This window comes from Streptomyces sp. JHA26 (genome assembly GCF_002005565.1).
Classification (GTDB): Bacteria; Actinomycetota; Actinomycetes; order Streptomycetales; family Streptomycetaceae; genus Streptomyces.
In genome coordinates this window covers 1-56,821 of the sequence record NZ_BDJC01000016.1, presented here as the reverse complement: position 1 = coordinate 56,821, position 56,821 = coordinate 1, and the positions used below count along the sequence as shown (strand labels likewise).

Sequence of the window (56,821 nt, the reverse complement as noted above, 5' to 3'; positions counted from 1 at the left end):
GGCCGGACGGGGCGATGTGGACCGCTCTCGAGATCGGCTCGATCGCCCGCCTCGCGATCGGCTGAGCGCCGCCGCCGGACGACCTGCGGCGGCGCATTCCCGTGCCGGAGCGGTCCCCCGGCCGGTGGCTCAGTTCTCGCCGATCGGCTCCCCCACGTTGTCCTTGAACTGACCGATCACGTTCCCCGCCGGGGCGTAGCTGCAGACGATGTACGTCTGGTACGACTCCTCGCCGTCCGGCCTCCCCGCGGCCCGGCCGCAGCCGAGCCTCTCGGACGACTTCCACACGACCTGCGTGAAGGAGCCCCTGTCGGGCGAGTAGCCGGGCCGGTCCCAGTCGTAGCCGCCGGTCCAGCGAGCCTCGTACCAGAGCCGCACTGCCTCACCGCACGAGGCCGGCTCGTTCTCGTAGGTGGCGAACCGGAAGCGGTTATCGCCCCAGCCCACCGTCCCCGGCGACGGCGCGAGCCCGTCCTGGGTCGAAGCGTCCCGGGCGCGGCGTGTGGCGTGTGCGACGGCCTCGTCGTCCAGGTGCAGCGGCGGGGCACCGTGGCGGGCGCGGTACTGGTTGTGGGCCGCGAGGCATTCCTGGTCGAACGCCTCGTCCGTGGCATCGGGCAAGGGCGGACGCCCCTCCGCCGCCTGTACGGGCTGCACCGTGACCATGACGGTCAACGCCGCCGCCGCAACCGCCAGGACACCGGATGAGAGCCTGCCCATGGATCCTCCTCGTACGCCGCACGTTTCCGGTGACCGTCCGGCCACCGGGCAGCCCTCATGAAAAATCCCTGCATACCGCGGCACGCCGCCCCTCCACAGGCCACCACCCGTTCGCAGCGACTCCGCCGCCCCAGAGCGTGAACGAAAAGCAGTGGATCGGCTCCGCTGTGCGCCACTACCGTGCTGCCGAGCCATGTCGCCCAGCAAAGGACGTTCCGTTGCACACCGTGTGAGATCTCCCGAGCGCTGATTCGTCGCGCGTCGCATCTGAGCGACGCGCTCCTTTCTGCTGCGGTCTTCTCACTGAAACCGGTGTACTTCTGTGCTCAACGGCTGGGTTGTCATGCCCACACGCCTGCCGCTCGTTCTCCGGCGCTGTCACGCGTGCGCGTCCGAACGCTTCCGGGCGGACGGGAAATTCCGCGTCAACGCACACCACAAACTCCTCGACGTCTGGCTCCTCGTGCTCTGCACGTCGTGCGGGGAGACGGCGAAGCTCACGGTCCTGGAGCGGACGAACGTGCGCTCCATACGGCCTGAGCTGCTGGACCGGCTGCACGCCAACGACTCCGGCCTGGCAGCCGAGTTGCTCCAGGACCCCGTCGTGCGGCGCCGCAATCGCCTCGCCCTCGACTGGGAGAACGCCTGGCGTCTCGTCACCGGCGGACCGGAGCACCCGGACCGCGAGATGATCGACGTATCGGTCCGCTTCGCGGCGCGGATCCCCGTCCGACCGGTGCGAGTGATCGCTGAAGGGTGCGGTCTTTCGCGGGGCGAGGTCGAGAGGCTGATCGCGGAGGGGAAGATCGTTTCGGCAGTACGGCTGAGCGGCAAGCTCTCCGGCGACTTCACCTTCACGCTCAAGCGCTGAGGCCTTTCCGTGGCCAGGGCCCGTCCGGCACGGTCCGCCGGACGGGCCCTGGCCCTCTCGCTCCGGCGGACCCGGACGGACGCATCGCCGTTCGGGGCGCCGAGCGGTGGCAGCAGGGCGGGCGACCGGGGCGGCGGCCCCTGTGGGGGCGCGGAGAACTGTGGCTGACCGCCCGCCCCGTTGCAGGTAGACCACCAGGGACGTGCGGGCCGGCGGCACGCTCGTCGCCATCGCCCAGCCGCCCACCATGCGTCCGGACGGCGGGCGGACCGTCTTCTTCGGGTGGCGGAACCGGACCGTGCACGCCTGGCCGATCTCGCCCAGCCGCTGCGGGACGGACGGCTCCGGGTGCGGGTCGGCGCACTACGGCCGCTCGCGGAGGCAGCCGCCGTCCTCGCCCGGCGTCAGCGCGTCCCCGGACGCACCGTCATCCGGACCGCCGAGGACGCCGAGGACGCCGAGGACTGAGGGTAACGGGACGGACCGGTTCGGGCTGCGGGGCGGCGAAGGCGTCCGGTCTGCCATCTGCGCCCCGCAGCCCAGCGGTCCGTCCTGCGGGAGTCAAGCGTCAGACCGAGCTTTTCGGCTGCGTGTCGGCGCCCTGACTCGCGCGGAGTTCTTCGTTGATGCGCTGGGCTTCTTCCAGCTGGTCCTCGAGGATGACGATCCGGCAGGCGGCTTCGACGGCGGTGCCGGCGTCGACCAGTTCGCGGGCGCGGGCGGCGACGCGCAGCTGGTAACGGGAGTAGCGGCGGTGGCCGCCTTCGGAGCGCAGCGGGTTGATCAGGCGGTGTTCGCCCAGGGCGCGCAGGAAGGCGGGGGTGGTGCCGAGCATCTCGGCGGCCCGGCCCATGGTGTAGGCGGGGTAGTCGTCGTCGTCGAGGTTGTCGACGGCGCGGGAACTGCCAGGGGGCATAGACCTCTTCTTCCGGGTGACGCGTCGGGGGGCCCGGACGCCGACCGGCGCCCGGGCCCCGAGCTTTCCACACCATCTACCGGCTGACTGCGCCGGGCTTCTGTATCCGCGGGTTCCGCCCGGGAGGGCGGACCTGCGGGGATCGCGGCTGCGTGACCGGGGACCACCTTCCTATCCGGGGTCTGCGGTACCCGGGCGGCTCTACCCGCCCGGGCGATCCTGATGGCGTTCGGCTCCTTACCTCTTTCGATTGATCTTTCCGTACTGCCGTGCGGCCCGTGAGGCCGCTCGGCTTGACCCGCTTGCACGGCAGTTCGTCCGAGCCGTGCCTTTCGACTTCTGGCTACACTCAGAACAGTAGCTCCCACCCCGACCAATGTCTACATCCGCCGGTGTAGATTTACTCCATCCATGGACGTCCGGATCTCCCCCTTGTCATGTCTGGAACCCTGACTGAGCGCGTCGGGGGGCTCTGCGCGGTCCGGGCGGCCCAGGTGGGCGTGATCACTCCGTGACGGGCAGGCATTCGGCGAGCAGGTCAACGATGTCGCGCCAGGATCGCCGCGCGTGCCGTGGGTGGTGTCCCACGCCGGGGAGCACCCGCTCGTCACCCGACAGCGGGTAGTGGAAGGCGTGCAGGGCGCCGCCGTAGACGACGAGGCGCCAGTCGACGCCCGCGGCCTGCATCTCGGCGCAGAAGGCGTCCCGTTGCGCGGCCGGCATGATCGGGTCTTCCGACCCGACCCCGGCCCACACCGGGCAGCGGATGCGCGCCGCCTCGCCCGGCCGGCCCGTGGTCAGTCCGTTGACCGTCGCGATCGCCCGCAGGTTGACGCCGTCGCGCCCGAGTTCCAGCCCGACGGCGCCCCCGGTGCCGTAGCCGACCGCGGCGATCCGGTCGGGATCGGCGCGCGGTTCGGCACGCACCACGCCGAGCGCGGCGTGGCCGATGTCCCGCATCCGGCCGGGGTCGGCGAGCAGCGGCAGGCAACGGGCCAGCATGTCCTCGGGGTCGGTCAGACGGCGCCCGCCGTGGAGGTCGAAGGCCAGTGCCACGTAGCCCAGTCCGGCGAGCGCGTCGGCCCGCCCGCGCTCGACGTCGCTGAGCCCCGGGCCCTCCGGTCCCAGCAGCACCGCGGGACGGCGGCCGGTGCCGGCCGGCAGCGCGAGGTGGCCGACCATCGTCAGACCGTCGGCGGGGTACTCGACCATGCGTGTCGTCACCGTCGTCATACGACTCGACTGTAACGAGCGCCGGGCCGGCCGGGGCGTCGTTCTGCCGTCGGCAGAGCACGGCGGGCGTGCCCGCGGAACCCGGCGACGGCTCGCGCGGACCGTTCCGGCGGAGCGCCGCCCGCTACGATCGGTGATCATGAACCGACGACGGCGGAAAAAACTGTCCGGGCGTCTCGTCGACGCCGCGCTGCTGGGCGACCTCGCGCAGGTGCGCGCGCTGCTGCGCGCGGGCGCGCCGGCCGAGACGGCCGACTCGGAGGGCACCACGCCGCTGTACCAGGCGGCGGTGCACGGAGACGCCGACATCGTCCGCGTCCTGCTGGCGGCCGGGGCCTCGCCCGACACGGAGAGCGGTACCGGCTCGGAGGGCACACCGCTGTGCGGGGCGGCCTGCTGGGGTCACACCGAGGCCGTGCGCGCGCTCCTGGAATACGGCGCCGACCCGAACCTGCGGGAGGACCACGGCACGGGCTGGGCCCCGCTGGACTGGGCGACGAGGGGTCCGCACCCCGAGACCGCCGAGCTGCTCGTCGCCGCCGGCGCCCGGCCGGGCCCGCATTCCGCGCCGACAGGCCCCGACAACGCCTGAAGGCCGGTACCGGATCTCTCCGGTACCGGCCTTCGGCCTACGACTCCGACGAGTCGGGACGACAGGATTTGAACCTGCGACCCCTTGACCCCCAGTCAAGTGCGCTACCAAGCTGCGCCACGTCCCGATGTGCTCCCGCGCGGTGCTGCGCGCGATCACGCGGACAGCACTTTACCCCACCCCCCGGGCTGTGCCTAAGCGGGGACGGGGGAGGGACAATCGGCCCCATGGACAGCCCTGCCGACAGCACAGCCTCGAACCGCCCGGTGGACCCGCGAGACCGCGACGACGAGGGGCGGGCCCGCAACGCCCGGCCCCGGGACGGACTGGGACGGCCGCTGCCGTACGGCGCGGAGGGCGTCCCCCGTCAGCCCGAGGGTGTCGTACGGGCCCCCGACGAGACGGTCGTCGAGGCGCAGCGGCTGCTGGACGAGGGCAAGCCCTTCCACGCGCACGAGGTCTTCGAGGACGCCTGGAAGTCGGGCCCCGAGGAGGAGCGGGAGCTGTGGCGGGGCCTGGCCCAGCTGGCCGTCGGGCTCACGCACGCGGCACGCGGCAACGTCACCGGCGGGGCCAGGCTGCTGCGGCGCGGGGCCGGGGCCGTGACGCAGTGGGCGGCGTCGGAGCACGGGCGGGAGCGGCCGTACGGGATGGACCTGGCCGCGGCCGCCGGGTGGGCCCGGGAGCTGGCCCGGGAGGTGGAGGGCGGCGCGCCGGTGGACGCGGGGGCCCGGGCACCGCGTCTGCGGGGCTGAGCCCCGGCCGGGCGCCGTGGGGCCGGGGGCGGCCCGGCCGGGGGCGCGGCGGTGGCGTACGGCAGACTCGGGGCGTGCGGAAGATTCATGTCATAGGTATCGGCGCGGGCGACCCCGACCAGCTCACCCTCCAGGCGGTCCGGGCGCTGCGGGACACGGACGTGTTCTTCGTCCTGGACAAGGGCGAGGCGAAGGCGGACCTGGTGCGGCTGCGCCGGGACATGCTGGAGACGCACGTGCCGGAGGGCACGTACCGGGTCGTCGAGGCGCGTGACCCGGAGCGGGACCGTACCGCGGGCGGCTCGGCGTACTCCCCCGCCGTCGGGGACTGGCGCAGCGCCCGCGCCGGCATCTACGAGCGGCTGATCGCCGAGGAGCTGGGCGAGGACGAGAGCGGGGCGTTCCTGGTCTGGGGCGATCCGGCGCTGTACGACAGCACGCTGGGCATCCTGGAGGAGATCCTGGACCGGGGCACGGTGGCGTTCGAGTACGACGTCGTGCCCGGCATCAGCAGCGTCTCCTCGCTCGTCGCCCGGCACCGGACCGGGCTGAACCGGGTCGCGCGCCCGGTGCAGATCACGACCGGACGGCGTCTCGCCGAGGGCTTCCCGGAGGGCGTGGACGACGTGGTGGTGATGCTGGACGCCCACCAGGCCTTCCGGCAGTACGCGGACCAGGACATCGACATCTACTGGGGCGCCTACCTGGGCACCCCGGACGAGATCCTCGCCTCCGGCCCGATCGCCGAGGCCGCGCCCCGCATCGAGCGGCTGCGCGCCGAGGCCCGGGAGCGCAAGGGCTGGATCATGGACACGTACCTGCTGCGGCGCAACCCGGAGGACCGGTAGGGCCCGCCGCCGGGCGGTACCCGGACGGGCCGTCCCGTCAGGGCGCGTCGAGGCCCAGCCGCTCCAGGACGCCGGGCACGTCGGGCACCACGGGCACGCCCTCCGGCAGCGGCGGCCGGCGCACGACCACCACCGGCAGGGCGAGGTCCCGGGCCGCCGTCAGTTTGGCCGCGGTGGCCGCTCCCCCGCTGTCCTTGGTCACCAGCACGTCGATGCGGTGGTCGCGCAGGACGGCGGTCTCGTCGGCCACCGTGAACGGGCCGCGGGCCAGCAGCACCCGGGTGTCCGGCGGGAGGGGAGGCTCGGGGGGCTCCACCGAGCGGGCGACGAAGTGGAGGCCGGTCAGGTGCGCGAAGGCCCCCAGGCCCAGTCGGCCGGTGGTCAGGAGAACGCGGCGGCCGAACCCCGGCAGCAGGGCGGCCGCCTCCGGGAGGGACGCGACCGGGTACCACCGGTCACCGGGGCCGGGGTGCCAGCCCGGCCGGCGCAGGACCACCACGGGGGTCCGGCAGGCCGCCGCGGCGCGTACCGCGTTCGCCGTGATGGTCTCGGCGAAGGGGTGGGTCGCGTCGACGAGGGCGTCCACGCGGTGCTCGCGCAGCCAGGCGGCGAGCCCCTCCGCGCCGCCGAACCCGCCGGTCCGCACCTCCCCGGCGAGCGCCCCCGGCCGGGTCACCCGCCCCGCCAGCGAGGTCGTCACCCGCACCCCGGGCCGGTCCGCGAGGACGGCGGCCAGTCGGCGGGCCTCGGTGGTGCCGCCGAGGACGAGGACGTGCGGGATCGGCATGGCCTCGAGGGTACGAGGTGCCCGGCCCGGGCACGCCGCCGGCACCGCCTAGGACAGGAGCAGTTGCAGGCCGCCCACCACCGTGGCCGCGATGACCAGGCGCTCGAAGAGCCGCTGGTCGATCCTGTTCACGGCCCACTTGCCGATCAACGCGCCGGGCACCACGAACACCACGAGCACGGCGTCGAGGAACAGCGAGCGGCCGTCGATCAGACCGAGGCCGGCGCTGAAGGGCAGCTTGGAGACGTTGACGACCAGGAAGAAGAACGCGGAGGTGCCGAGGAAGCCGAGCTTGCGGAAGCCGGCGGAGAGCAGGTACATCGACATCACCGGGCCGCCCGCGTTGGCGACCATGGTGGTGAAGCCGCCGAGGACGCCGTACGAGCGCGCCTTGGCCCGGCCGGTCCGGGAGGCGGCCCCGTCCGGCCGCCCGTCCGCGTCGGCCCGCCGCCGGCGCCACACCGTCACGCCGGCCATGAACAGCAGGATCACGCCGATCGACGTCCGTACGACCGCGTCGTCGGCCCACACCAGGAACACGGTGCCCACGACCACTCCGGCCCCCACCGCCGGGAAGAGCCGCCACAGTGTGGGCCAGTGCGCGTGACGCCGGTAGGTGAGGACGGCCAGGACGTCACCGGCGATCAGGACGGGCAGCAGGACGCCGGTGGAGGCGCGGGCCGGCAGGACCGCCGCGAAGATCGCGAGACTGACCGTGTTGGCCCCGCTCACGGCGGTCTTGGAGAAGCCGACGAGCAGGGCCGCGAAGGCGAGGGCGGCGAACCCCCAGCCGGTGAGGTGCCAGAGCGTCATGGTGTTCATTCGGGCACCGATGCTATGCACCCCGGCCGGCGTCCGTAAGGACCGTCTCGTCGGACGGTCACCGTCACCCGGCGTACCGCGCCCGCAGTTCCCGCTTCAGCACCTTCATGCTCGGGCCCAGCGGCAGCGCGTCCGTGAACTCCACGCGGCGCGGGTACTTGTACCTGCCGAGGTGCTGCTTGGACCACTCGGTGATCCCGGCGCCGTCCGGCGTCGTGCCCGGCGCGGGGACGACCACGGCGCACACCTCCTCGCCGTGCAGCTCGTCCGGCAGGCCGATGACGGCGACCTGGGCGACGTCGGGGTGGCGCATCAGGACCTCCTCGACCTCGCGCGGGTAGACGTTGTAGCCGCCGCGGATGACGACGTCCTTCTTCCGGTCGACGATCCGCAGGAAGCCCTCGTCGTCCTTGGTGCCGAGGTCCCCGGTGCGGAACCAGCCGTCGACGAGCGCCTCGGCGGTGGCCTCGGGGCGGCCGAGGTAGCCGGAGAAGACGTTGTGGCCGCGTACGACGACCTCGCCGAGCTCGCCGGGCGGCAGCAGTTCGACGCGGTCCTCGGTCTCGGCGCGGGCGATCTCGACGTCCACGCCCCACAGCGGGTGGCCGATGGTGCCCGGCTTCGTGCCGAACACCGGCTGGTTGACGGCCGCCGCGGGCGAGGTCTCGGACAGCCCGTACCCTTCGTAGATCCTGGCGCCGAAGGCCGCCTCGAAGCGTTCCAGCACGGCGACCGGCAGCGAGGCGCCGCCGGAGACGCACACCCGCAGATCGGGCAGCGCGCCGGCCTCGGCCGCCGCGGCGGCGAGGGCGACGAACATGGTGGGCACGCCGTGGAAGGTGTTGACCTTCTCCTTCACCATCAGTTCGATCGCGCGCGCCGCGTCGAAGCGGGGCAGCAGCACGAGGGTGGCGCCGGCCCGCCAGGTGGAGTTGAGGGAGACGGTCTGGCCGAAGGCGTGGAACAGCGGCAGCGCGCCCAGCGCGATGTCGTCGGGGCGGATGTCGTTGGCGTCGAAGGCGTTGACGGTCGCGTTCATCACCAGGTTGAAGTGGCTGAGCACGGCGCCCTTGGGCACGCCGGTGGTGCCGCTGGTGTAGAAGACGACGGCCGGGTCGTCGGCGTCACGCGTCACGTACGAGGGCAGTGGTTCGGCGTCCGCGGCGAGCTTGCCGAGTTCGTCGCCCAGGACGACGACCCGCACCCCGGCCTCCCGCGCGGCGGCCGCTCCCGTCTCCGCCTGCGCCGGGTGCACCAGCAGCAGGACGGCGCCGCTGTCGGTGAGGACGTGCCCCACCTCCGCCGGGGACAGCAGCAGGTGGACCGGGACGACGACGGCGCCGGCCGCGGCGATCGCGTAGTACGCCTGCGGGAAGTCGGCGGTGTTCGGCGCCATCAGGGCGACCCGGTCCCCCGGCCGGACGCCCAGGTCCACCAGGGCCCCCGCCTGGGCGCGGGCCCGCTGCCACACCTCGGCGAAGGTCAGCCGCAGGTCGCCCTCGACCAGCGCCTCCTTGTCGGGGCGGCGCCGGGCGTTCTCGGCGAGGACGGCGGCGACGGAGAGGGTTGCCATGGGGTGTTGCTCCGTTTCCTTGCTGCGGCTCTGCAGTGGGGTCGGGTGGGGGGCTGCGTGCGGCAGGGCCTAGGACCGTTCGACCAGCACCGCGCTGCCCTGCCCCACACCGACGCACATGGTGGCCAGCCCGCGGGCGGCGCCGGTGCGCCGCATGCGGTGGAGCAGGGTGGTGAGGATGCGGGCGCCGGAGCAGCCGAGCGGGTGCCCCAGCGCGATGGCGCCGCCGGTGGGGTTGACCAGGTCGGGGTCGATGCCGAGCTGGTCGACGCAGGCGAGGGCCTGGGCGGCGAACGCCTCGTTGAACTCGGCCTCCGCGATGTCGTCGATGCTCCAGCCGGCGCGGGCGAGGACCTTGCGGGTGGCGGGGACCGGGCCGATGCCCATGACGTCCGGGTGGACGCCGGCCGAGCCGCCGGCCACGTAGCGGCCGAGGGACTCCAGCCCCAGGTCGTCCAGCGCCTCCTCGCTGACCAGCAGGAGACCGGCGGCGCCGTCGTTCATCGGGGAGGCGTTGCCCGCGGTGACCGTGCCGCCGGCGCGGAAGACGGGCTTGAGGCGGGCCAGCTTCTCGACGGAGGTGTCCTCGCGGACGCACTCGTCGGCGTCGACGACCACGCCGTCGGGCCGCTCGACGGGCAGCAGCTCGGCGTCGAAGTGGCCGTTCTTGCGGGCCTCGGCGGCCAGGCGGTGGCTGCGCAGGGCGAACTCGTCCTGCCGTTCGCGCGACACGTCGTACCGCGCGGCGACCTCCTCCGCCGTCTCGCCCATGGCCAGCAGGCCGTGCAGGTCCTTCATCGCCGGGTTGACCAGGCGCCAGCCGAGCCGGGTGTCGGCGGTCTCGATGCGGTGCGGCAGGGCCTCGTCGGGGCGGGGCAGGACGAAGGGGGCGCGGCTCATCGACTCCGAGCCGCCCGCGAGCACGACGTCGGCCTCGCCCGCGGCGATGGTGCGGGCGGCGGTGGTGACGGCCTCGAGGCCGGAGGCGCACAGCCGGTTCACCGTGGCGCCGGGCACGGTCTCGGGCAGGCCCGCGAGGAGGGCGGCCATGCGGGCGACGTTGCGGTTGTCCTCGCCGGCCTGGTTGGCGGCGCCCCAGTACACGTCGTCGATGCGGGCGGGGTCGAGCGCGGGCACGTCGGCGACCAGGCCGCGGATCACGGTGGCGGCGAGGTCGTCGGGCCGCACGGCGGACAGAGCGCCGCGCAGCTTGCCGATCGGGGTGCGGCGGGCGGCCGCGAAGTGGACGGGACGCACGGGGTGACTCCTGACCGTCGTCGCTCGGCCGCCGGACGGTGTGCCGCCGGCCGGCCTCCGCGAGTCTTCTTCCTTCATTCCCGCAGTTGAAATTAGCACTGCTAGTTTTGGACTATAGACCTCCGTCCGCCTCCCTGGGAAGATCCTCCGGACGACCCGCGCCGACGCAGCTGGAGGAGACATGGCCGAGGCCCGCGAGCACGTCCTGTCCGGAACCCGGGGACGGATCACCGTCCGCGAGTGGTCCGCCGAGCGGCCCCGGTACGCGGTGCTGCTGATCCACGGCTACGGGGAGCACTCCGGCCGCTACGAGGAGGTGGCCGGCGTCCTGACGGCGCACGGCGCGGCCGTCTACGGTCCCGACCACATGGGGCACGGCGCGTCGGACGGCGAGCGGGTGCTGATCGAGGACTTCGAGGACGTGGTCACGGACGTGCACGCCGTGGCGGAACTGGCCCGGGCCGCCCACCCCGGTCTGCCCGTCGTCGTGATCGGCCACTCCATGGGCGGCCTGATCGCCTCCCGCTACGTGCAGCGTCACCCCGAGGTGCCGGCCGCGCTGGTGCTGTCCGGCCCGGTCATCGGCGACTGGGAGCTGCCGCGCCGCCTGCTCGCCCTGGAGGAGATCCCCGACACCCCGATCAGTCCGTCCTCGCTCTCCCGGGACCCGTCGGTCGGCGCGGCGTACGCGGCGGACCCGCTGGTGTGGCACGGCCCGATGAAGCGGCCGACGCTGGAGGCCTTCGTCCGGACGCTGGAGACCGTCGCGAAGGGCGGCGACGTCGGCCGGCTCCCGGTGCTGTGGGTGCACGGCGACGACGACCGGCTGGTGCCGCTGCCCGGCAGCCGCGTCGGCGTCGAGCAGCTCAGCGGCGGCGACCTCACCGAGCGGATCTACCCGGGCGCCCGGCACGAGGTCTTCAACGAGACGAACCGGGCGGAGGTGTTCGCGGACGTCACGTGCTTCCTGGACGGCGTGCTCGCCCGCTGAGCGGCCGGGGGCGTTTGCCCCGGTGTCCCACGGGCACCCGCGCCCCCGTGGAGCGGTGGCGCCGCGCCGCCCGCGCGAGGGAGGCCCCGGAAACGGGCGGGTCCCGGGCGCGCGGGGAGGCACCTGCGGGAAGGGCACCTCGCTCCGTTCCGTGCGACCAGGGGCCCGGCGGCGGGGAACGGCGCGAGCGCCGTGCGACCGCCGCCTCGCACCCGGGCGCATCCGCACGAGAAAGCACGACGAAAGAGGGGCACCATGGCCGACGCCCTCGAGCTCGACGCGCTGTGGGAGGACTTCCACCGCGTGGTGAACATGACGTCCGCCGAACTCGCGGACTGGCTCCGGGTACGGGACTCCGGCGAGCTGACCGAACCCCTGCCGGACGACGCCGGCCCGCCACTCGGCCGGCACGTCCTGGCGATCCTGCAGAAACGGCGCACGGACCTGACCGAGGACGACCTGCGCGCCATGCGCAAGGTCGTGGACACCGTGACCTCGCAGACGGAACTGGAGAACGAGCCCCAGGCCGACGACACCCGGCTCAGGCACCGCCTGATGACGCTCGGCCACGACCCCCTGAAGCCGTAGGGGCGGACCACGACGGGCGCGTCGTACGGGAACCCGTCGCCGCACGCGGGCGGACGCCGAGGAGGCCGGTCTCCGGCTGAAGGGCGCCCCGCATCCGCGGCGCCGAATGCGCACGGCCCCAACGGCCGGTTCGCGGACCGTACTTCGACGGCGTCCCGGCGCGGGCCGGGCCCCGTCCGCCGGGGGCCGCGTCGTCACCCGGACGGCCCCGTGCGGCTGGTGACCCCACCGCCGCGGTGGTGCCCTGAGGACACCGTGCCACGTCCTCCAGGAGGCAACCGCGATGAGCCGTCGTCCGTCCCACCCCGTCCGTCTCCTCGCCTCGGCGCTCGCGGCGGGCGCGCTGCTGACCACGGCGGCCTGCTCGGACGACGGCGGCGCGTCGGACACCGCCGGGGAAGCCGCCGGGTCCGTGTCGCCCGCCGCCGAGCGGGACGCGGTGCGGCAGGCGCCCACCGGTTCGCCGACCGGCTCCGCCACGGCCTCCCCCTCGGCCTCCTCCTCGGCTCTCACCGAGTCCGGCGCGAAGGCCGCGCTGATCACGGAGGCGGACGTGGAGGACGACTGGAACCAGGTGCAGGACGCGGACAAGTGGCACGACAGCCTGCTCGTCGGCAAGGTCGACGTGTCCGACTTCCTCTCCGCCCGGGCCGACGCCGCGGAGTGCCAGCAGCTGCTCGACCGGCTCTACTCCGGCGATCTGCTGGGCAAGCCGTCCGGGGCGTCGGCGCTCACCGGTTTCGAGCAGGGCGACTCCCGTCTGCTGGAGCAGGTCGCCGCCTACGACCGCACCCAGCTGGACACCTCCCTGAAGTGGATGAACGAGCTGCCGCAGACCTGCGACCAGTTCACCGCGACCGACGACTCGGGCGACGAGCGGACGGTGCAGGTGACCGAGGCCTCGGTGCCGAAGGACGTGGGCGACGCCCGTGCGGGCCTGCACGTGACGGTGCAGGGCAGCACCGACGGCACCCCCGCGACCCTCACCCTGGACGTCGCCGCCGTGCGCGTCGGCATCAACGCGGTCGCGGTCACCGGCGGCGGCCTGAGCGGCGGCGAGAGCGACTCCGTGCAGCAGGCCACGCGGCAGGGCACCGAACGGCTGAAGACCGTCCTGGCGGGCAAGACCCCCTCCCCGCAGCCCGGCGAGCTCGACTGACCGCGACGCGCAGCGTCCGCCCCGCGTCCCCGGGCGCGGGGCGGCGTCGTGCGCGCCCTCGCCGAATCCCGGGACACCGTGATCGTCCGGGCGGCACAATGGTCCGCGACGGGCGGCGCACGCGCGAAGCCCGGTGGGCACCGCATCCCGTCCCGTCAGGGAGGACGTATGACCACGCTTGCCGACCCCGTCCCCGGCGGACGTCCCGGTGACGTCGAGCGGGCCGCCTCGCTGAGCGGTGAGCTGTCCCGGCAGGGCGTCCACGGCGTCGTCCTGGCGTACGTCGACACCGCCGGGATCGGCAGGGTGAAGACCGTGCCCGCCGCGAAGCTCGCCGCGGCCGCGGCCTGGGGCGTCGGGATGTCACCGGTGTTCGACACCTTCCTCGCGAACGACGCGATCGTCTCCACGGACGTCCTGGGCTCCCCGGACGGCGACCTGCGCCTCTACCCCGACCTCGACCGGCTGACCGTCCTCGCGGCGCAGCCCGGCTGGGCGTGGGCGCCGGTGGACCGGATCACGCAGGAGGGCGAGCCGCATCCGGCGTGCGGGCGGACCGTCCTGCGCCGGACGGTGGCGGAGGCCGCCGAGCGGCACGGGGTCTCGTTCAGGGCCGCCGTCGAGATCGAGTGGGTCCTCGGCCGGGGCGACGCGCCCGGCGACGCCTTCGTGCCCGCGGTGTCGGGGCCGGCGTACGGGGCGACCCGGCAGGTGGAGCTGAGCGACTGCGCCGCCGATCTGCTGGCCGCCCTGGCGGCGCAGGACGTGGACGTGGAGCAGTTCCATCCCGAGTACGCGGCGGGGCAGTTCGAGGTCTCGGTGGGCGCGCTCGACCCGGTGGCGGCGGCCGACCGCAGTGTCCTGGTGCGCCAGACGATCCGGGCGGTGGCCCGGCGGCACGGGATGCGGGTCTCCTTCTCCCCCGCGGTGTCGGCGCGGGGCGTCGGCAACGGCGGGCACCTCCACCTCTCGGCCTGGCGGGACGGGAGGAACCTGCACGCGGGCGGTACGGGCAGGTACGGCATGACGGCCGAGGCCGAGTCGCTGGTCGCCGGGGTGCTCGCCCACCTCCCCGGGCTCACCGCGGTGACCGCGCCGAGCCCGGCCAGCCGTCTGCGGCTCAGGCCGTCGCAGTGGGCCGGGGTGTTCACCGCCTGGGGCCGGGAGACCCGCGAGGCCGCCCTGCGCGTGGTCACCGGCACGGCCGGAGTGCGCGACCAGGCGGCGAACCTGGAGCTCAAGCCGGTCGACCTGGCCGCCAACCCGTACCTCGCGCTCGCCTGCGCGATCGCCGCCGGACTGGACGGCATGGCCTCGTCCGCGTCCCTGCCCGAGGAGATCACCGGCGACCCGGCACGGTTCGACGCGGCCGAGGCGGCGGCCCGGGGGGTGCGCCGGCTGCCGCTCTCGCTCGCGGAGTCGGTCGAGGCGTTCGACGCGGACGACGTGCTCCGGAGCGCGCTGGGGCCGGTCCTGGCCGACGCGGTGACCGCGGTGCGGCGGGGCGAGATCGCGGCGGCCGACGGGCTGGACGACGACCAGGTGGCCGCGGCCTACCGCTGGGTGTACTGACGTGACCGCGGGCCCCGTCCACGAGACCCTCGCCGCCCTGGAGCTGGTCGACCACCACTGCCACGGCGCCGTCACCGACGACCTGGACCGGGCGGGCTTCGAGTCCCTCCTCACCGAGGGCGAGGCGTGGCCCGGTGTCTCCCCCTTCGACAGCCCCGTCGGTCTCGCCGTCCGCCGGCACTGCGCGCCCCTGCTGGACCTGCCGCGCCACGCACCGCCGGACGCGTACCTGGCCCGGCGGTCCGAGCTGGGCGCCGCCGAGGTGAACCGGCGGTTCCTGCGCGCCGCGGGCACGGGCGTGTTCTGCGTGGACACCGGGTACGCCCCGCACCGCGTGACCACGCCGGCCGGCCTGGCCGGGGCGGCGGGCGCGACGGCGTACGAGGTCGTCCGGCTGGAGGGCGTCGCGGAGGCGGTGGCGGCCGGGGGCGTGGAGCCGGACGCGTACGCGGAGGCGTTCCGCACGGCCGCGTGGGAGGCGGTGCGGCGGCCGGGCGTGGTGGGGGTGAAGTCGGTGGCCGCCTACCGCACCGGCTTCGACCTCGACCCGGCCCGCCCGTCGGCCGAGGAGGTGACGCGGGCGGCCCGGGCATGGCTGGCGCGCGGGGGCCGGCTCGACGACCCGGTGCTCGTACGGCACCTGCTGTGGACCGCCGTCGACCTGGGACGGCCGCTGCAGCTGCACACCGGGTTCGGCGACGGCGACATCCGCATGCACCGCGTCGACCCCGCCCACCTGACCGACTGGCTGCACCTGACCGCCGGGACGGTGCCGGTCCTGCTGCTGCACTGCTGGCCCTACCAGCGGCAGGCGGCGTACCTGTCGGCGGTCTTCGAGCGGGTGTACCTCGACGTGGGCCTCACCCTGCACCACGTCGGCCCCGCCCGGGCGGGGGCGATCCTGGCGGAGGCGCTGGAGATCACGCCCTTCCGCAAGCTGCTGTACAGCTCCGACGCCTACGGGGTGGCCGAGTTCCACCACCTCGGGGCGCTGTCCTTCCGGCAGGGGCTCGCCGGGCTGCTGCAGGAGCGGGTGGACGCCGACGAACTCGCCCTGCCGGACGCGCTGCGCATCGCGCGGTGGACGGGCCGCGACAACGCACGCCGGGTGTACGGGCTGCCCGGCGGTCCCCCGGACGACGGCTGAGCGGCGTGGGGACGGTCACAGTCCCGTCCCGGAGCGGCGCCCAGGAAGCACGAGACGCTGAAAGTATGATCAAGCGATGTCTGACATGACCGAAACCACGCCGGGCTGGCTGACGACCGACGAACTCGAGATGGCGCGCGCCCGCATGCCGATCCTGTACGTCGAGGCCGTGCCCGTGCGCGTCGACGACAGCGGCGAAGTCACCAGCGTGGGCCTGCTCCTGCGCATCGGACCCGACGGCACGGTCAGCCGGACCCTGGTCTCCGGCCGGGTGCTGCACCACGAGCGGGTCCGCGACGCCCTGCTGCGCCACCTGGAGAAGGACCTCGGCCCGGTGGCGCTGCCCCGGGTGCCGTCCTCGCTCCAGCCCTTCACGGTGGCCGAGTACTTCCCGACGCACGGTGTCACGCCGTACCACGACCCCCGTCAGCACGCGGTCTCCCTCGCCTACGTCGTACCGGTGACCGGTGACTGCCGGCCCCGGCAGGACGCGCTGGACCTGGTCTGGTTCAGCCCGCAGGAGGCCCTGTCCGAGGCGGTGCAGAGCGAGATGCCGGGCGGCCACGGGGTGCTGCTGAAGCAGGCGCTGGCGCACGTGGGCTGCGTGATCTGAGGACCCGGGACGTCGCGCACACGGCGCGGCCGACGCCGGCTCGCCTCCCCACGGCCGCGAGGGCCGCGGTGAGTTGTTCACCAACAGGCCCGCCGGTCTGCGGAGTCCGAAAGGATCGTGGTCGGCGAAAGGATCGTGGCCGCCGAAAGCGTCGCATTTCCGTGAGTAATCGCCACAATTCCGCTTCGTTTTCCGGTGAACGGCGATCATCGGTCGTACGGCACCGGGAAACGTCTTCTGTGCAAGTCCCGCGGTGGCTCCTAGGATGAGCCCGACCCGTCGGGAAGCGGAAAAGGAGCGGATCTTGGACACGTCCCAGTACCTGGACTTCTTCGCGCACCTCGCCCACCGGACCGGTAACCGGAAGCGGGAATTTCTCGAACTGGGCCGCAAGGCGGGCCGGTTCCCCGCGGCGAGCACCTCGGATGGCGAGATCTCCGTCTGGTGCAGCAACGACTACCTGGGTATGGGGCAGCATCCGGATGTGCTGGACGCGATGAAGCGTGCCGTGGACGAATACGGCGGCGGATCAGGCGGTTCCCGGAACATCGGCGGCACGAACCACTGCCATGTGGCCCTGGAGCGCGAGTTGGCCGACCTGCACGGTAAGGAGGACGCCGTTCTCTTCGCCTCGGGATATTCGGCCAACGAGGGATCGCTGTCGGTGCTCGCGGGTGTCATCGACGACTGCCAGGCGTTCTCGGATTCGGCGAACCACGCGTCCATCATCGACGGATTACGACACAGCGGTGCCCGCAAGCACATATTCCGACACAACGACGGACAGCACCTGGAGGAGTTGCTGGCCGCGGCCGGTCCGGACCGGCCGAAACTGGTCGTCCTGGAGTCCGTGCACTCGATGCGGGGCGACATCGCGCCCCTGGCGGAGATCGCCGGCCTGGCCAAGCGGTACGGAGCCGTCACGTTCCTCGACGAGGTGCACGCGGTCGGCATGTACGGGCCGGAGGGTGCGGGCATCGCGGCCCGTGCCGGTCTCGACTCCGAGTTCACGGTGGTGATGGGGACCCTCGCCAAGGCCTTCGGCATGACGGGCGGCTACGTCGCGGGGCCGGCCGTGCTCATGGACGCGGTACGGGCCCACGCCCGTTCCTTCATCTTCACGACGGCGCTGCCGCCCGCGGTCGCGGCGGGCGCGCTCGCCGCGGTGCGGCATCTGCGCGGCTCGGACGTGGAGCGGGAGCGGCTGGCGCGGAACGCCGAGCTGATGCACGGTCTGCTGCGTGAGCGCGGCATCCCCGTACTGTCGGACGAGTCCCACATCGTCCCCGTCCTGGTCGGCGAGGACCGGTCGTGCCGGCGGATGTCGTCACTGCTGCTGGAGCGGCACGGCGCGTACGTCCAGGCCATCGACGCGCCCAGCGTCCCGGTGGGCGAGGAGATCCTGCGGGTCGCGCCCTCGGCGGTGCACGAGCCCGACGAGATCCACCGGTTCGTGGACGCCCTGGACGGCATCTGGTCCGAGCTGGGGGCGGCTCGGCGGCGCTGAGGTCCCGCGGGCGTCACCGCCCGGGCGGAGCGGGCCCGGTGTCCCCGGTTCCGTCTCCCCGCCCCGTTCCGGTCCAGATCCTGCCCATCTCCGTAGAGGCCGTCATGACCTCGTCGAAGGTGCCCGACGCCTCCACCCGCCCGTCCACGAGCACCACCACGCGGTCGGCCGCGCGCAGCAGCGCCGGCCGGTGGGAGACCGCGAGCACGGTGCACGTCCCGTCCAGCAGCCTCTCCCACAGCAGGCGCTCGGTCTCCGGGTCCAGGGCGCTGGAGACGTCGTCCAGCACCAGGAGTTCGGGGCCGCCCGCCAGCATGCGGGCGATGGCGGCGCGCTGCACCTGCCCGCCCGACAGGCGCAGGCCGCGCGGGCCCACCACGGTGTCCGGTCCGTCCTGCATCGTCGCGAGGTCGGGCTCCATCACGGCGAGGCGAACGGCCTCGTCGAAGACCGCGTCGTCCCGGCCCAGCAGGACGTTCTCCCGGACCGTTCCGCTGAACAGCCGCGGGACCTGCGGTGTGTATCCGCAGCGGGGTGCGACCAGGAACGACGCCGGATCGGCGACGGGTTCACCGTTCCACAGGAGGGTGCCCCGGTCGTGCGGGAGCAGTCCGAGCACGGCCCGGACGAGGGTGCTCTTGCCGGATCCGACGCGGCCGGTGACCACGGTGACGGTGTGCCGCTCCACCACCAGGTCCACGTCGGCTACGCCGTGCGGTGCGCCGGGGTGGCGGGCCGTGAGGCCGCGGACGGTCAGTTCCCGCAGGGGCTGATCCCGTGGAGGCGGATCCCGTGGAGGCGGATCCCGTGGGGGGAGGCTCCGTGGGGCCGGTGTCCGCGGGGGCGGGACGGGTCGCGGGTCGCCGTCCGGTGCGGCGGCGGCCCGACCGGTGGCCTTCCCCTCCTCTTCCGGCGCGGGGGGCCGGCCGGCCCGCTCCAGGGACCACCGCAGCCGGCCGCCGAGGAAGCCGGCGACCCGTCCGAGCGCCACGGAGACTCGCTGCAGCCGTACGGACAGCATGCCGATCGAACCGAGGGCCTCGGTCAGGATCTGCAGGTAGAAGGCGAACAGGGCGAGGTCGCCGACGCCGAAGGCCCCCTCGTCCATCCGGCCCGCGACCAGCAGGAGCACCACGGCGACCCCGATCGGCGCCGCGTTGCCGATCACCGTGCGCTGGACGACGGCGTACAGCTCCTCCCGCACCGCGGCTCGGGCACGGGCGGCGTTCAGCCGGACGACGTGTGCGGCGACCTGCGGTTCGGCGGCGGCGGCCTGCACCGCGCCGACGGCGCCCACCATCTCCCGCAGGGCCCCCGCCACCTCGCCGGAGGCGGCCCGGGTGGCGCGCCGGTAGCGCAGGAACCGGCTGTGGGTCAGCGCGGTGACCAGCGTCAGCAGGACGAGGAGGGCGAGGAGGGCGCCGGTGACCACGGCGTCGACGCGCATCATCACCGTGACCGACGCGGCGACGAACAGCCAGTGGGCGAGGTTGGTCGGTGCCCAGGCGACGAAGAAGCCCGTCTCGTCGACGTCCTCGCCCACCGTGCGCAGGGACTCGCCGGGCGTGGTGCGGGCGGTCACCTCCGGTCCGCGCAGAGCCGAGCCGAGCAGGGCGTTCCGCAGCCGGGCCGTGGTGGCGTACTGGACCTGCGGCTCCAGCCTGTTGACCATCACGCCGAACTGGAGGAACAGGCGTCCCGCCTCGATCCCGGCCACCAGCGCGATGACCAGCCATACGCCGCCGTCCGCGCCGAGGGCGTCGAAGAGCCGCTGGAACAGCAGCCCCACCGCGAGCGTGCCCAGCCGCAGGAGGATCCAGAGCCCGGTGAGGGTCCAGTAGGCACGGGCGGACCCGCGCAGCACGTCCACGAGCCGCCCCAGAACGGACCGCCGCTCCACGTACCCGGCCGCGGGCCCCGTCCGTTCCCGCCCCGCGTCCCGCCCCGCCGGTCCCCCTGCGTCGTCCGCCCGTTCCACGGGCCGCGGCCGGCTCACCGTCCGTCCCCGTCCCTCACCGGGCGGTCCCCGCGGTGCGGAGGAGTCCGTGGAAGTGCGACGAGGGGTCGGCGGCGAGGGCGGTCCGCTCCCCCTCCTCGACGACCTTGCCGTCCTCCAGTACCAGGATCCGGTCGGCGTTGCGCAGCAGGTGCGGGCGGTGCTCGACCACGACGGCGGTCCTGCCGTCGAGGAGCCGCTCCAGCGCGGGCACCAGAAGCCGCTCGCTGTACGGGTCCAGCCGGGCCGTCGGCTCGTCCATCAGGACCAGCCCCGGATCGCGCAGGAACACCCTGGCCAGCGCGAGCTGTTGCTCCTCGCCCGCGGACATGCCACGGGCGCCGGCGCCGAGCAGCGTGTCCAGGCCGTCGGGCAGGGTGCGCAGCCAGGGGCCGAGTCCCGCCTCGCCCAGCGCGGCGTACAGCCGGTCGTCGGGGACGGTGCGGTCGAAGAAGGTGAGGTTGTCGCGCAGTGCGGCGTGGAAGACGTGCACCTCCTGCGTGACCAGCGCGACCCGGCCGCGCAGCGCCCGGGGATCGAGCTCGGTCACGTCCAGGCCTCCGGCCGACACCGTGCCCGTCACCGGCCGATGGAGCCCGAACAGCAGCCGCACCACGGTGGACTTGCCGCTTCCGGTACGCCCCACCACGCCGAGACGTTCACCGGGGCGCAGGGTGAAGGAGACGTCCCGCAGCACCGGCTCGTCGGGCTCGTAGGAGAAGGAGACCCGGTCGAAGCGGACGCCGGGCCGCCCGGCCGGCAGGGCCCGTTCCCCCGTGCGGGGCGCCGTCTCGTGGCCCAGCAGGTCCCTCAGCCGCTGGACGCTCGCGGCGGCGTCCTCCAGGTCGCGGAAGCGGGTGGTGACCGCGAGCAGGGGGCGGCGCAGCAGCATGGCGTAGGACAGGGCGGCGAAGGCCGTCCCGGTGGAGAGCTGGCCGCGGGAGTGCAGCCAGGCGCTGGCCGCCAGGGCGAGGACGACACTGGCGGCGGACAGGCCCTGCACGGTGGCGGGCCAGCGGGCCGAGGCACGGGCGGCCTCGCGGGCCCTGCGGTACAAGTCGTCCTGGTGCCGGTCGAGTTCTCGCAGCGTGTACCGCGAGGCCCCGTTGGCGCGCAGGTCCTCCGCCGCCGCGAGGCGCTCCTCGAGGAAGCCCTGGAGGTCCGCCGCCACCCGCTGCCGTGCGGTGACGAAGGGCATGGCGCGGCCCACCAGGGTCCGCAGCAGCAGCAGGGTGCCGGCCGCGAACGGGGCGAGGACCAGGGCGAGCCGCCACTCCAGCCGGAACAGGGCGACGAGGATGCCGACGATCAGCAGCGCCTGCGCCAGCAGTTCCAGCAGCAGCGCCGACATCACCGCGGCGAGCCGGGTGACGTCGCCGTCCATCCGTTCGACGAGTTCGCCGGGGGGATGTCTGCGGTAGAAGTCCGGCGGCCGGCTCAGGCAGTGTGCGACCAGGTCCGCACGGAGCCGGTCGGTGCTGCGCCAGGCCACCCGCGAGGACAGCGCCTCGGTGCCCGTGGTGACCACGAGCACGCCCAGGGCGGCGGCCAGGGACCAGGCGGCGAGGCCCGTCAGCGCGTCGCCGGAGTCGCCCGAGAGCGTCCCGTCGACGAACGCGCGCAGCAGGTAGGGCGCCACGAGCTGCAGGGCGATCCCGGAGGGGACGAGCAGGGCGAGCAACGTCATGGCGGTCCGCTCGCCGCGCAGGTAGCGGACGAGCACGGAGAGGTGCCGTAACGGACTGCCTGCCAACGTGTCCCTCCCCCATTCGCCCGGCGGCGAACGGCCAGCATAAAGTCCGTACGCCTCCTTGTGAATGACACGGGAATGCCGATTTCGCCTCCCTCCCGCCCAGGGACTGAAGCGCGCTATTGCTCGTGATTGACGCGTGCTGTTAGACTCCCCAGGTCTCTTGACCCGGACATGCGTTTCCCGACGCCAAAAACCCTGGTCAGCCGCGCTCTTCACGTCACACAGCGCCACAGGCGTCCGAGCGGTCGCGCGGTCGGTCCGGTCGATCCGGAACCAGACGCGCGTGTACGTGCACCGAATGCACCGCCCAAGCACCGCCTTGATCAGCCACATGTGAGCGAAACAAGGGGGATTCGTGTCGAGCGACACACGCGGAACGGACCCGACGGACGACAACGTCCTGGTCACCGGTGCGGCCGGTTTCATCGGCTCGCATCTCGTCACGGAATTGAGGAGTTCCGGCAGAAACGTTGTGGCGTTGGATCGCAAGCCATTTCCCGATGGCCTGGAGAGGCAGTCACCAGCTCTTTCCGGATCCCTCCGGACGATACGCGGAGACCTGAACTCACTCCCCCTGGCGGACTGCCTGGAAAACACCTCGACGGTGTTCCACCTGGCCGCATTACCCGGGGTCCGCCCGTCGTGGACCCAATTCCCCGAATACCTCCAGTGCAACGTACTGGCGACCCAGCGCCTGCTGGAGGCCTGCGTCCAGGCCGGAGTGGAACGCGTGGTGGTCGCCTCGTCGTCCAGCGTGTACGGCGGCGCGGACGGCCCGATGAGCGAGGACGACCTGCCCCGCCCGCTCTCCCCCTACGGGGTCACCAAGCTCGCCGCGGAGCGGCTGGCCCTGGCCTTCGCCGCCCGGGGCGACGCCGAACTGTCGGTCGGCGCCCTGCGGTTCTTCACCGTCTACGGTCCCGGACAGCGTCCGGACATGTTCATCTCCCGCCTGATCCGCTCGACGCTGCGCAACGAGCCCGTCGAGATCTACGGCGACGGGACCCAGCTCCGCGACTTCACCCACGTGTCCGACGTGGTGCGCGCGCTGGTGCTGGCCGCGGCGGTCCGGGACCGGGGCAGCACGGTCCTGAACATCGGCACGGGGAGCGCCGTCTCGGTCAACGAAGTGGTGTCCATGGCCGCCGAGTTGACCGGAACGCGCCCGTGCACCTCGTACGGTGCGGCCCGCATCGGCGACGTCCGCTCGACCACCGCCGACGTCCGGCGGGCGGCCGGGGTCCTGGGCTTCACGGCCCGGACCGGACTGCGCGAGGGACTCGTCACCCAGATCGAGTCGACCCGGCGGTCACTGGCCCGCGAAGCGCGGGACGCCGTCGCGGTAGGCGGTTCCACGGCGTCCGCGCCACGGCTGTAGCCGGCATGTGCGGATTCGTCGGATTCAGTGACGCGGGCGCCGTGCGGGAGGACGCGCGGGCCACGGCCGAGCACATGCTCGCCGCCGTGGCGCACCGCGGCCCCGACGGCTCGGGCCGGCTGCACCACCGGGGTGTCACCCTCGCGCACTGCGCCCTGACCTTCACCGACCCGGACCACGGCACGCAGCCGTTCGTCTCCGCGTCGGGGGCGACCGCCCTGGTGTTCAACGGCGAGATCTACAACCACGCCGAACTGCGCGCCGAGCTGCGGGCCGCCGGTGTCCCCCTGCGCACCGGCAGCGACACCGAGGTCCTGGTGGAACTGTACGAGTTACGGGGAACGCGGATGTTCGACCGGCTGCGGGGCATGTTCGCCTTCGCCCTGCACGACGCCCGCACCGGCACCACCGTGCTGGCCCGCGACCCGATGGGCAAGAAGCCCCTCTACTACACCCGCGTGCCGGACGGCATCGCCTTCGCCTCCGAACTCACCGCCCTGCTGCGGCACCCCGCCGCACCGCGCGTCCCCGACCTCGGCGCGCTCGCCGACTACCTGGTGTTCCAGGCGTTCTGCGCTCCCGCCTCGGCCGTGCGGGGAGTGCGCAAGGTGCGCCCCGGAAGCTGTGTCACCCATGTGCGCGGGGAGGTGCGGGAGACCGAGTTCTGGCGGCCCCGTCTCGCCCCCGGCACCGAAGCGCGCCGGGGTCCCGGACTGCGGGAGGCCGAGCGGCGGTTCGAGGAGCTGTTCCGGGCCGCCGTCGCCCGCCGCGTCACCAGCACCGACCGCCGCCTCGGCGTGCTGCTCAGCGGCGGACTGGACTCCAGCGCGGTGGCCGCGGTGGCCCAGCAGCTCCAGCCGGGGCGGCCGGTGCCCACCTTCAGCGCCGGGTTCGTGGACCCGGACTTCGACGAGAGCGACCACGCTCTGACGGTGGCGCGCCATCTCGGCACCGAGCACCACGTGGTGCGGATCGGCGGCCCCGACCTGGCGGGCGTAGTGGAGTCCGAACTGGCCCACGCGGACGAGCCGCTGGCCGATCCCTCGCTGTTGCCGATGCGCCTGGTCTGCCGGGCGGCCCGCGCTCACGTGCGGGGCGTCCTCACCGGTGACGGCGCGGACGAACTGCTCCTGGGCTACCGCTACTTCCAGGCCGAGCGGGCGATCGAGCTGCTGCTGCGCGTCCTGCCGGCCCCCCGGCTGGAGGCTCTCGCCCGGCAGCTCGCGCGCCGGCTGCCGGCCCGTTCCGGCAACCTTCCCGCGGCGGCGGCCCTCGGTCTGCTGGCCAAGGGGCTGCGCGCCTCGCCGGAGCACCGCTTCTACCTCTCGACGGCCCCCTTCGCCCCGGGCGAGCTGCCGGGAGTACTCACTCCCGAGGCCGGGGCCGAGCTGACCGGGCACGACCCGTTCGCCGAGGTCTCGCGCCTCCTGCGGAACCAGCCCGGTCTCTCCCCGGTCCAGCTCAGCCAGCTCGCCGTGACGGCCCACTTCCTGCGGGACGTGATCCTCACCAAGACGGACCGGGGCGGCATGCGCAGCGCCCTCGAACTGCGGTCGCCCTTCCTCGACCTGGACCTGGTCGAGTACGCCAACTCCCTGCCCACCGGATGGAAGCTGCACCGGTTCACCGGCAAGTACCTGCTGCGGCGGATCGCCGCCGGCTGGCTCCCCTCCACCGTCGTCCGCAGGACCAAGCTGGGCTTCCGCGCGCCGATGGCCGCTCTGCTCCGCGGGGAGCTGCGGCCCCTGCTCCTGGACACCCTCTCCACGGCGTCGCTGCGCCGCGACGGCCTGTTCGACACCGGGGCGGTGCGCCTGCTGATCGACGACCACCTCGGCGGCCGGCGGGACACGTCCCGCAAGCTGTGGGCCCTCCTGGTCTACCAGCTCTGGGCCGAGAGCCTGACGGTCCGGCCCCGCTCCTCCGAGTCCCCCACTCACCCGGCCCTCTCCTAGGAGAACCATGGCTGCCCCCGACCGACCGCTCGTCCATGTGCTCTCCCCCCGCACCTGGGGCGAGTTCGGCAACTACCTGGCCGCGACGCGCTTCTCCCGCGCCCTGCGGAGCGCGATCGACGCGGAGGTGACCCTCCTGGAGGCGGAGCCGATCCTGCCGTGGATCGGTGAGGCCGGGGCGGAGATCCGGACCATCTCCCTGGAGAGCCCCGACGCGGTCGTCCGCAACCAGCGGTACATGGCGCTCATGGACCGCCTTCAGGCGCGCTTCCCGGAGGGGTTCGAGGCCGACCCCACGCCCGTCCAGCGGGCCGACCTGGAGCCCCTCACCCGGCACCTGCACCGGACCGCCCCGGACGTGGTGGTCGGCACGAAGGGGTTCGTGGCGCGGCTGTGCGTGGCCGCCGTCCGGCTGGCCGGGACGTCCACCCGGGTGGTCAGCCACGTCACCAACCCCGGGCTGCTGCACCTGCCGCTGCACCGCAGCCGCTACCCGGACCTGACGCTGGTCGGCTTCCCCCGGGCGAAGGAGCACCTGCTCGCCACGGCCGGCGGTGATCCGGAGCGGGTGCGGGTGGTGGGGCCGCTCGTCGCGCAGCACGACCTGCAGGACTTCATGACCAGCGACTCCGCCCCCTCCGACGCGGACCCCTGGGGCGCCGACCCGGGCCCGGACCGGCCCCGGGTGATCGTCTTCTCCAACCGGGGCGGGGACACGTACCCGGAGCTGGTGCGGCGCCTCGCCGACCGGCACCCCGGCATCGACCTCGTCTTCGTCGGTTACGGCGACCCCGAGCTGGCCCGGCGCACCGCGGCGGTCGGGCGGCCCCACTGGCGGTTCCACAGCGTCCTCGGCCAGAGCGAGTACTTCGACTACATCCGCCGTGCCTCCCGGTCCAGGTACGGGCTCCTCATCTCGAAGGCCGGCCCCAACACCACCCTCGAGGCGGCCTACTTCGGCATACCGGTGCTGATGCTCGAATCGGGGCTGCCCATGGAGCAGTGGGTGCCGGGACTCATCGACGAGGAGGGACTGGGCCGCGCCTGTGCCACGCCCGAGGAGCTCTTCGACACGGCGGACGACTGGCTGTCCCGTCCGTCGGTGATCGAGGGGCACAAGAAGGCCGCGATCTCCTTCGCCGACTCCGTACTGGACCAGGACGCGGTGACGGACCGGATCGGAGCCGCCCTCCGGGCGTTGCTGGACGCCCGGTGACCGTCCGCCGCGAGACCGCGCCCGCCCCCCGCCTCCTCCTGGTCGCGGGGGCTGGCGGGGTGCGCGCGGAGGGCGACGAGGAGGTGCGCCTCGGACACCCCCTCACCGGCGACCACCTGGACCCGGGCCCGCCGGCCGAGGGCGTCTTCGCCGGATGGCGCTGGGACGGCGAACGCCTGGTGGCCCGCAACGACCGTTACGGCGTCTGCCCCCTCTTCTACCGGTCCGGCGGCGCTTCGCTCGCCCTCTCCCCCGACCCGCTGGCGCTGCTGCCGGACGACGGACCCGTCGAGCTGGACCACGACGCGCTGGCCGTCTTCCTGCGGCTGGGGTTCTTCCTCGCCGAGGACACCGCTTTCGCCGGGATCCGCGCGCTGCCCCCGTCGGCCACGCTCAGCTGGGACACCGGCGGGACGCGGCTCCGGTCCGGGAAGCTGCCGTGCCCCGGGCCCGCCGCGATGACCGAGGAACAGGCGGTCGACGGCTTCGTCGACCTGTTCCGCGCCTCGGTGGCTCGCCGGGCGCCCGGCGAGCCGTACGACCTGCCGCTCAGCGGCGGCCGGGACTCGCGGCACATCCTGCTCGAACTGTGCCGCCTGGGAACACCGCCGCGACGGTGCGTGAGCGGTTCGAAGTTCCCGCCCGATCCGGGGGCCGACGCCCGCGTCGCGGCCGTTCTCGCGGCTCGGCTGGGCCTGCCGCACACGGTGGTACCGCGCCCGCGCGCGCAGTTCCGCGCCGAGCTGTCCGCGTTGCCCGCGCAGGGCATGACGACCCTGGACGGCGCGTGGACCCAGCCGCTCCTGGCCCACCTGCGGCGCCACAGCCGCGTCTCCTACGACGGTCTCGGCGGCGGGGAACTGGCCCAGAACCCGAGCATCGCCTTCATCCGGGCCCACCCCTACGACTCCACCGACCTGCCCGGCCTGGCGGACCGGTTGCTGGACGCGGGCCGTACCGGCCCCCACGTGGAGCATCTGCTGGGTCCGCGCACGAGCGTGCTGTGGAGCAGGCAGGTGGCCCGGCGGCGTCTGGTCACCGAGCTGGCCCGGCACGCAGACAGCGCCTGCCCCCTCAGTTCCTTCTTCTTCTGGAACCGGACCCGCCGCTCCATCTCCGCGGCTCCGTTCGCCCTGGGCGACGGACGGCTGGTGACGCACACCCCCTATCTCGACCACGCCCTCTTCGACCACCTCGCCGCGGTGCCGCGCCGCTTCCTGGTCGACGGCACGTTCCACGACCGGGCGCTGCACCGGGCCTTCCCCGAGCACGCGGACCTGGGTTTCGCCTCGTCGGTGCCCCAGCGGCACGGCCCCCCGCTGGTCGCGCACCGGCTGGCGTACCTGCTGCGGTTCCTCGCGCACGCGGTGGCCGTGGAACCACGGTGGTGGCGCAGCCCCGACCGCTTCCTGCAGCGGCTGCTGGCCGCCGGCCGGGGGCCCGGGGCACCGCAGCGCGTCAGCCGGCTCCAGCCCCTGGCGCTCTACCTGCTGCAACTGGAGGGCTTCGCCACCCGGCGGGCCGACCACCGGTCCTAGCGGCCTGGCACCGCACACCCGCACACCCCTCGGACCCGCGCACCGTACCCGACCACAGCCGCAGGGCACAGAAGGAGCGCACCGCATGCGAAAAACACTGCCCGTGATCAGCACAGGCCCCGCCACGGGGGCGGCCTCGGGCGGCTGCTCGACCACGGCCGCGTCCCCGGCCCGTTCGACGCTGCCGCTGTGGCGCAAGCGCAGGCTGCGCATCGCCCTCGTACGCCACCACGACCTGTGCCTGAACACCCGCCAGATAGCCCGGGTCCAGAAGCGGGCCGGTGTACTGCCCCACCTCGGACTGGGCTACATCCACACCGCGCTGAAGTCGGCCGGGTTCCACAACGTCATCCAGGTCGACACCCCCGCCCTGGGCCTCGACAGCGAAGGACTGCGCAAACTGCTCGCGGACTTCGAGCCGGACCTGGTCGGGGTGAGCACCACGACGCCCGGCCTGCCCGGCGCCGTCGAGGCGTGCGAGGCGGCCCGGAGCACGGGGGCCAAGGTGATCCTGGGCGGGCCGCACACGGAGGTGTACGCCCACGAGAACCTCGTCCACGACTGCATCGACTACATCGGCGTCGGCGAAGGCATCACGATCATGCCGGAACTGGCGGAGGCGATGGAGCGCGGCGAGGACCCGGAGGGCATCCGCGGCCTGGTGACCCGCAAGCACGACGGCGGTGCCGCGCCCATGGTGAACCTGGAGGAGGTCGGCTGGCCCGAACGCTCCGGGCTCCCGATGGACAGCTACTACTCCATCATGGCCCCGCGGCCGTTCGCGACGATGATCTCCAGCCGCGGCTGCCCCTTCAAGTGCAGCTTCTGCTTCAAGCAGGCCGTGGACAAGAAGTCCATGTACCGCAGCCCCGAGGACGTCGTCGGCGAGATGACGGAGCTCAAGGAACGGTGGGGGGTGAAGGAGATCATGTTCTACGACGACGTGTTCACCCTGCACCGCGGCCGGGTGCGGGAGATCTGCGCGCTCATCGGGGAGCAGGGCCTCAAGGTCCGCTGGGAGGCGCCCACCCGGGTCGACCTGGTGCCCGAACCGCTGCTGAAGGCGATGGCCGGGGCCGGGTGCGTGCGCCTGCGGTTCGGCATCGAGCACGGCGACACCGAGATCCTCGAGCGGATGCGCAAGGAGAGCAACATCGAGAAGATCGAGAAGGCGGTCACCTCCGCCCACGAGGCCGGGATCAAGGGCTTCGGGTACTTCATCGTCGGCTGGCTCGGCGAGACCCGGGAGCAGTTCCGCAAGACCGTCGACCTCGCCTGCCGGCTCCCCCTGGACTACGCCAGCTTCTACACCGCGACGCCCCTGCCCGGCACCCCCCTGCACACGGAGTCCGTGGCCGCCGGCCAGATTCCGTCCGACTACTGGGACCGGTTCGTGCGGGGCGAGTTCGACGCGCGGATCGGCTACCTGGTGCCGGACGCGCAGGAGCGTGCCCAGCGGGCGTACCGGTCCTTCTTCATGCGCCGTTCGATGATCAGGCCGCTGCTGTCGCACATGGCGGTGACCGGCCAGTGGCGCAACACCCTGGACGGCCTGCGCAGCCTGCACCGGTCCACGTCCAACACCGACCGTGACTTCTGAGCCCGCGGCCCCGGCCGTCCCGCGCCCGCCGGCCCGTCCGGGACCGCCGGTCCCCCTCAACCGCCCGCTCGGGCGGCGCAGGCGCCGGCCGTCAGGCGAGGGGCTCCTGACGCACCACCTGCGCAGCACGATGGCCCGGGGCTTCCGGCCCCCGGAGTCCTGGGACGTCCCGGTCCGGCACGTGCTGCCGGGTCTGCCGGGGGGCGGTACCCTGCGGGCCGAGGAGGCCGCGGCGGCGCTGCGCACGCCCGCCGGGCAGCCGGGCATCGCGATGGTCGTGCCGACCTACGTCGCCCGGACCGGCCTGGCGCGGCAGCGGCAGTGGTTCGGCGCGCTGCTGGACCAGGCGGCCGCGGTGGCCGAGGACCATCCCCGGGTGCCCCTGGTGCTGTTCGTCGGCATGCAGTGGTCGGCGGCCGGTGAGGAGCAGGAGTCGCTGCGGCGGCTGCGCGTGCTGCTGGACGACGCCCGCGTCCGGCTTCCCGGTCTGCGGGTCTGCGGTCTCTCGCTGCCCGGGCCGGGCAAGCCCCGTACCCTCAACGGGGCGATCGCGGTCGCCGAGCTCCTCGGCTGTGCGGGCGTCGGGTGGGCCGACGACGACGTGGCCCTGGAGGACGGCTGCCTGTCCCGGCTGGTGCGGGACTTCCTGGCGGCGGGGTGCCGCGGCGCGGTCGGCGCGACCAAGATCGCGCACACCCACGCGTACGCCACCTCCCGGCTGCTGTCCCGGGCCAAGGCGATCGCCGCGCCGGCGACGAACTACCCCCACGGCTGCTGCCTCCTGGTGGCCACCGACGTGGTGGCCGGCGGGCTGCCGGGACGGTACCTGTCCGACGACGGCTACGTGTGCTTCCGTCTCCTCGACCCCGCACTGCCCGACCCGCTGGCCCGCCTGCGGCTGGTCCCGGACGCCCGGTGCCACTACTACGTGGCGGGGCCGGCCGGTGAGACCCGCCGCAGGATCCGCAGGCTGCTGCTCAACCACCTCGTCGACGTCGCCGACTGGCCGCTGCCCGTGGTCCGTCACTACTTCGGTCACGTCCTCTTCGGCGGCATGTGGCCCCTGACCGGTTTCGACTCCTCCCACGGCGCCCGCCACGGCGTGCAGAAGGCGCTCATCAAGTGGCTGTACTTCGCGTGGTTCGCGGGCATCGGGGGCGAGCTGTACGCGCGCGGGCTGTGCGGCAGGCCGTTGCGCGGCATCGAGTGGGCTCCGTACTCGGACATCCGCAGGCTCACGCCGTCGTCCCCGTCGTCCCCGTCGTCCGCCGCGTCCGAACCGTCCTCGTCCACGCCTCAGGAGGGCTGATGAAGGTACTCTCGCTCCACTCCGCCGGGCACGACACCGGCGTCGCCTACTTCGAGGACGGTCGGCTGGTCTTCGCCGTCGAGACCGAGCGGCTCACCCGGGTCAAGCACGACCACCGCTGCGACGTCGCCCTGCGGCACGTGCTCGCGCAGGAGTGCGTGGACGTCGACGGCATCGACCTGGTGGCCGTGAGCACGCCGGTGCGCAGCGCGCTGCTGCGCATCCCCGACATGGACCGGGCCCTGGAGCGGACGGCGGCGGGCGCGCTCCATCACCGGACCGTCTGCGAGATGCTGGGGCGCCGGGTGGAATGCGTCGTGGTCACCCACGAGGTCTCCCACGCGGCGCTGGCCGCCCACTACGCGGGCTGGGAGGAGGGCACCGTCGTCCTGGTCAACGAGGGCCGCGGACAGCTCACCCGCAGTTCCCTGTTCCGGGTGTCGGACGGGGCTCTGAAGTGGGTCGACAAGGACCCGCTGCCCTGGTACGGCAACGGCTTCGGGTGGACGGCGATCGGGTACCTCCTCGGTTTCGGACCGAGTCCCAGCGTGGCCGGCAAGGTGATGGCCCTGGGCGGCTACGGGCAGCCCGACGCCCGCATCCGCGAACAGCTGCTGGCGGTCGACCCGGACGTGATGAACGACCGGGAGCTCGCCGAGCGGGTGCGCGCGGACCTGGCCGCCCGGCCCGAGTTCGACTCCGGGTTCGAGACGGCCTCGCACGTGGTGGCGACGTTCCAGGAGATGTTCACCGGCGCCGTCCGGGAGGTGCTCGACCGGCACGTGACGCGCACGGACGCGGGGACGGGTCCGATCGCCCTCGGCGGCGGCTGCGCCCTGAACATCGTGGCCAACTCGGCGCTGCGGGCGGAGTACGGGCGGGACATCGCCGTCCCGCCCGCCTGCGGGGACGCGGGGCACCTGACGGGAGCCGGTCTCTACGCGCTCTCGCAGGTGGCCGGTGTGTCGCCGGAGCCGTTCGACGTCTACCGCAACGGCGGGGGCGACAGCCGCGCCGACGTCCTGGACGCGGTGGAGAGCGTGGGGTTGCGGGCCGTCGACTACGACCGGTCCGAGGTCGCCGGGGTGCTGGCCGCGGGCGGCGTCGTGGCGCTGACGCAGGGGGCGGCCGAACTGGGGCCGCGCGCGCTGGGGCACCGGTCGCTGCTGGGCTCTCCCTCGGTGCCGGGCATGCGCGAGCGCATGAGCGGGAAGCTGAAGCAGCGCGAGTGGTACCGGCCGCTGGGCGCCGTGATGCGCGACGAGCGGTTCGCCGCGCTGTACCCGGGGCAGGCGCCGTCGCCGTACATGCTCTTCGAGTACCGGCTGCCGGAGGGGACCGCGCCCGAGGCCCGGCACGTCAACGGCACCTGCCGGATCCAGACCCTGGGCCCCGGCGAGGACCGGCTGTACGGTCTGCTCGACGCGTTCGAGGGGCTGACCGGCGTGCCCGCGCTGATCAACACCTCGCTCAACGGGCCGGGCCGGCCCATCGCGCACACCGCCCGGGACGTGCTCGACGATTTCGCGCACACGGACGTCGACCTCTTCGTGTTCGACGACCTGATGGTACGGGGCGGGGCGGCGCACTGACGGCGGGCTCCGGGACGGGCGGGGCGGCCGGCCGGAGGTGCTCCGGCCGGCCGTCGGTCATCCGCCCAGGTGCCGGGGGACGAGCCGGGTCAGTACGTCGTCCGTGTAGAGGTGGATGACCTGCACCAGGCCGGGGGCGCCGGGCGGCACCTGTACGGCGGCCAGCGCCCGCCCGCGCAGTTCCTCCAGGTGGTCGACGACGTCCTGGCCGGCCACCGCTCCGGTCCGCATCAGATGTGCGAGGTTGCCGTCCCGTTCGCCGTTGCGGTCGTAGTCGGTCAGGTCGTCGGCCGTGGTGATGATCAGCGCGAAGGCCTCCGCGAACTCCCGCACGGCGTCGTCCGGTTGGCCCTCCCCGCCGCAGACGGCCGCGAGTGCCCCGTAGCGGCCCAGGAAGGCGGCGCCGTAGGTGCTCGCGTGGGCGCGCCACTCCTGGAGGTTCGTCGCCCGGCTGCGTTTGGTGCCTATCTGACCGCCGCAGAGGTAGACGGCGTCCCGCTCCAGGACGTCCGTCACCGCCTCCGGCCGCCGGGCGAGGGAGGCCAGTTCGTGGAGGGCCCGCAGGTGGAGGCGGAGGCAGACACAGGCGAGTTCGACCCGGTCGAGGCCGGTGTCGTCGTCCATCAGGTCGTCGAGGAGCTTCATGGAGACGATGTCGAGGGCCAGTGCGCGGGAGACCGCGGCCCGCCGCTGCGGGTCGGTCGTCCACTCGGTGAGGAAGTGGGGGACCCGCAGGTACAGGCGGAGGGCGGCGGTGTGGGCCACCAGGTCCGGCGACCCCCCGGTCTCGGCGACGCACCGGGTGACGTGGTCGCGGTTGGCGGCCTCGGCGGCGAGCATGGACCGCGTGTAGTCCTCGGACAGGGCCGTGACCGGGGCGGCCGTCACCGTCCGCTCCCCGGGCGGGCCGGGGCCGCGGGGTGTGCCCCGCCGATCTCGGCGAGGGTGGTCCGCCAGTCCGGGTGCTCCAGCGCTCCGGCGAATCCCACCCGGTCGGCGCCGTTGTCGAGGTAGTCGGCGACCTGCCGGCCGGTGCGGACGTTGCCGCTCACGAAGAGGACCTGGTCGGGGCCCAGCCCTTTGTGGAAGTGCCGTACCACCTCGAGCGGCACGTGGTCGTTGCGCGAGTACAGGTAGACCATGTGGAAGCCGAAGGTGCGGGTGACGTGGAGGTGCCGGTCGATCTCCTCGGTGCTCGTGGTGCTCACCGGCACGGTGCCGAGCAGGTCCCCGGTGCGCCGGTCGTCGCCGAAGGTGAGGGCGACGGTGAGGATCAGCTCGGGCCACTCCTCGCGGGGTATGCGGCCGGGGCAGGCGGCCAGGGTCTCCAGGAAGCTCTTCCACACGTAGTAGTCGTCGCCGGAGCCCAGGAGCGCGGGCAGCAGCATCGCGTCGGCGCCGCGGACCACCGGGAACCCGGCCCCCGGGCGGGGCGGGAAGTGCAGGACGACCGGCAGCGGCGTGACCGCCTTCACCGCCGCCACGTACGGTTCCATGTGCGACTCGAACGACTCGTAGTCCGTGCTGGCCAGGATGACGGCGGCGAAGCCCAGCCGCGTGAGCTCCGCCGCCTTCTCGACCGCCTCCGTCACCGGGACCTTGAAGGGATCGATGATGTGGACGGGACCCGGCCGGTGGTCGCGCAGCCGGGCGAGTACGCGCCCGGGGCGCCACAGCGGTGGTGCGGCGTGGAGTTCGGTGTGGTGGTCGAGCTTCGGTAAGGCGTTCACCAGCGTCTTCCCCCTTGTCGTCCGGGCGGGTCGCGCGACGAGGAGCCGGCCGTGTCACGCGTTCGGATGAGGTGTCGCGCGTTCGGGCGGAGGTGCGGGGCGCCCTGGTCCTCGAGGTCGTTCCCCGACCGGTCGCGAGTGACCGGCACGGCGTCGCCGACGCCGGAGCGGGCGCCTACGCCGGCGCCGCCTCGCGGTGTTCCGTCGTGTCCGTACGGGGAACCACCGGACCGTTCCGGCATCCGCTGAGGTCCGGGGAAGGGGAAGAGCGCTCCGGAGTCCTTCGGTGAGCCCGCCCGGTGGATTCACCGGTGGACGAACCAAGGGCGTCGTTCACGTGCTCCCCTTCCATTGGAGAGACGGACAGCGGGTCCACCGGGCCGCGTGGAGAACAGGGAGCGGCAGGGCGGTTGCCGATACTACACGCGTTCTTTTCCACGGGGTAGAGAGGCTTTGTGCGACGGTTATCGCGCCGGTCACCGAAGTCGGCCGCACCAAAGCAGGAACGCCCCGGCGCTTTGCCGCGCGGGGCGTTTCCAGTGGTCCGGGGCGTAATTCACGCGAATTGCAGATGGCGTCGGCGCCGCAATCGGCCCGCCATCACGCACCCGCTCGCCACGACCAGCAGCAGCGTCACGGCGACGGCGTGGGCGACCCCCGAGGTGAGCGAACCGGCGTCGGCGCCGTCGACGGCGTAGGTGATGATCTCCCGGGTCGACCAGAAGGGCAGCACCTTGGCCGAATCCTTGGCCGGGTCCATCACCATCTGGGCGCCGATGACGGAGATCAGCAGCAGGGCGCCCTCCATGTCCCTCGGCACCACCGCCCCGAGCAGCAGCCCCAGGGGCACGGCGACCAGCGTGGTCAGGGCCAGTTCCGCCAGGACGGCCTGCGGGTGTCGCACGTCCTGCCCGACCAGGATCACCACGGCGTAGAGGGCGCTGACGCCCAGGCCCGCGGCGAGCAGGGCCAGCAGGCGTCCCACGAAGAGCTGGAGCGGGCGGAACCCGGAGAGGGTCAGAAGCGGTTCGATCTCCCGGCCGCCGACCGTGGAGAAGAGGGCCGCGGCACTGACCGCGAAGCCCACGCCCAGGCTGGCGAAGCGGACGGCCTGTCCGGTCTGGTCGTAGCGCCCGAGGTAGAAGACGAGCGGGACCAGCAGCAGCAGGCCCAGAACGCCTCGCCGGCGCAGCAGTTCACGGAAGGTCATGTCCGCCATCCGCAGGGTGGCTGTCATCGGATGCCCCTGTCCTTGCCGGGGGTGAGGTCCAGCACCTGGTCCACCTGGTCGAGTTGGTTGAGCATGTGGGTGACCACGACGACGGCCCGGCCGGCCTCGCGCCAGGCCCAGACGCTCCGCCAGAAGTCCACGTAGGAACCGTGGTCGAACCCCTGGTAGGGCTCGTCGAGCAGCAGCAGGTCGGGGGCTCCGAGGGCCGACAGCACGACGTTCAGCTTCTGGCGGGTGCCGCCCGACAGGTCCTTGGCGAGGACGCCCCGCGCGGGGGACCAGTCGAGTTCTCCCGCGAGTTTCCGGCCACGGTGGTCGGACTCCTTGCGGCTCAGGCCCCGGCCGGTGCCGAAGAGGGTGAAGTGCTCCCCTGGGGTCAGGAAACCCATGACGCCGGCGTTCTGCGGGCAGTACCCGAGGCTGCCGGAGACGATGACCCGCCCCTTGTCGGGGGAGATCAGGCCGGCGCAGATCTTCAGCAGGGTGGACTTGCCCGCCCCGTTGCTGCCGACGATCGCGGCGACCTCGCCCGCGCGCACCACGAGATTCACACCGGTCAGGACGCGGCGGCGCTTGTAGCGCTTCACGATGCCCTGCGCGTGCAGGAGAATCTTGCGGTCGGCGGGCTCGGACATGCCGTGGAACTCCTCTCGGGCACCGACGGAATAGCCCATGTCTGTCACCTTTCTGTCGACCGCGACAAACGGCACGCAATGTCGGACTCGATGCTCGGGATTCGCGGCCCGGCCGGGATTCGCCGCCCCGGCCGGCGCCGGCGGGCTCAGCCTGCCACACGCGGTGTGCGGGGCGGCCGGGATCGCGATTCCCCCGAAGTCCGGGTCCCTCGCAAGCCGGTTTCGGGGGATCCTACGGGGCGACCGGCCGGAGGCGGGGTCCCGGCCCCCGCATTTCGGCCATCTGGCCCCCGTGCCCGGACCCGCTCTTGCAGGCCCGCCCGGCGGCTGGTTAGCGTACCGACCCAGCCTCATTCATCGCTCACCAGTGCGTTGCCCGCACCACGGTTTGATCCGCCTCTTCCGGAGTTCACCGCCGGGACGGGACCGGTGGGCCGCACCCCGTGTCAGGACCAGAGGGAATTCCGCTCGGAACGACGAAGGGGACGTGGATGCGCGGGGGGACCGTGGACCGTCGTGTGTGGTGGCAACGGGCCGTGGCCCGCGGTTTCGCGCCGCCGCCCACCCGCCCCACCCCGTACGTCCTGGTGGGGCGCGAGGGGCCGGACTCGGACGTTCGCGGCGAGGTGCGCGAGGACGGCGTGACCGGCGTGCGGCCCGGCGGGGCGGCGTTTCCGCTGCCGTCCGGTGGCCTCGGGGTGCTGCTGCCCACCTACGTGGGGCGGTGCGACGCCGAGGCGCACGAGCAGACGTTCCGTCACGTGCTGGACTCCCTGGCGGAGGTCCGGCAGGCCCATCCGTCCCTCCCGCTGACGATGTGGGTGGGCATGCAGTACGGCCCCGGTGAGGACGAGGAGGCGCTGCGCAGGCTGCGCCGGCTGTCCGGGCTGGTCCCCGAGGACCTGGCCCTCACCCTGGTCGGCCTGGCCCTCCCCGGGCCGGGGAAGCTGCGCACGGTGAGCACGGTGCTGCGGCTCTCCGAGGATCTCGGCTACTCGGGCTGGCTCTGGACGGACGACGACATCGAGATCGCCCCCCGCTGCCTCGCCCTGCTGGTCTCCCGGTTCCTGGAGCGCGGGGAACGGGGCGCGGTCGGGGCGCACTCGGTGGCGCTGGCCCGGGAGACGGCCACCTCGCAGGCCATGGAGCGGGTCTCGGGCGTCACCGCTCCGCCGAAGGCCTGCCCGGCGGCGGCCTGTCTGGTGGTCGCGACGGACGTCCTGGGCACCGGCATTCCGGTCAGGCGCCTGACCGACGACGGGTACGTGGTGTTCGAGCTGCTCGACGCCGAGGCGTCCGATCCGCTGCACGACCTGGAGGTGCTGCCGGAGGCCCGGATCAGCTTCTACCGCGTCAGCCGCACCCACGACACGTTCCAGCGGCTGCGCCGCTCCCTCTACAGCCACGTGACCTGCGTCGCCGACTATCCCTGGCCCACCGCGCGGGTCTACCTGACCCGGATCCTCTTCCACGGCCTGTGGCCGCTCGCGGCGTGGGACGGCAGCCGCGGTCCCGTGCGCGGCGTGCAGCGCTGGCTGGTCAAGGGAGTGCACTTCACCTGGTTCTGCGGCGTGGCCGGCTCCCTGGCGGTGCGCGGGGTGACGGGACGGCCCCGGCGTCATGTGGCGTGGGGCGACGAGGGGGACTTCCGCAGCCCCACCGTCGGGGAACCCGCCGCGGGAGCGGCTGCCGGGCACTGACACACGAGACCGCCCCGGGGGCGGCCCGGAAGGAGACCCGATGGCGACAGCCGGTCCGGCGAAGGCGGCGGTGACCGTCGTCCTGCCCCACTACGACTGCGCGGTGTACCTGGGTGCGGCCGTCGCGTCGGTGCTCGCCCAGGACCGTCCGGACCTCCGGCTGACGGTGGTGGACGACTGCTCGCCCGACGAGAAGTGGGTCCCCGTACTCCGTCCGTACGCCGACGACCCGCGGCTGACGGTGCTGCGCACCTCCCGGAACGTCGGGCACCTGCGGATCAAGAACAAGGTCCTGGAGTCGGTGGACACCCCCTACGTGGCCTTCCAGGACACCGACGACATCAGTCTGCCGGGCCGGCTCCGCCATCAGCTGGCCGTCCTGGAGAAGGACCGCGCCGACCTGGTCGGGTGCGCCTACTCCTACATCGACGAGGCCGGCCGCACGACGGGGCGGCGGCGCATGCCCCGCAACGGCAACCTGTGGATGCGGCTGGGGCGGACGACCGTGCTCCTGCATCCGTCCTCGGTGGTCCGGCGCTCGGTGCTGGAGACCCTCGGCGGTTTCGACGGCACCGTGCGGCTGGGCGCCGACACCGACTTCCACCTCCGGGCGGCCCGCCTGTACCGGCTGCGCAGCGTGCGCAAGGTGCTCTACCGGTACCGGATCTGGCCCAAGTCGCTCACCCAGGCGCCCGACACCGGGTTCGGGTCCGCGGAGCGCCGGGCGTACACGGAGGCGATGGCCGCCCAGGAGGAGCGGCGGCGACGGGCCCGCACCCGTGAGGAGTTGCTGCCGCTGCTGGTCGCCCCGCCCAACGACATCGAGTTCACCCTGACCCGGGTCGACCTCGGTTAGGGGCGGACGTGGACGGCGCCCACGCGAAGGACGCGGACACGCCGCTGCCCCGGATCGCGGTGGTGGTGGCCGATCCGGACGGCGGCGGTGAGCGCACGGTGCGCACCCTCCTCGCCCAGACGGTGCGGCCCGTCTCCGTGACGGTGGTGACGGCGGCCCCCGCCCCGCCCGGAGGCGGCCCGGCGCCCTGGGAGGACGGCATCCGCTCCTCCCGTACGGCCGGAGCCCCGACCGTACGGGTCGTGCGGTGTGCCCGCGAGGAACTCGGGCCGGCGTGTGTCGAGGCGGCCAGGAACGCGCGGGCACCGTACGTCGCCGTGCTGCGCGGCGGCGACGAGGCCCTCCCCCACTGCCTGGAGCACCTGTCGCGGGCGGCCCGCGACGGCGGCGGGGACGGCGGCGCTCCGGTCGGCCTGGTGCAGTGCGGCACGCTCGGGCTGCGGGACGACGGTCTCGTGGACGGGTTCACCCTGCCGTCTCCGGCCACCGGATCCCCGCCCTCCCCCGGGGATCTCCTCGACGGCGCCTATCTGGTGCGGCGCGAGCTGCTGGAAGCGGACCGCGTCACGGCGGCCTGGGTCGCCGTGCCCATGCTGCTGGTCCGCCGGCGGACCGGCACCGCCGGGAACCCGGCCGTCGCCCTGGAACCCGGCGTGCGCGTCGTCCGGCGTGCCCGCCTGGTCCGGCACGGGTACCGGCCGCCGGCCGCCGCACCGCGCGACGGAAGCGCGCCCCGGCTCGTGTCGGTGGTCGTCCCGGTGCGCAACGGCGCCCGCACGCTCGCCGCCCAGCTGACCGCGCTGTCCCGGCAGGCCGGCACCGTTCCGTACGAGGTCCTGGTCGTGGACAACGGCTCGACGGACGCCACCCGCGAGGTGGCGGAACGGGCCCGTGCCGGACTGCGGGACCTGCGGGTCGTCGACGCGTCCGACCGCCCCGGGGAGAGCCTCGCCCGCAACCGGGGCGTCGCCGCGGCGCGCGGCGACTTCGTCGCGTTCTGCGACGCGGACGACGTCGCCGACTCCGGCTGGCTGGCCGCGATGACGGAGGCGGCGAAGGAGGCCGACCTGGTGGGGGGTGGCCTGGACACGTCCGTCCTCAGCCCGGGCCGCGCCGACGAGCAGCCCCTGCCGATGGACGCGCAGACGGACTTCCTGCCGTTCGCCCGGGGGGCGAACTGCGGCGCCTGGAAGGACGTCCTGACGGCGGTGGGCGGCTGGGACGAGCGCTACCGGGGCGGCGGGGAGGACATGGACCTCTCCTGGCGCGCCCAGCTCTGCGGCTACCTCGTGCGTTACGCGGGCGACGCCACCATGCACTACCGGCTGCGGGACGAGCCGGCCGCGCTGGCACGACAGAAGTGGAACTACGGCCTCTCCGGTGCCCGGCTGTACGCCGCGTACCGCCGCGCCGGGTTCCAGCGGCGTGAGGGCCGGGTGGTCGTCATGAACTGGTGCTGGCTGGTGCTGCACGTTCCGGACCTGGTGCGGTCGCCCGCGCTGCGCCGGCGCTACGTCCGCTACGGGGCGCGGCTGGCCGGGTTCCTGGCGGGAAGCGCGCGGCAGGGCGTCCGGTACCTGTGAGGCCCTGTTCCCGGTGCGCGTGAGGGCGCGGGCCGGCGCGCCGGGCGGGTCCGGCGCGCCGTCCGCCCGGGATCAGACCGGCCAGTGGCCGGTTTCCGGCGTCATGGAGCCGCCCTCCATGGCCCGGCAGGTGGCCCGCAGGGCGGCGACGACGGCGTGGTCCTCCCCCCAGGCGTCGAGGTCGGGGCCGTCCCCGGCCTTCAGGGCCGGCACCGGCACCTCCATGATCTTCGGGTGCACGTACCGGACCGGGGTCTCGGAGGGGGCCACCAGGGACTCGGTGAGTTTCTCCCCCGGTCTCAGCCCGATGTAGCGGACCGGAAGCTCCGCGCCCGTCCGCGCGATGACCCTGCGGGCGATGTCGAGGATGCGGACCTGCTCCCCCATGTCCAGCACCAGGGCGTGGCCGACGCTGCCCAGCGCGGCCGACTGGATGACCAGTTCCACGGCCTCCTGCACGGTCATCAGGTAACGCGTCACCCCGGGGTGGGTGACCGTCACCGGGTCTCCGGCCGCGACCTGGCGGGTGAAGACGTCGAGGAAGGACCCCTGACAGCCGAGCACGTTGCCGAACCGCACGCTCACGTACGGCCTGCCCGCCTGGATGGCGGCCGCCGCGGTGAGTCCCTCGGCTATGCGCTTGGAGTACCCCAGCACCCCGACCGGGTCGACCGCCTTGTCGGTCGAGATGTTCACCAGGAACGCCACGTCCGCGGCCAGCGCCGCGTCCAGGACCGCCCGGGTGCCGAAGACGTTCGTCTTGACGGCCTCGCCGGGGAACTCCTCCAGGATGGGGACCCACTTGAGGGCCGCCGCGTGGAAGACGATGTCCGGCCGGCACCGGCGGAAGAGCCGCATCAGTCCCCTGGAGTCCCTGATGTCGGCGAGGAGGATGCCGGGGCGCACCGACGAGGCACCGCCCGCGACGCTGCCGGCCGCCAGGTGGAGGGCCGTCTCGTTGCGGTCGAGCATCATGAGGCTCTCGGGTCCCCACCGGCTGAGCTGTCGGCACAGCTCCGATCCGATGTAGCCGCCGGCCCCGGTGACCAGGACCCGTCGGCCGCGCAGGAACCCGGCGCTGCTCCCGAGATCGGTCCTTATCCGCTGCCGGCCGAGGATCTCCTCGAGGTCCAGGGCGGGGTGGTCGCCGGTTGGCAGGTGCGCACCGTACCCTGCGGAATCATCGTCAGACATGCAGTCACACTTCCTTTTTGACAAGAGCCATGACTGATGTGTCGACCGACACGACGAACTGGACCGACGTATCGTCTTGGTGCTTTCTTCGCCGACACCCTTGCGTTGCCTCCCCGGGAAACCGCGCCCGGGGACCACGTTCCGGCAGCCGTTCGCCGCCTGCCGCACCGGCTCCGTCGACGTCGGGCGGGTCCGCGCGGACGTCCGGAGGAGGCCGGGATCATCACGTCGTCGAGGGTCGGATCGGCGCGGGGCAGTCTCCTCGACCGCCGCCGGACGCGCCCGGCGGCACCGGGCGGTAAGCCGGGCCGGCTCACGGAGCGTCGACGCCGAGGAACTCGCGCGCGCCCCGCAGGCGGGTCCGGACCCGGCTCCGGGTGGCGTCGGTGACGAGGCGGATGTCCAGGCCCCCCGGCGGGTCCACGTCGCTGCGCAGCCCGGCCGGCAGCCGGGCGGGGTCCAGTCCGTCCCGTCGGGCTATGAGGACGCCCAGGTCGTGACGGTTCAGCGCGTCCGGTCCCGCCGCGTGGAACACGCCGGATCCGCCCGACTCCGTGATCTCCAGGAGTGCGGAGGCCAGGTCGTCCACGTGGACCGGGCAGCGGACGTCGTCCGTGAACAGGACGCCGGTGCGGGTACCGGCCGCGAGGGCGTGCACGGCCTTCTCGTGCGCGGACCGGCCGTGCCCCACGATGAGCGAGGTGCGCACCACGGCGGCCTCGGGCACCACCACCCTGACGGCCGTCTCCGCCGCGGCCTTGGCGGCTCCGTAACGGGAGACGGGATCGGGGAGCGCGTCCTCGCGGTAGTGGACGGCGGCTCCGGAGAACACCGCGTCGGAGGAGACGTGGACCAGCCGGCACCCGGCCCGCGCCACCTCCAGGGCCAGCCGGGCCGCGCCGTCGGCCGTGACCGCCCAGTCGGCGTGCCCGCCGGCCGTGTTGATCACCGCGGTCGGGCGGGCCCGGGCCAGCAGCTCTTCCATCCGGTCCGGGTCACGCAGGTCGGCCCGGTACCAGGTGACCGACGGCAGGTCCCCCGGGCGGGTCCGGTAGGTGGCGGCCACGTCCCATCCGGCGGCCGCGGCCCGGCGGAGCACTTCGTACCCGAGGAACCCGCTCCCGCCGACGACAAGCACTCTCACGCATCGCCCCCCTGACGCCCGGCTCTCTCCGATCGCTCCCAGGAGTACGGGGACGGCCCGCGCGACCGTGTCGAGCCGTGATTCCTGGGGACCGATGCTACTGAATACCGCGGGCCACGGGGAGGGCGCCTGCGGGACGTCTTCCGTGCGGGGCGGGGGCGCCCCGCGCCTGCTCCCGCTTGTCATCACCCGTTGACGCCAGTCAAGCGGAACGGGTCCCCGTCGGTCCCCGAAAACGGTCGAGGCCGGTTTCGGATGCCTCCGAAACCGGCCCTGATCTGCGACTCTCTCGAGTCGGGACGACAGGATTTGAACCTGCGACCCCTTGACCCCCAGTCAAGTGCGCTACCAAGCTGCGCCACGTCCCGTTGCCCGTGTGACCTGGGGTTTCCCCCGGCCGAACGTGCAGGAAAACCATACCGCACTCGGGCCGGTGGTCGCGCACCGTTTGTGAGGGCGGGCGGCTGCTCCGCAGGTCAGCCCCGCTCCGCGCGGGTCCGTCCGCGCACCGCCGGCCGGCCCGCACCGGCTCCCGTGCTCCCCGCGCCTCTGGCAGCCGGAGCCCCCCTCCGGCCCCGGCTGCCACGCGTGTCTCCGGATCGTGCCACGGGGCACCGACAACGCCCGAGGGCTTTCAGCCCCCGGTCGGCAGCCCCAGCCGGGGGTGGGCCTCCAGCAGCCGGGTGGGGGCGGCCTGGCGCCAGGAGTCGGCGAGGATGTCGCGCAGCTCGTCCTCGCCGTCGAGGGCGGCGAGGCGCACCCGCACCCACGCGAACTGGGCCTCGTGGCCGGCGGTCCAGAACTTCTCCGGCTCGGCCAGCACCAGTTCGTCGCGCTCCTCCTTGGGACAGCGCACCGCGATGGAGGTCTCGTCCTCGGGCAGTGTGGCGAACATCTTGCCCGCGACCCGGAAGGTGGGCATGCTCCAGGCGATCTTCTCCGTGGTGTCCGGCAGGGACAGGGCGATACGGCGTACGTCTTCTGCGTCCGGCATGTCAGGCACCGTAGCCGCCGGCACTGACAATCACGCGGTGGTCGCGGGGGTGCCGAGCAGCTCGGAGCAGGGGGTCACCGCCTCGGACCGTTCGCATCCGGGACGCCGTCCCGGACACGGGGCTCGCTCAGCGCGTTCCGGACCGCCCGCCGAACGCGCTCAGCGTGCGCTCCAGCATCGGAAGCGCCCGCACCACCCGCTTCGAGCGGATCAGCAGGTCCCAGGCGGGTTCGAACTTCTTCCAGCCCCCGGCGTACGCGAGGTGCCGCAGCCGCTCGTGCCCGCCGGGCTGGGCCGCCGAGCCGCGCCAGATGCTGGACCAACGGTAGAAGTCGCGGTAGGCCCGCCAGTAGCCGTCCTCCAGTTGCCGGGCCGTCATGCCCCGGGGCCGGTGGACGACGTGACGGGTGTCGTACAGGTCCCAGTCGCGGTGCAGGATGCGGCCCTCGGACTCCAGTTGGCGCCACAGCCCGGTCGACGGGTAGGGCGTCATGATGTGGAAGGTCGCCGTCTCGACGCCCTGCTCGACCGCCCACTGGACCGTCCGGTCGAAGACGTCCGGGCCGTCCTGGTCGAGCCCGAAGACGAAGCTGGCGTTGACCATCACCCCGGCGTCGTGCAGGCGCCGCACCGCCGCCGCGTAGTCGGTGCCGATGTTCTGGTTCTTGCGCCGTTCGGCGAGGTTGGCGTCGTTGACCGTCTCGAAGCCGACGAAGAGGCTGCGCAGTCCCGCCTCGGCCGCCCGCTCCAGCAGACCCGGCTTGAGGACGGAGTTGACCGTGCCGGCCGCCTGCCACAGCCGGCCCATGCCCTTCATGCCGTCGAAGAGGGCCTCGGCGAAGCGGGGGTTGCCGAAGAGGTGGTCGTCGAGGAAGTACAGGTGGCGGCCGGGCAGGCGGTCGATCTCGGCGAGGGCGTCGTCGACGGCTTGGGTGTAGAAGGACTTGCCGCCCTCGAAGAAGGCGTCCTTGTAGCAGAAGTCGCAGTGGTGGGGACAGCCGCGTGAGACGACGAGGGAGTTGGGGACGAGGTAGAGGTGGCGTTTGATCAGGTCGCGCCGTACCGGGGGCAGTCCGGCGAGGGTGCGCAGGGTGGAGTCGTAGCGGCGGGCCGGGGCGCCGTCGCGGAAGTCCTTCAGGAACAGCGGCCAGGTGTCCTCGCCGGGGCCGGTGAAGACCGTGTCGGCGTGGGCCGCGGCCTCGTCGGGCAGCGAGGTGACGTGCAGGCCGCCCATCGCGACGTGGGCGCCGCGGGCCCGGAAGTGGTCGGCGATCTCGTAGCCGCGCCGCGCCGAGGTGATGTACGGCTGGACCACCAGCAGGTCGGGGGTGGGCATGGCGGCCAGGTCCAGGCGTTCCACGTGCTCGTCGTGGAGGGTGACCTCGTCGTCGGGGTCGAGGTAGCCGGCGAGGGTGGCGAGGCCCAGCGGCGGGAACAGCGAGTACTTGATGGGCCGGAACAGCGGGCTCGTCGCCTCGGTCAGGGCCGGGAGGATCATGGTCACGCGCATGACAGCCCAGACTGCGGGCAGCGGGTGGCCGGTTCCCGTCGGTCCGGGGCCCGCCGCGGTCCTACCGTTCGGCGACCGCCTCCAGCGCGTCCAGCACCGGGCGGATCAGCGGGTGCCCCTCGGCTCCCCGGCGTACGGCCGCGAAGACGCGGCGGGTGGGGGCGACGCCGTCGACGGGGCGGACGACCACGCCGGCCAGGTCCATGCCGAGCAGCGCCGAGCGCGGGACGAGCGCCACGCCCGCGTCGGCCGCGGCGAGGGACACCACCGCGCGGAAGTCGTCCGAGGAGTGCTCGAGGCGGGGCTGGAAACCGGCGGCCTCGCAGGCCAGGACGACCACGTCGTGGCAGGGGTTGCCGGGGTAGGGGCCGATCCACGGGTCCTTGGCCAGCTCCGCGAGCGGCACCTCCGCGGTGTCGGCGAGCCGGTGCGTGACCGGGACGACCGCGTCGAACGGCTCCGCGTACAGCGGGACGTGGGTCAGGCGCGGGTCGTCGGCGGGCGGCGCCCCCCGGTACTCGACGGCGACCGCCACGTCGACCTGCCGGTCCAGGACCATCGGCAGGCTGGCGTCGCCCTCCGCGTCCTGGACGCGGATGCGGATGCCGGGCGCCGACTCCGCGAGGCGGGCCAGCGCCGGCCCGACGACCAGGGTGATGCCGGTCGCGAAGGAGGCGACCGTGACCGTGCCGGCCTCGCCCGAGCCGTACGCGGCGAGCTCGGCCTCGGCCCGCTCCAGCTGGGCGAGGACCGCGTTGGTGTGGCTGAGCAGGATCTCGCCGGCCGGGGTCAGCCGGACGCCCCTGGCGCCGCGCTCCACCAGGCGGTGTCCGGTCTCCTGCTCCAGGGCGGTCAGCTGCTGGGAGACCGCCGACGGGGTGAGGTAGAGCGCGGCGGCCGCCGCCGTCACGGTGCGGTGGTCCGCCACCGCTCGGAGGATGTGCAGCCGCCGCGCTTCGATCACGGAACCGATTCTCTCACCCGTGACCGCAGGTCAGACCCCCGTCAGGCGTCCAGCTCCGCGCGCGCCGCCACGAAGGCGTCCACCGCGCGGTCCACGTCCGCGGTGGAGTGGGCGGCGGACAGCTGCACGCGGATGCGGGCCTGGCCCTGGGGGACGACCGGGTAGGAGAAGCCGATCACGTACACCCCGCGCTCCAGCAGCAGCTCGGCCATCCGGCCCGCCCTGGCCGCGTCGCCGATCATCACCGGGGCGATGGCGTGGTCGCCGGGGAGGATGTCGAAGCCCTCCTCGGTCATCCGGCGGCGGAACAGGGCGGTGTTCTCGGCGAGGCGGACGCGCAGGTCGTCGGCCGACTCCAGCAGGTCGAGCACCTTGAGGGAGGCGGCGGCGATCACCGGGGCGAGGGTGTTGGAGAAGAGGTAGGGCCGCGAGCGCTGGCGCAGCAGGGCGACGATCTCGGCGCGGGCGGCGACGTAGCCGCCGGAGGCGCCGCCGAGGGCCTTGCCGAGGGTGCCGGTGATGATGTCGACGCGGTCCATGACGCCGTGCAGCTCGGGGGTGCCGCGGCCGCCGGGGCCGACGAAGCCGACGGCGTGCGAGTCGTCGACCATCACCATGGCGTCGTAGCGGTCGGCGAGGTCGCAGATCTCGGCGAGCGGGGCGACGTAGCCGTCCATGGAGAAGACGCCGTCGGTGACGATCAGCTTGCGGCGGGCGTCGCCCGCGGCCTTGAGCTGGGCCTCCAGGTCGGCCATGTCACGGTTGGCGTAGCGCAGGCGCCGGGCCTTGGACAGGCGGATGCCGTCGATGATCGAGGCGTGGTTGAGGGCGTCGGAGATCACCGCGTCCTCGGGGCCGAGGAGGGTCTCGAAGACGCCGCCGTTGGCGTCGAAGCAGGAGGAGTAGAGGATCGTGTCCTCCTGGCCGAGGAACGCGGAGAGCCGGGCCTCCAGTTCCTTGTGGACCTCCTGGGTGCCGCAGATGAAGCGCACGGACGCCATGCCGTAGCCCCAGCGGTCCAGCGCCTCGTGGGCGGCGGCGACGACCTCGGGGTGGTCGGCGAGGCCGAGGTAGTTGTTGGCGCAGAAGTTGAGGACCTCGCCGGGACGGCCGCCGGCGGTGACGTTCACGGTCGCGGACTGGGGGGTGCCGATGACGCGCTCGGGCTTGTGCAGGCCGGCGGCACGGATCTCGTCGAGGGTGGCGCGCAGGTCGTCGCGCACGGAGTCGAACATCTCGGAAGCTCCTGAGCTCCTAGGAAGGGCGGATGACTTACGCGGTCCAGTCGAGGATGACCTTGCCGCCCTTGCCGCTCGCGGCGTCGGCGAAGGCCGCCTCGAAGTCGCGGTGGGAGTAGCGGCCGGTGATCACGGGGGCGAGGTCGAGGCCGCCTTCGAGCAGCACCGACATGGCGTACCAGGTCTCGAACATCTCGCGGCCGTAGATGCCCTTGATCGTGATCATCGAGGTGACGATCCGGGCCCAGTCGACGGGGAACTCCTCGGCGGGCAGGCCGAGCATCGCGATGCGGCCGCCGTGCGTCATGTTGGCGATCATGTCGCGCATCGCCTCGGGGCGGCCGGACATCTCCAGGCCGATGTCGAAGCCCTCGCGCAGACCCAGTTCGCGCTGTCCGTCGGCGATGGTGGCCTCCGCGACGTTCAGGGCGAGGCTGACGCCGACCTTGCGGGCCAGGTCCAGGCGCTCGTCGCTCACGTCGGTGATCACGACGTTGCGGGCGCCCGCGTGCCGGGCCACGGCGGCGGCCATCAGGCCGATCGGTCCGGCGCCGGTGATGAGGACGTCCTCGCCGACCAGCGGGAAGGACAGGGCGGTGTGCACGGCGTTGCCGAACGGGTCGAAGATCGCGGCGACGTCGAGGTCGACGGGGACGCGGTGCACCCAGACGTTGGCGGCGGGCAGGGCGACGTACTCGGCGAACGCCCCGTCCCGGCCGACGCCGAGCCCGACCGTGGCGCGGCACAGGTGGCGCCGTCCGGCCAGGCAGTTGCGGCACTTGCCGCACACCAGGTGCCCCTCGCCGCTGACCCGGTCGCCGGCCTTGACGTCGGTGACGTCCCGCCCGGTCTCGACGACCTCGCCGACGAACTCGTGGCCGACGACGAGCGGGGTGCGGATGGCCTGCTGCGCCCAGCCGTCCCAGGCCCGGATGTGCAGGTCGGTGCCGCAGATGCCGGTGCGCAGCACCTTGATGAGCACGTCACCGGGTCCGATGACGGGCTCGGGGACGTCCGCGAGCCAGAGCCCGGGCTCCGCCTTCTCCTTGACCAGCGCCTTCAACGCAGTGGCTCCTGACGGGTGTGGTCCCGGCGGCGGGCGTGCCGAAACGGCCCGCGTCCGGGGAGGGAAGTGGATCGCACAGCAATCTGCCGCACGGCGCCGCCCCGGGTCCATCGAGCGTTTCTTAAGCCCGGCCGCAGCTTTCCTTCACGCCCCGCGCACCGGTCGCACCGTCCCCGGGCGGCTCACAGCGGCAGTCCGTCCTCGGCGCTGCGCTCGATGCGCCGTACGAGGTCCGCGGCCGACGACTTGACGGTCTCCAGACCCGTCCTCCCCCAGGTCCGGGGACGCACGTCGGCGGCGGACACCGTGCCCAGCACCATCCCCGTGCTGTCGATGAGCGGCGCGCCGAGGTAGGCGAGGATGCCGTACCCGTCGACGACGGCGTTGCCCGCGAAGCGCGGGTAGTCGCGCACGTCCTCCAGGACCAGTGCCTTGCGCCGGACCACCACGTGGGGGCAGAAGCCGTGGTCGCGGGGCTGGATACGGCCGAACTCGGGGGCGGTGCCGTCCGCGTGCCGCACCGGCGGGATCTCGGGCGCCCGCAGGCCCGCGAAGAACTGCCCGCCCTCGACCAGGAAGTTGACCATCGCGTACGGCGCCTCGACGAGCCCCGCGAGGTGGGCCGCGAAGGCGTCGAGGGCCGGATCCGGGCGTTCCGCCAGGCCGAGCCGGCGCAGCCGCCGCACCCGGGCGGGGGCCTCCCGGTCCTCGGGGGTGAGCAGCAGACGTCCGACCGGGCGCGGCGGGTCGTAGCTCATGGGCGGGCTCCGGCGCCGAACCCCGTCGTGGGGGCCGGCGTGTGGGCGATGAGGTGGCGTACGAGGGTGAGCAGTGTCTGCACACCGGAGCTGGAGATCCGGGCGTCGCAGCGCACGATGGGGATCTCGGGGTGGAGGTCCATGGCCGCGCGCACCTCCTCGGGGTCGTAGCGGTGGGCGCCGTCGAACTCGTTGATCGCGACGACGAAGCCGAGGCCGCGTTCCTCGAAGAAGTCGACGGCGGCGAAGGACTCCTCCAGGCGCCGGGTGTCGACGATGATCACCGCCCCGAGCGCGCCCTCGCACAGCTCGTCCCACATGAACCAGAACCGTTCCTGGCCGGGGGTACCGAACAGGTACAGCACGTGCTGCGGGTCGAGGGTGATGCGGCCGAAGTCCATGGCCACGGTCGTCTCGAGCTTGTTCTCGATGCCGTCGAGGTTGTCGGTCGCGGCGCTGGCGGTGGTGAGCAGTTCCTCCGTGCTCAGCGGCGCGATCTCGCTGACCGCGCCGACGAAGGTCGTCTTGCCGACCCCGAACCCGCCCGCCACGAGGATCTTCAGCGCGGTGGGGAACAGGTCGGTGCCGTCGTGGCCGTGGCCGTGGTCAGAGCTGTCGTCGTAGTCCATCGAGCACTGCCTCCAGAAGGGCCCGGTCCGTGGGGTCGTGGTGGAACGCGGCGGGGGGTTTGGTGGTCAGCGCGCCGCAGTCGACGAGGTCCGACAGCAGCACCTTGGTGACCACGACCGGCAGCCTCAGACGGGCGGCGAGCTCGGCGACCGGGACGGGCCCCCGGCACAGGTCGAGTGCCTGCGCGTGCTCGGGCCCGAGGTAGCCGAAGGGGGTCGCCCCGGTGGCCATCACCTGGGACATCAGGTCGAGCGCGACGGTGGGCCGGGTACGGCCGTTGCTGACGGTGAAGGGGCGCACCAGCCGTCCGGCCGCGTCGTCGAGCCAGGGCCCGTCGCCGGCTGCGGCCACCCTCAAGGCCTCATCGCCGGGGGTTCGACGGCGTGCTGCCGGGGGGCGGTGACCAGGTAGGGGCGGACGCTCTTGACCAGCATCGCCATCTCGTAGCCGAGCACGGCCGCGTCGGCCTCGCGGCCGGCCAGCACGGCGAGGCAGGTGCCGGAGCCGGCGGTGGTGACGAAGAGCAGGGTCGAGTCGAGTTCGACGACGACCTGCCGTACGTCTCCGCCGTCGCCGAACCGGATGCCGGCGCTGCGGCCGAGGGAGTAGAGGCCGGAGGCCAGGGCCGCCATGTGGTCGGCGCTGTCCGCGTCGAGGCCGTGGACGGACTTCACCAGTCCGTCGCAGGACAGGAGGACGGCACTGGTCGTGTGCGGTACGCGCTGCACGAGGCCGCTCATCAGCCAGTCGAGGTCGGACGCGTGGCCGGTCGGCGCATCGCTCGCCATGGTGGATCGACTCCTTGGGGTACGAAGGTCTGCGGGAGCGCTGGTCGTGGGGATGGGCAGGGGTGCTGTCATCCGGCCGGGCCGCTCCCGTCGTGCGGGACGGCGCGGTCGGCCCGGGGCGCGGGCGGGCGGTGCGCTTCGGGGTACGCGGTGCGGGCCGGCTCCGTGTGCGGCGGGGCGGTGCGGGCCGGCTCCACGGAGGCCTGTTCCAGGTGTTGTTGGGCCTCGGCGAGACCGACTCCGCGCTGGAAGGCCGCCATCAGGCCCGGGTCGTGGCCGACGAGGTGCCCGGAGTCGGTGTCCGGACGCGGTGCGGGACCGCCGCGCAGCTGGGGCGCGAGGTGCTCGTGGGCGCGGCGGCGGGGCAGCCGGGGCTTGTCCATGGTGCCGCGCACGGCGCTGTGACGCGGGACGGGCGGGGTGGCCGTGTGCTCGGCGAGGGCGTCCTGGTCCCCGGGCCGGACCCCCGGCACCGCGGCGGCCGGGGTGTCCCGGTCCTCCCGGGCATGGCGCGCGGGCAGCGGCACGGGCGCCCCGGGGCCGGTCACCGCGGGGGCGGGCGGGAGCGGCGCGGATGGGGAAGCCGTGGGCGGGAGCGGCGTGGGCGGGGGCGGCAGGGGGACGGCCGGCGGCCGGGGCTGCTGCGGGGGCGGGACGGGCGACGGCGTGGCCCCCGTGGTCTCCTCCGGCCGGTCCCCGGTGTCCGGGGTGCCGGGCGCCGTGCCCAGCAAGGCCTGGGGGACGACCAGGACGGCCTGGACCCCGCCGTAGATGTTGGTCTGCAGCCGTACGGTGATCCCGTGCCGTTTGGCGAGCTGCGAGACCACGTACAGCCCGATGCGGCCGTCCGCCAGCAGGCGGGCGACGTTGACCTGGTCGGGGTCGGCGAGCAGGGCGTTCATGCGGCTCTGCTCGGTGACGGGCATGCCGAGTCCGCGGTCCTCGACCTCCACGGCGAGGCCGGAGGTGACGAGGTTGGCCCGCATCAGCACCTGGGTCTGCGGAGCGGAGAACAGGGTGGCGTTCTCCACGAGTTCGGCCAGCAGGTGGATGACGTCGGCGACAGCGTGGCCGCGCAGGGTGCCGTCGACCGGCGGGACCAGCCGGACGCGGGAGTACTGCTCGACCTCGGCGATGGCGGAGCGGAGCACCTCGGTCATGTCCACCGGGTTGCTCCACTGCCGGCGGGAGACGGCGCCGCCGAGCACGGCGAGGTTCTCGGCGTGGCGGCGGATGCGGGTGGCGAGGTGGTCGACGTGGAAGAGGCCCTTGAGGAGGTCGGGGTCCTCGATCTCGTTCTCCAGCTCGTCCAGGATGGAGATCTCCCGGTGCACCAGGGACTGCAGGCGCCGGGCCAGGTTGACGAAGACCTCCAGCTTCTGTTCGTTGCCGGCCCGGCTGGAGAGCTGGGCGGCCTTGACGACGGCGGTGACGGCGCCGTCGTGGGCGCGGGAGAGGTCGGCGGCGAGCAGTTCGAAGTCGTCGGCGTCGTCCGGCGGTCCGCCGCGCGGCTTGCGCCGGGTCGGGGTCTCGCCGCGGCGCAGGGCCTCGACCACGGCGCGCAGTTCGCCTTCCCCGCGCGCGGTGCTGCGGCGCAGCGCGTCGACGCGGTCGCGCACGGACCGCGCGGCGCGGTCGGCGGCGACGGCGGCGATGACGACGGCCGCCATCGCCACCGACACCGCCCCGGCGAGCACGGACCACAGGACGGGACCGGGCCGTGCACCGGTGGAGCGGACGGTGAACAGCACGGCCGCGCAGGCGCTGAGGGCGACCGCCACGGGCGGCAGCACGGCGAGGCGCAGGAGTTGGGGACGTATGGGGGTCTCGTGCGGCGCGGGGGCGGTACGTGAGGCCGGCCGGCCGTGCCGCCCGCCCTCACGGCGGTCTGCTCCCGCGGCGGGGGCGCGGAGGTGAGACATCGGGGTCCTCGTACTGGTCCGTTGGTCCGTCGGGCGTGGGGTGCCCGCGCGCGGCGGTGGGCGCCGCGCGGGCACACGGCGCCACGCGGGCGTGCGCCATCGCGGTGTCGGCCGGGCGGACCGGGGGATCCGGCCCTACGTCACCCGACGGACACTGACGGTAGTCGCCTGCGCATCATGTGCGGTGGGCAGTTGACAAAGTCCCCCGGGCAACGTCCCGCTCTGGTATGAGGCGTCGTACGACAGACCGATAAGCCGGTGAAGGACTCGCTCCGAGAGGGTGGTGGATCAGTCGGATCCGATCAGAAATCGTCACCATCGGTGACCGCGGAGTGCGGCGCGGACCTCACGGCCGAGGGGGCGGGGGAAGCCGCCCTCCTTGATGTCGCGGCACAGCGAGCCCTCCCCCGAGCCCGCGCGGCACGTGCGGGGCCGGCGGCCTACGGCTTGATGTCGTAGAGGACGTTGAACGGGTCCTGCGCCGTGGACCGGGCCACGTGGCCGAAGCCCGCCTCCGTGCACAGGCTGCGTACGACCGTCTCGGGCATGCCGCGCGCTCCGAGACCGGCCCCGCCGCTCGCGAGGGACGTGGTCATGCAGTAGAACAGGCTGAGCCCGTAGAACATCGCCGCGACGGGACCCCGGTCGTCCTCGCAGTTGATCTCGAGCATCAGGTAGTCGCCGTCGTCCTCGACCGCGGCCCTGATGGCGGCGAGGAGCCGCTGCGGGTCCACCGAGTCGTGGATGACGTCGAAGGTGGTGACGAGGCCGTAGCGTCCGGGGAGCCCCTGGGCGGCGTCGAGCGTCTCGAAGGTCACCCGGTCGGCGACACCGGCCTTCTCCGCGTTCGTCCGGGCGCGTTCCACCTGGGCCGGGAAGTTGTCGAACCCCGTGAAGCGGGAGCGGGGAAACCTCTGGGCCAGCACGATCAGGGCACGTCCCGCGCCGCATCCCACGTCCGCGACGTCGATGCCGCGCTCCAGCCTCTCGACGACGTGCGGGAACGTGCCGAGCCAGTCGTCGACCATCACGTTCTCGAACCAGCTGCCGGTGAAACGGCTCATGCCGTCCCACAGGATGCCCGGGTAGTCGCTCTGCCGTACGCCTCCCCCGCTGCGGAACGCCTCGATCAGTCGCTCGTACGGCGCCAGGGCGGCGGGCACCATCTGGTACACGCCGCCCAGGAACATGGGCCCCGCTTCGTCGGCCAGAGCGGGGGCGTGCTCGGCGGGGAGGATGAAGCGCCCGGACTCCGATTCCTCCAGGTAGCCCGCGGCGGTGAGACCGCGCAGCCACTCGCGTACGTAACGCTCGTTCAGGTCCAGGCGGTCGGCGAGCTCCCGGCTGTCGGCGGGACCGTTGGCCGCGAGGTCCTTGAACAGGCCGAGCCGGTCGCCCACGTGGCACAGGCCGAGGGTCATCGTCCCGCTGATGTCCCCGAGCGCCTTCTCCATGAAGGCCTCGACCCTCGCTTCGTCCCATTCGCGCTGCGCTGCCACGGTGTCCCTCCTGGCCGAGCACGGTCGCGGGGGTGCGACCGGCCCGAGCAGCAAAGCACCGGACGGCTCCCCCGAATCGCCGCCACGACGGGCGGGGACGACTCGGGCCGGTCCGCCTCACCCGATCCGCGTACCGGACGTGCGTCGGAACGCCGCCACCCCGGTCCCACCTGCCGATGCGGACCCGCCCGGCCGTTGCCGCACCCCGCGGAGCCCGGCCCGGCCGGACGTCGAGGCGTCCGGCCGGGGCGTCCGGCTCCGGATCCGGCTCCGGGCTGGATCCGCTCGAGGGCGGGACCCCGCCTCGTCGCGAGGAACCCCCGGACCGAGGATCCGGGGGTTCCCCTTGTCGGGCCCGTCCCGGTGCCCTTACTCGTGGGGGTGGAGGACGACCTTGGTGTAGCCCTCGACGCGCTTGTCGAACTTCTCGTACGCCGACGGCGCCTGGGCGAGAGGCAGCTCGTGGGAGACGACGAAGCCGGGCCGCGCGCGGCCCGCGATGATCAGGTCACGCAGGTGCCGGTTGTAGCGCTTGACGTTGCACTGACCGGTGCCCATGCGCAGTCCCTTCTCGAACATGCGGCCGATGGAGACCATCAGCATGCCCTGCTTGGCCTGCTCGTCCGGTCCGCCCGGGTCTCGCGGGACGTACAGTCCCGGCACGCCCAGCGCGCCTGTCGGCCGGACCGTGTCGACCAGCGAGTTCAGGACGATCGCCGGCTCCTCGCGGCCCTCGCCTCCCGCCTGGGCCTGATAGCCGACGGCGTCGATGCCCTTGTCCGTGCCCTGGCCGTCGGTCTGCTCCTGGATCTGCTCCACCGGGCTGCCCTCGGTGAAGTCGATCGGGACGGCGCCGATCTCCTCGGCCTTCCGCAGCCGCTCGGTCACCCGGTCGACCACGAAGACCTTGCTCGCCCCGCGCAGCAGCGCCGAGTAGGCGGCCATCAGTCCGACCGGGCCACCGCCGTAGACGGCGACGGTGTCCCCGGGACGCACGTCGGCCAGCTCGTTGCCGTGGTAGCCGGTGGGGAAGATGTCGGCCAGCAGGACGAAGTCGGTCTCGTTGTCGGTGCCCTCGGGGAGCTTCAGGCAGTTGAAGTCCGCGTAGGGCACCTTCACGTACTCGGCCTGGCCGCCCACGTAGGGCCCCATGGCCACGTAGCCGTACGCACCGCCGGCGAACCCGGGGTTCACGGTCAGGCAGAAGCCCGTGTAGCCGGCCGTACAGTTCTTGCAGAAGCCGCACGCCACGTTGAAGGGCATGACGACCCGGTCGCCGCGGCTGAGCGACGTCACCCCCTCACCGACCTCCTCGATGACGCCGAGGTTCTCGTGGCCGAAGACGATTCCCGGCTCGGCGGCGGTCCGGCCCTCGTACATGTGAAGGTCCGAGCCGCAGATGGCGGTGGACGTGACCCGAACGATCACATCGTTCGGATGCTGGATCCGGGGATCCTCCACCTGCTCGACGGCTACTTCGTACGGTCCCTTGTACATGACGGCTTGCATCGTCGAGCACCTCCACTGGGCGCGTTCACTCGATCACTCTCGGAAATGGTGGTTCGGGGAAATCCCGTCACTCCCTCGAAAAAGTCCTTGATCCATGCAGTTCGCCCACCATTGTGCGAGTTTCCTCACTGTCCAGACTGGTCCACGATGGAATGCTTTGCATCCAGGGAACGCATATTTCCCTTTCGTACAGCGTGGAAAGGATCAGGAACCGTGACCCGACGTCTCGGTGTGCTGCTCGTCCCGGTCTCCGGGCTGTCCGGCACCAGCTATCCGGTGGGGACTCAGGTGGCCATCCGGGGCACCGGAGCATCCGTCGACGGCTTCGTCGGCGGTGACTGGCTGCCGCTCGCGTGGTGGGAGTTCTCGGACACCCCGCCGGTCGACACACCCCTCGTGTGAGTCCCCTCGGGTGTCGGGGGCCGCGGGCCGTGCCCCGGCGCCCCCTCCGGTGGCCCGCACCCGATGCGCCCTCGTGCCGTACCCGCGACCCGTCACACCTGGCGGGGCGGGTGGTGCGCCTCCCCCGGGCCGGCGGTCCGGTCGTTCCGAGCAGCCTCGTGTCGTGGTGAGCACGAGTCGGGAGACGTGCTCGGCGCCGAAGCGGCGCCGCGGACTCCCCTTCGCGTGCCGGCCGTCCAGGACAGGAGGAAGCCCATGCCGAGGTTCCGGAGGACGTTGAGCCACAGGGGCGCCAGTTCCTCGGTGTCGGACATCGCCTCCCAGACGAGCATCGGCACCACCGCGATGGCGATGCCCGAGGTCAGCGCGATCCGCCTGGCCGTCGCCAGCCGCCTGCGCCCCCGGTCCGTGCCGGGCGAGAAGGCGCGGCCGCACAGCCAGCCCACGGCCACCGCCGCGACGAAAACCGGGACGATGACGGACAGGTAGGGCCGCTCACCGTTCTCCGATATCAGCGAGGCGACGATCATGACGGCGGACAGAAGGCCGAAGCATCCCCACGCGCCACAGGCCGCGTTCGCTTCCGTCGACTCGGCCGATGCGGTCGTCGGAACCTTCGGTGAGGGGCGCCGCGTGCTGTCCGACGGCGATCGCGTCGGGACGCGTCGCACCGATCCCGTGGAGCGGTCCGGTCTGCGCGCGGTGAGTGGGGGGTTCCGCCCGGTCCAGTAGGTCCGGGTGTGCCGACGTACGTACGTCGTCCTCCCGTCGGGCAGACGGCGCTTGTGTCCGCGTACCGACACGTGGGTCCTGCGTTTTCTCGCCACTCGGTTCTCTCCGGGCCGGACCGTGGTCACGGCTCCCGGTGGAACCGTCCCTCTCGAGAGGTACTTTATATTGCAACGATTTCGGCCGGTTCCCTCGGCGGCTGTCCCCGCGCCGGGACCGGACGACCCTCGCCTCGGGCCCGGTTCCCCGCACACGACGTACGTCAGGCCCTCGTCGTCGGTCTGGTCGAACACCCCCGGGGCGATCAGCACACAGGTGCCCGCCCCGCAGCACCTCTCGACGGGGAGTTCCGCCACGCCGTGGACGAGGACGTCGTGGCGGAAGCGGAGGTCGGCCGACCCGTCGTCGAGGGAGCCGCAGTCGAGCGACGCGTCGGGGGTGCAGGTGTTCC

The 56,821-nt window shown here is 73.3% G+C and carries 52 protein-coding genes and 2 tRNA genes (1 of these 54 cut by a window edge); 24 read left to right on the top strand and 30 right to left on the bottom strand.

Translation table 11 applies throughout. The features are described 5' to 3' along the window. On the top strand, positions 1-65 hold the 3' end of the coding sequence (locus JHAT_RS12890) for a virginiamycin B lyase (RefSeq protein WP_077798262.1). Its footprint begins 835 nt before the window's first position; only the last 65 of its 900 coding nucleotides appear in the window; its start codon lies off the left edge, out of view; its stop codon occupies positions 63-65. 64 nt (positions 66-129) lie between these two features. On the opposite strand, the gene JHAT_RS12885 is transcribed toward JHAT_RS12890, so the two are convergent. After that, positions 130-720, bottom strand: coding sequence for a CAP family protein (locus tag JHAT_RS12885; RefSeq protein ID WP_171990869.1), 591 nt, complete (start codon positions 718-720; stop codon positions 130-132). Positions 721-1,063: 343 nt separating this feature from the next. Between JHAT_RS12885 and JHAT_RS12880 the strand changes: the two genes are divergently transcribed. Then, positions 1,064-1,591, top strand: coding sequence for a DUF1062 domain-containing protein (locus tag JHAT_RS12880; protein ID WP_171990868.1), 528 nt, complete (start codon positions 1,064-1,066; stop codon positions 1,589-1,591). A 282-nt stretch (positions 1,592-1,873) separates the two neighbouring features. Beyond that, positions 1,874-2,059, top strand: coding sequence for a hypothetical protein (locus JHAT_RS12875; RefSeq protein ID WP_307718350.1), 186 nt, complete (start codon positions 1,874-1,876; stop codon positions 2,057-2,059). Between the two features lie 100 nt (positions 2,060-2,159). Here the strand turns inward: JHAT_RS12875 and JHAT_RS12870 are convergent, their stop codons facing one another. Together JHAT_RS12870 and JHAT_RS12865 are read right to left on the bottom strand one after the other, a co-directional pair. Next, the gene (locus JHAT_RS12870; protein ID WP_077798259.1) at positions 2,160-2,507 is read right to left on the bottom strand and encodes a MerR family transcriptional regulator; all 348 of its coding nucleotides are present in this window, start codon (positions 2,505-2,507) and stop codon (positions 2,160-2,162) included. 504 nt (positions 2,508-3,011) lie between these two features. After that, the gene (locus JHAT_RS12865; protein ID WP_077798258.1) at positions 3,012-3,740 is read right to left on the bottom strand and encodes a dienelactone hydrolase family protein; all 729 of its coding nucleotides are present in this window, start codon (positions 3,738-3,740) and stop codon (positions 3,012-3,014) included. Positions 3,741-3,879: 139 nt separating this feature from the next. On the opposite strand from JHAT_RS12865, the gene JHAT_RS12860 reads away from it, so the two are divergent. Next, entirely contained in the window at positions 3,880-4,332 is a 453-nt protein-coding gene (locus JHAT_RS12860) for an ankyrin repeat domain-containing protein (RefSeq protein WP_077798310.1), read from the top strand. Between the two features lie 53 nt (positions 4,333-4,385). Here the strand turns inward: JHAT_RS12860 and JHAT_RS12855 are convergent. Further along, a tRNA-Pro gene (locus JHAT_RS12855) sits at positions 4,386-4,459 on the bottom strand. Between the two features lie 100 nt (positions 4,460-4,559). On the opposite strand from JHAT_RS12855, the gene JHAT_RS12850 reads away from it, so the two are divergent. Both JHAT_RS12850 and cobF read left to right on the top strand, forming a co-directional pair. After that, complete coding sequence (locus JHAT_RS12850) at positions 4,560-5,087, top strand: DUF309 domain-containing protein (RefSeq protein ID WP_077798257.1); 528 nt, start codon at positions 4,560-4,562, stop codon at positions 5,085-5,087. A 74-nt stretch (positions 5,088-5,161) separates the two neighbouring features. Continuing rightward, a complete protein-coding gene (gene cobF / locus JHAT_RS12845) occupies positions 5,162-5,935 on the top strand; it encodes a precorrin-6A synthase (deacetylating) (protein ID WP_077798256.1) in 774 nt (257 codons plus the stop codon). A gap of 37 nt (positions 5,936-5,972) precedes the next feature. Here the strand turns inward: cobF and JHAT_RS12840 are convergent, their stop codons facing one another. The 4 genes from JHAT_RS12840 to JHAT_RS12825 all read right to left on the bottom strand — a co-directional run bounded on the left by JHAT_RS12840 (position 5,973) and on the right by JHAT_RS12825 (position 10,374). Next, positions 5,973-6,722 carry a cobalt-precorrin-6A reductase gene (locus JHAT_RS12840; RefSeq protein ID WP_077798255.1) on the bottom strand — a complete coding sequence of 250 codons (750 nt, stop codon included), beginning with the start codon at positions 6,720-6,722 and terminating at the stop codon, positions 5,973-5,975. A 48-nt stretch (positions 6,723-6,770) separates the two neighbouring features. Further along, positions 6,771-7,544: a sulfite exporter TauE/SafE family protein gene (locus JHAT_RS12835; RefSeq protein WP_077798254.1), complete on the bottom strand. Its 774-nt coding sequence runs from the start codon at positions 7,542-7,544 to the stop codon at positions 6,771-6,773. 64 nt (positions 7,545-7,608) lie between these two features. Continuing rightward, positions 7,609-9,117 carry a long-chain fatty acid--CoA ligase gene (locus JHAT_RS12830; RefSeq protein ID WP_077798253.1) on the bottom strand — a complete coding sequence of 503 codons (1,509 nt, stop codon included), beginning with the start codon at positions 9,115-9,117 and terminating at the stop codon, positions 7,609-7,611. Between the two features lie 69 nt (positions 9,118-9,186). After that, a complete protein-coding gene (locus JHAT_RS12825; protein ID WP_077798252.1) occupies positions 9,187-10,374 on the bottom strand; it encodes a thiolase family protein in 1,188 nt (395 codons plus the stop codon). Between the two features lie 181 nt (positions 10,375-10,555). On the opposite strand from JHAT_RS12825, the gene JHAT_RS12820 reads away from it, so the two are divergent. The 7 genes from JHAT_RS12820 to hemA all read left to right on the top strand — a co-directional run bounded on the left by JHAT_RS12820 (position 10,556) and on the right by hemA (position 17,951). Next, positions 10,556-11,365 (top strand): alpha/beta hydrolase, encoded by an 810-nt coding sequence (locus JHAT_RS12820; protein WP_077798251.1) that lies wholly within the window; start codon positions 10,556-10,558, stop codon positions 11,363-11,365. Positions 11,366-11,620: 255 nt separating this feature from the next. Next, positions 11,621-11,953, top strand: coding sequence for a DUF3140 domain-containing protein (locus tag JHAT_RS12815; RefSeq protein WP_077798250.1), 333 nt, complete (start codon positions 11,621-11,623; stop codon positions 11,951-11,953). Between the two features lie 283 nt (positions 11,954-12,236). Further along, complete coding sequence (locus JHAT_RS12810; protein WP_077798249.1) at positions 12,237-13,112, top strand: hypothetical protein; 876 nt, start codon at positions 12,237-12,239, stop codon at positions 13,110-13,112. 168 nt (positions 13,113-13,280) lie between these two features. After that, positions 13,281-14,684, top strand: coding sequence for a glutamine synthetase family protein (locus tag JHAT_RS12805; RefSeq protein WP_077798248.1), 1,404 nt, complete (start codon positions 13,281-13,283; stop codon positions 14,682-14,684). Position 14,685: 1 nt separating this feature from the next. Then, entirely contained in the window at positions 14,686-15,831 is a 1,146-nt protein-coding gene (locus JHAT_RS12800; protein ID WP_077798247.1) for an amidohydrolase family protein, read from the top strand. Between the two features lie 85 nt (positions 15,832-15,916). After that, positions 15,917-16,444, top strand: coding sequence for an NUDIX hydrolase family protein (locus tag JHAT_RS12795; protein WP_171990877.1), 528 nt, complete (start codon positions 15,917-15,919; stop codon positions 16,442-16,444). A gap of 304 nt (positions 16,445-16,748) precedes the next feature. Further along, positions 16,749-17,951, top strand: coding sequence for a 5-aminolevulinate synthase (hemA, locus tag JHAT_RS12790; RefSeq protein WP_077798245.1), 1,203 nt, complete (start codon positions 16,749-16,751; stop codon positions 17,949-17,951). Between the two features lie 13 nt (positions 17,952-17,964). Here hemA and JHAT_RS12785 read toward each other — a convergent pair whose 3' ends face one another. Both JHAT_RS12785 and JHAT_RS12780 read right to left on the bottom strand, forming a co-directional pair. Beyond that, entirely contained in the window at positions 17,965-19,947 is a 1,983-nt protein-coding gene (locus JHAT_RS12785) for an ABC transporter ATP-binding protein (RefSeq protein ID WP_253195477.1), read from the bottom strand. Positions 19,948-19,963: 16 nt separating this feature from the next. Then, positions 19,964-21,700, bottom strand: coding sequence for an ABC transporter ATP-binding protein (locus tag JHAT_RS12780; RefSeq protein ID WP_077798243.1), 1,737 nt, complete (start codon positions 21,698-21,700; stop codon positions 19,964-19,966). Positions 21,701-22,055: 355 nt separating this feature from the next. Here JHAT_RS12780 and JHAT_RS12775 point away from each other — a divergent pair, with 355 nt between their 5' ends. The 7 genes from JHAT_RS12775 to JHAT_RS12745 all read left to right on the top strand — a co-directional run bounded on the left by JHAT_RS12775 (position 22,056) and on the right by JHAT_RS12745 (position 32,288). Then, positions 22,056-23,078 (top strand): NAD-dependent epimerase/dehydratase family protein, encoded by a 1,023-nt coding sequence (locus JHAT_RS12775; protein ID WP_253195476.1) that lies wholly within the window; start codon positions 22,056-22,058, stop codon positions 23,076-23,078. Between the two features lie 5 nt (positions 23,079-23,083). Beyond that, complete coding sequence (asnB, locus tag JHAT_RS12770) at positions 23,084-25,033, top strand: asparagine synthase (glutamine-hydrolyzing) (protein WP_077798242.1); 1,950 nt, start codon at positions 23,084-23,086, stop codon at positions 25,031-25,033. 7 nt (positions 25,034-25,040) lie between these two features. Beyond that, positions 25,041-26,249, top strand: coding sequence for a Moenomycin biosynthesis protein MoeGT1 (locus tag JHAT_RS12765; RefSeq protein WP_077798241.1), 1,209 nt, complete (start codon positions 25,041-25,043; stop codon positions 26,247-26,249). After that, positions 26,246-27,787: an asparagine synthase-related protein gene (locus tag JHAT_RS33865; protein WP_107481915.1), complete on the top strand. Its 1,542-nt coding sequence runs from the start codon at positions 26,246-26,248 to the stop codon at positions 27,785-27,787. The genes JHAT_RS12765 and JHAT_RS33865 overlap by 4 nt, the downstream gene beginning before the upstream one ends. An 85-nt stretch (positions 27,788-27,872) precedes the next feature. After that, positions 27,873-29,387 carry a B12-binding domain-containing radical SAM protein gene (locus tag JHAT_RS12755; RefSeq protein WP_077798239.1) on the top strand — a complete coding sequence of 505 codons (1,515 nt, stop codon included), beginning with the start codon at positions 27,873-27,875 and terminating at the stop codon, positions 29,385-29,387. Further along, complete coding sequence (locus JHAT_RS12750; protein WP_077798238.1) at positions 29,377-30,696, top strand: hypothetical protein; 1,320 nt, start codon at positions 29,377-29,379, stop codon at positions 30,694-30,696. Before JHAT_RS12755 ends, JHAT_RS12750 begins: the two co-directional genes overlap by 11 nt. Further along, the gene (locus JHAT_RS12745) at positions 30,696-32,288 is read left to right on the top strand and encodes a carbamoyltransferase C-terminal domain-containing protein (RefSeq protein ID WP_077798237.1); all 1,593 of its coding nucleotides are present in this window, start codon (positions 30,696-30,698) and stop codon (positions 32,286-32,288) included. Before JHAT_RS12750 ends, JHAT_RS12745 begins: the two co-directional genes overlap by 1 nt. A 57-nt stretch (positions 32,289-32,345) precedes the next feature. Here JHAT_RS12745 and JHAT_RS12740 read toward each other — a convergent pair whose 3' ends face one another. The 4 genes from JHAT_RS12740 to JHAT_RS12725 all read right to left on the bottom strand — a co-directional run bounded on the left by JHAT_RS12740 (position 32,346) and on the right by JHAT_RS12725 (position 35,923). Continuing rightward, the gene (locus tag JHAT_RS12740) at positions 32,346-33,176 is read right to left on the bottom strand and encodes a Moenomycin biosynthesis protein MoeN5 (RefSeq protein WP_077798236.1); all 831 of its coding nucleotides are present in this window, start codon (positions 33,174-33,176) and stop codon (positions 32,346-32,348) included. Continuing rightward, positions 33,173-34,018: a geranylgeranylglyceryl/heptaprenylglyceryl phosphate synthase gene (locus JHAT_RS12735; RefSeq protein ID WP_077798235.1), complete on the bottom strand. Its 846-nt coding sequence runs from the start codon at positions 34,016-34,018 to the stop codon at positions 33,173-33,175. Before JHAT_RS12735 ends, JHAT_RS12740 begins: the two co-directional genes overlap by 4 nt. Positions 34,019-34,574: 556 nt before the next feature. Continuing rightward, on the bottom strand, positions 34,575-35,255 hold the full coding sequence (locus JHAT_RS12730) for a hypothetical protein (RefSeq protein WP_077798234.1): 681 nt from the start codon (positions 35,253-35,255) through the stop codon (positions 34,575-34,577). Further along, positions 35,252-35,923 (bottom strand): ATP-binding cassette domain-containing protein, encoded by a 672-nt coding sequence (locus JHAT_RS12725; RefSeq protein ID WP_077798233.1) that lies wholly within the window; start codon positions 35,921-35,923, stop codon positions 35,252-35,254. Before JHAT_RS12725 ends, JHAT_RS12730 begins: the two co-directional genes overlap by 4 nt. Positions 35,924-36,375: 452 nt before the next feature. Between JHAT_RS12725 and JHAT_RS12720 the strand changes: the two genes are divergently transcribed. Genes JHAT_RS12720 through JHAT_RS12710 form a run of 3 tightly spaced genes read left to right on the top strand, consistent with a single transcriptional unit; the run spans position 36,376 to position 40,023 of the window. Beyond that, complete coding sequence (locus JHAT_RS12720; protein ID WP_077798232.1) at positions 36,376-37,584, top strand: hypothetical protein; 1,209 nt, start codon at positions 36,376-36,378, stop codon at positions 37,582-37,584. 40 nt (positions 37,585-37,624) lie between these two features. Continuing rightward, complete coding sequence (locus JHAT_RS12715) at positions 37,625-38,440, top strand: glycosyltransferase family 2 protein (protein ID WP_077798231.1); 816 nt, start codon at positions 37,625-37,627, stop codon at positions 38,438-38,440. Between the two features lie 8 nt (positions 38,441-38,448). Then, the gene (locus tag JHAT_RS12710) at positions 38,449-40,023 is read left to right on the top strand and encodes a glycosyltransferase family 2 protein (RefSeq protein WP_077798230.1); all 1,575 of its coding nucleotides are present in this window, start codon (positions 38,449-38,451) and stop codon (positions 40,021-40,023) included. A gap of 72 nt (positions 40,024-40,095) precedes the next feature. On the opposite strand, the gene JHAT_RS12705 is transcribed toward JHAT_RS12710, so the two are convergent. The 15 genes from JHAT_RS12705 to JHAT_RS12635 all read right to left on the bottom strand — a co-directional run bounded on the left by JHAT_RS12705 (position 40,096) and on the right by JHAT_RS12635 (position 55,239). Continuing rightward, positions 40,096-41,217, bottom strand: a complete 1,122-nt coding sequence (locus tag JHAT_RS12705; RefSeq protein ID WP_077798229.1) for a polysaccharide biosynthesis protein — start codon at positions 41,215-41,217, stop codon at positions 40,096-40,098. 313 nt (positions 41,218-41,530) lie between these two features. Further along, a complete protein-coding gene (locus tag JHAT_RS12700; protein WP_077798228.1) occupies positions 41,531-42,361 on the bottom strand; it encodes a sugar nucleotide-binding protein in 831 nt (276 codons plus the stop codon). Positions 42,362-42,655: 294 nt separating this feature from the next. After that, a tRNA-Pro gene (locus JHAT_RS12695) sits at positions 42,656-42,729 on the bottom strand. 266 nt (positions 42,730-42,995) lie between these two features. Beyond that, positions 42,996-43,355, bottom strand: coding sequence for an MmcQ/YjbR family DNA-binding protein (locus tag JHAT_RS12690; RefSeq protein ID WP_171990866.1), 360 nt, complete (start codon positions 43,353-43,355; stop codon positions 42,996-42,998). Positions 43,356-43,482: 127 nt separating this feature from the next. After that, a complete protein-coding gene (locus JHAT_RS12685) occupies positions 43,483-44,865 on the bottom strand; it encodes a radical SAM protein (protein WP_077798226.1) in 1,383 nt (460 codons plus the stop codon). A gap of 61 nt (positions 44,866-44,926) precedes the next feature. Then, on the bottom strand, positions 44,927-45,829 hold the full coding sequence (locus JHAT_RS12680; RefSeq protein WP_077798225.1) for a LysR family transcriptional regulator: 903 nt from the start codon (positions 45,827-45,829) through the stop codon (positions 44,927-44,929). Between the two features lie 41 nt (positions 45,830-45,870). Beyond that, the gene (locus JHAT_RS12675) at positions 45,871-47,064 is read right to left on the bottom strand and encodes a glycine C-acetyltransferase (RefSeq protein WP_077798224.1); all 1,194 of its coding nucleotides are present in this window, start codon (positions 47,062-47,064) and stop codon (positions 45,871-45,873) included. A gap of 37 nt (positions 47,065-47,101) precedes the next feature. Then, complete coding sequence (gene tdh, locus JHAT_RS12670; protein WP_077798223.1) at positions 47,102-48,130, bottom strand: L-threonine 3-dehydrogenase; 1,029 nt, start codon at positions 48,128-48,130, stop codon at positions 47,102-47,104. A gap of 185 nt (positions 48,131-48,315) precedes the next feature. After that, on the bottom strand, positions 48,316-48,891 hold the full coding sequence (locus JHAT_RS12665; RefSeq protein ID WP_077798222.1) for a GAF domain-containing protein: 576 nt from the start codon (positions 48,889-48,891) through the stop codon (positions 48,316-48,318). Next, the gene (locus tag JHAT_RS12660; protein ID WP_171990865.1) at positions 48,888-49,520 is read right to left on the bottom strand and encodes an ATP/GTP-binding protein; all 633 of its coding nucleotides are present in this window, start codon (positions 49,518-49,520) and stop codon (positions 48,888-48,890) included. The genes JHAT_RS12665 and JHAT_RS12660 overlap by 4 nt, the downstream gene beginning before the upstream one ends. Then, positions 49,498-49,872, bottom strand: a complete 375-nt coding sequence (locus JHAT_RS12655) for a DUF742 domain-containing protein (protein WP_077798221.1) — start codon at positions 49,870-49,872, stop codon at positions 49,498-49,500. Before JHAT_RS12655 ends, JHAT_RS12660 begins: the two co-directional genes overlap by 23 nt. A 2-nt stretch (positions 49,873-49,874) precedes the next feature. After that, positions 49,875-50,309, bottom strand: a complete 435-nt coding sequence (locus JHAT_RS12650) for a roadblock/LC7 domain-containing protein (RefSeq protein ID WP_077798220.1) — start codon at positions 50,307-50,309, stop codon at positions 49,875-49,877. Positions 50,310-50,377: 68 nt separating this feature from the next. Next, the gene (locus tag JHAT_RS12645) at positions 50,378-52,231 is read right to left on the bottom strand and encodes a sensor histidine kinase KdpD (protein ID WP_077798219.1); all 1,854 of its coding nucleotides are present in this window, start codon (positions 52,229-52,231) and stop codon (positions 50,378-50,380) included. Between the two features lie 440 nt (positions 52,232-52,671). Next, positions 52,672-53,730: a methyltransferase domain-containing protein gene (locus JHAT_RS12640; RefSeq protein WP_077798218.1), complete on the bottom strand. Its 1,059-nt coding sequence runs from the start codon at positions 53,728-53,730 to the stop codon at positions 52,672-52,674. A gap of 369 nt (positions 53,731-54,099) precedes the next feature. Continuing rightward, on the bottom strand, positions 54,100-55,239 hold the full coding sequence (locus JHAT_RS12635; protein ID WP_077798217.1) for a glutathione-independent formaldehyde dehydrogenase: 1,140 nt from the start codon (positions 55,237-55,239) through the stop codon (positions 54,100-54,102). A gap of 213 nt (positions 55,240-55,452) precedes the next feature. On the opposite strand from JHAT_RS12635, the gene JHAT_RS12630 reads away from it, so the two are divergent. Then, on the top strand, positions 55,453-55,641 hold the full coding sequence (locus tag JHAT_RS12630) for a hypothetical protein (protein WP_077798216.1): 189 nt from the start codon (positions 55,453-55,455) through the stop codon (positions 55,639-55,641). 92 nt (positions 55,642-55,733) lie between these two features. Here JHAT_RS12630 and JHAT_RS34630 read toward each other — a convergent pair whose 3' ends face one another. Further along, positions 55,734-56,171, bottom strand: a complete 438-nt coding sequence (locus JHAT_RS34630; RefSeq protein ID WP_171990864.1) for a hypothetical protein — start codon at positions 56,169-56,171, stop codon at positions 55,734-55,736. Positions 56,172-56,821: the final 650 nt, after the last annotated feature.

Excerpts from the sequence above, each read along its gene's own strand:
- JHAT_RS12885 (WP_171990869.1), bottom strand. The coding sequence starts at position 720 with ATGGGCAGGCTCTCATCCGGTGTCCTGGCGGTTGCGGCGGCGGCGTTG.
- JHAT_RS12880 (WP_171990868.1), top strand. The coding sequence starts at position 1,064 with ATGCCCACACGCCTGCCGCTCGTTCTCCGGCGCTGTCACGCGTGCGCG.
- JHAT_RS12870 (WP_077798259.1), bottom strand. The coding sequence starts at position 2,507 with ATGCCCCCTGGCAGTTCCCGCGCCGTCGACAACCTCGACGACGACGAC.
- JHAT_RS12865 (WP_077798258.1), bottom strand. The coding sequence starts at position 3,740 with ATGACGACGGTGACGACACGCATGGTCGAGTACCCCGCCGACGGTCTG.
- JHAT_RS12860 (WP_077798310.1), top strand. The coding sequence starts at position 3,880 with ATGAACCGACGACGGCGGAAAAAACTGTCCGGGCGTCTCGTCGACGCC.
- JHAT_RS12850 (WP_077798257.1), top strand. The coding sequence starts at position 4,560 with ATGGACAGCCCTGCCGACAGCACAGCCTCGAACCGCCCGGTGGACCCG.
- JHAT_RS12840 (WP_077798255.1), bottom strand. The coding sequence starts at position 6,722 with ATGCCGATCCCGCACGTCCTCGTCCTCGGCGGCACCACCGAGGCCCGC.
- JHAT_RS12835 (WP_077798254.1), bottom strand. The coding sequence starts at position 7,544 with ATGAACACCATGACGCTCTGGCACCTCACCGGCTGGGGGTTCGCCGCC.
- JHAT_RS12830 (WP_077798253.1), bottom strand. The coding sequence starts at position 9,117 with ATGGCAACCCTCTCCGTCGCCGCCGTCCTCGCCGAGAACGCCCGGCGC.
- JHAT_RS12820 (WP_077798251.1), top strand. The coding sequence starts at position 10,556 with ATGGCCGAGGCCCGCGAGCACGTCCTGTCCGGAACCCGGGGACGGATC.
- JHAT_RS12815 (WP_077798250.1), top strand. The coding sequence starts at position 11,621 with ATGGCCGACGCCCTCGAGCTCGACGCGCTGTGGGAGGACTTCCACCGC.
- JHAT_RS12810 (WP_077798249.1), top strand. The coding sequence starts at position 12,237 with ATGAGCCGTCGTCCGTCCCACCCCGTCCGTCTCCTCGCCTCGGCGCTC.
- JHAT_RS12805 (WP_077798248.1), top strand. The coding sequence starts at position 13,281 with ATGACCACGCTTGCCGACCCCGTCCCCGGCGGACGTCCCGGTGACGTC.
- JHAT_RS12795 (WP_171990877.1), top strand. The coding sequence starts at position 15,917 with ATGACCGAAACCACGCCGGGCTGGCTGACGACCGACGAACTCGAGATG.
- asnB (WP_077798242.1), top strand. The coding sequence starts at position 23,084 with ATGTGCGGATTCGTCGGATTCAGTGACGCGGGCGCCGTGCGGGAGGAC.
- JHAT_RS12765 (WP_077798241.1), top strand. The coding sequence starts at position 25,041 with ATGGCTGCCCCCGACCGACCGCTCGTCCATGTGCTCTCCCCCCGCACC.
- JHAT_RS12755 (WP_077798239.1), top strand. The coding sequence starts at position 27,873 with ATGCGAAAAACACTGCCCGTGATCAGCACAGGCCCCGCCACGGGGGCG.
- JHAT_RS12745 (WP_077798237.1), top strand. The coding sequence starts at position 30,696 with ATGAAGGTACTCTCGCTCCACTCCGCCGGGCACGACACCGGCGTCGCC.
- JHAT_RS12730 (WP_077798234.1), bottom strand. The coding sequence starts at position 35,255 with ATGACAGCCACCCTGCGGATGGCGGACATGACCTTCCGTGAACTGCTG.
- JHAT_RS12725 (WP_077798233.1), bottom strand. The coding sequence starts at position 35,923 with ATGGGCTATTCCGTCGGTGCCCGAGAGGAGTTCCACGGCATGTCCGAG.
- JHAT_RS12720 (WP_077798232.1), top strand. The coding sequence starts at position 36,376 with ATGCGCGGGGGGACCGTGGACCGTCGTGTGTGGTGGCAACGGGCCGTG.
- JHAT_RS12715 (WP_077798231.1), top strand. The coding sequence starts at position 37,625 with ATGGCGACAGCCGGTCCGGCGAAGGCGGCGGTGACCGTCGTCCTGCCC.
- JHAT_RS12705 (WP_077798229.1), bottom strand. The coding sequence starts at position 41,217 with ATGTCTGACGATGATTCCGCAGGGTACGGTGCGCACCTGCCAACCGGC.
- JHAT_RS12690 (WP_171990866.1), bottom strand. The coding sequence starts at position 43,355 with ATGCCGGACGCAGAAGACGTACGCCGTATCGCCCTGTCCCTGCCGGAC.
- JHAT_RS12685 (WP_077798226.1), bottom strand. The coding sequence starts at position 44,865 with ATGCGCGTGACCATGATCCTCCCGGCCCTGACCGAGGCGACGAGCCCG.
- JHAT_RS12675 (WP_077798224.1), bottom strand. The coding sequence starts at position 47,064 with ATGTTCGACTCCGTGCGCGACGACCTGCGCGCCACCCTCGACGAGATC.
- JHAT_RS12665 (WP_077798222.1), bottom strand. The coding sequence starts at position 48,891 with ATGAGCTACGACCCGCCGCGCCCGGTCGGACGTCTGCTGCTCACCCCC.
- JHAT_RS12660 (WP_171990865.1), bottom strand. The coding sequence starts at position 49,520 with ATGGACTACGACGACAGCTCTGACCACGGCCACGGCCACGACGGCACC.
- JHAT_RS12650 (WP_077798220.1), bottom strand. The coding sequence starts at position 50,309 with ATGGCGAGCGATGCGCCGACCGGCCACGCGTCCGACCTCGACTGGCTG.
- JHAT_RS12645 (WP_077798219.1), bottom strand. The coding sequence starts at position 52,231 with ATGTCTCACCTCCGCGCCCCCGCCGCGGGAGCAGACCGCCGTGAGGGC.
- JHAT_RS12635 (WP_077798217.1), bottom strand. The coding sequence starts at position 55,239 with ATGCAAGCCGTCATGTACAAGGGACCGTACGAAGTAGCCGTCGAGCAG.
- JHAT_RS34630 (WP_171990864.1), bottom strand. The coding sequence starts at position 56,171 with ATGATCGTCGCCTCGCTGATATCGGAGAACGGTGAGCGGCCCTACCTG.